This is a genomic window from Idiomarina sp. H2 (assembly GCF_004364275.1).
GTDB lineage: Bacteria > Pseudomonadota > Gammaproteobacteria > Enterobacterales > Alteromonadaceae > Idiomarina > Idiomarina loihiensis.
In genome coordinates, this window is sequence record NZ_SNZY01000013.1 from 1 (window position 1) to 43,322 (window position 43,322).

The window sequence follows — 43,322 nt, forward strand, 5'->3', positions numbered from 1 at the left end:
CTAACACTTCGGGCTCCCGCCAGAGTATTAGCAGATTTTAAATCAGTTCGTGACTCACTTTGAACGTCCATGTTCGCCCTGAGTTCCGGGCACACCGTAGGTAATGTCGCTTACCCACGAAGTATTCGGCGCTTTCGGGTTAAACTGCCGCTCTAAGACATTGTCTGCAACCCGGCCAGGCTTGCCGCCTTTTATATGCCGGCGTTTATAACCAATTTGAGCTCTTAGCTTATTGAGTCGCATGATCTTAGCAACACGATGCACACTGCATTTTTCACCTGCTTCACGTAAGTCTTTGTGGATCCAGGGGCTGCCGTAAGTGCCGCCACTGGCAATGAAGAACGCTTTGATGCGTTTTAAAAGTCTCGCGTCTTCTATGGCTCGATCGCTTAAAGGTTTCTTTAGCCAGGCATAGAAACCACTGCGGTTCAATTTCAACACCCGGCACATGGCCGAAACAGAGAACTGATTTTGATGATCACGGATAAAGGCGTACTTTACTCGGACTCGCCTGCAAAGTACTTTGCGGCCTTTTTTAATATATCCCGTTCCTCCTTAACGCGTTTTAGCTCGGCTTCAAGCTTTGCTATGCGCAGTTGTTCATCGGAGGATTTATTGGTTTTATTATCCTGGCCGTATTTAGCACGCCAGTCGTAAAGTGACTTGACGGAAATGCCCAGACGATCAGCGACGTCATAAACAGAGTGACCGCGCTCGGTGACCTGCTTGACGGCTTCAATTTTAAACTCTTCGGTATACCGTTTGCCTTTGCTCATAAACACCTCTAGTTTTAGTTACATTGTAACTGTTAAAAGTGTCTAGCAAAGTCTGGGAAGTCCAATCACGCATGTGCATTGAAGAATCGAAAACATGGAGACACAAAATGCACGAGCAAAACGCTGAGTATGTAACGAATGGGCCGATGACTGAGGTTGATGTGTTGAATAAAGCGTCTGAGATCTTGGAGACGAAGTTTTTGAAGGGGGAGGGCTTTACCAGCCCATCGGCCGCAAAAGACTTTCTTAGGTACAAGCTGGCGCATCAAAAACGTGAGGTGTTCGCAATACTGCTGATGGATTCACAGCACCGGCTGATTGAGTATAAGGAGTTGTTCTTTGGGACGATTAACGCCGCCCCGGTGTATCCCCGCGAAGTGATGAAGGAAGTGCTTCAGCAAAACGCTGCAGCCATCATCCTGGCGCACAACCATCCATCGGGGGTGACTGAGCCATCGGAAGCTGACAAGCGTGTGACGACGCGTATCAAGGACGCGCTCAATCACATAGACGTCCCCGTGCTTGACCACATTGTAGTAGGCCAAGACACGGTTTCGTTTGCTGAAAGGGGATTGTTGTAGTTGTAATGCCGCTAGGCGCGTAGAAGAGGTTTTCCCTGGGCCTCTTCTGCGTTGCTTGGTGCCTTATGTTGGCGCTTTATTTTTTGCCTTATTTACGACTTGTGGTGAACGCAGGGCGACCACGTTGATAAAGCGTTGTACTCTCCTTGCATAAGTAGCTGTAATGCCTAAAAGCCTCTCGAGTTTCCTGACTGAATGAATTAAACGGGCCTTTTAAGCGACGGTATGACGGCGTTGACCCATGAATTAAATACTCAGTAGGGCCAGCGTTAACGCCTCCCGTGCTATACCAGGCATCTCTAATGATTTTCCCCAGCTCTGAGTTATCACCAGGTCCCAAGTTGCCTACCTGCCTGAAGACATCGTTGTTGACGAAAAGAACAACATGGTAATGCTCGTATGGTGATTGTATGTTTTGCTCAGCTTTACGGGCATATCGGACAGTGCAATGATGCGCAGAGCCTTTAAGTAACCTTTCTCTGTCATACTTAGCCTTAATTCTCCGGTTAACAGCTCTGATGAAATGCTCCATTGGCGGCTCAAGATGCAAAGGCATACCGGCTACAGGCACTTTCAAATCAAAGCGAACCGCTAACGTCCGTGAATGCTCATTCAGCGCTCTTTCCATCGTGTCATGCAGACCACTTAAATCTTCCTTAATATATGGCGCGTGTTGAGACCATAGCGGAAAGCCTTTGTACGAAGTGTCGTAATACAGTGTTTGGTTATGGTTCATTGGGTTGCGTGTTGGTCTGTTCATAATTAGCTCCATGATCATTGAATACTCATAACTGATCTGATCCTGTAATAGTTAACCATGAGTCAGACGGTAAGCTTGGGGGCTTACCTATCACTGGCTAAGCATTGGTTACTAGACGTACCAATGAATGATGTACACAGTGGTAGTTATAAGTATTACTATTACCGAGAAAACACCTGTCGGCATTCGCTGCACTTTTGGATCTCAAGTGACAGCGTTCTCGACGATTTTGACTAATCTCCGTTGTTCGGAAGTTAGTATTTGATTGGCAAAAAAATTGCCGGTTGGGCAATGCTACGAGGCTGATCAATTCCTCGTAGCGAGTGCCATTATCGAACCGATTTCAAATCGAAATGGTCGAAAACCCTGATACACCTGATATCCGTATCAACCGTATCGGCTTTTTAAGAGTTTCAGCGCTGAAAAGTACTCAGTTTTATGATGTCGTTTATTTTTCCTCCATAGCTATTCAAGCTTTCGACGGTCAAAGACTGCCTTTATACTTGTTGTAGAATCGGTTCCACATATGCGGGTCGTGAGCAAAGGTAGGCTGTAAATCGAGATATACTAATCCAGTAGTTGGGTCATTACATACTCTCAGCTCTCCCCATACTTGTAGTAACTCCACAGCCTGCGTGAGCGCTCTTAGATTTCTGAGACGGCTTGGGCCACTGCGTCTAATTGCCGCTTTTGATATGTACCGTTCACCATTTTCTCGCTTGGTTTGGCAATATTCTTGAAGAGCAAATGCATCTTTCAAGTAATTAGGATAAGTCTGGAAACACCTCAGATAAGTGTCGGAAAAGTGAAACGCAATCCTTTCCGCATCTTGGAGAATCCCTAAGCTTATTTTTTCGTCTTTCCCATGCTCAAAATAGGATAGCAATGCGGCAATGCGGCTGATGTTTTCAAGCAGCTTATTACCGTGATCTTTTGCATATTGAAAACGTCCGTTGACTTGCAAGCCAAGCTCAATTTCGTTGTAAAGGTCTTGAGCATAGGCTTTTGCTTCGTCAGAAAACTCGATAACATGCCGAGTTTGGTTGGTCGTGAAATTCTCAGCCAGTATTTCTTCCATTCTCTCAACGTAACGTTCGTAACCCTCCTTAGATTCGACCCTAAATGGGTCTAAAAATCGCGTTCCTTGAGTCGTTAGTGGGTTGCAAAAAAGGAATCGCCCCAAGAAACCAATACCTACTGCTTCGACTCCCTTCTTATGAAGAAACGTCTCAATCGCGCTTGGCTGTATTAAAATAGAGAGTGTTAGTCTCGTATTGTCGAGAATAAAGCTCTCTGATGTTTTACGGTTAACAGTAAACGACTCTCCTGACCATTGGCTGTTTAAAAAAGCGAGATCTCTGGCTATCGGGCCGCCAAAAACTGTACCTCCTTCGTTAGAGACCATCGCTGCGTTACCATTGCCTTTACTCATGTCAGACTGAACTGATTCAGGCGTACCGTCTTCGAAAATAAATTGTGATTTGATTGGTTCTTTAGGTTTTTTACGTTGTAAAGCCAAGAGTTCTGCTTCTGCGCTTTCTATTGCCTCCTTTTTGCCCGTCTTCATAGCTTGACTAAGTTTTTTCTTTATCAGCTTCTTTTTGTCATTAAAAATCTCTAGTTCAAGTTCATAAACTTCCTGCTTTTCTGCGTATTTCTTTGCCTCTTTTCTTTCAAAGTCAATAATGGGTTTGAACACTTTAGTCGCTACACCTGTTTTTCTCTCTCCAGATTCAGCGATGACGCATAAAAATAGCGACGTTGGTCCTGAGCCTCCATATATTCTCTCAACATCAACCTGCCCTTGTGCTGCTGTGGAAATAGCGCCTAATACCGCCTGTAAAATTAGCTCGCTTGGAGCTTGTACAGTAGAGGTCAGCGAGTTCACTACACCTTGTGTAATTGGACTATGGAATAACCCATTACTAAGATCTCTGTTTGGTTTTGATAAGTTTGGTACACCTTTAGTTAACATTTCTTTTCTCCTTACGTGCGTTGATCCAGTCAATGACTTCTTGCTCGATGTAACGAACCGACCGCTCTCCTAGGCTAATCGGCTTAGGGTAAGTGGGATCGTAGCTTTTCGAGTTTTTATCCAACTTCGCAAAGTGGTACGATTTCGAAATTGACAATAAATTAAGCACCTCCTGTAGTCTTAAAACTTTCCCTGGAATATTTGTAACGTTCGCTGTCATATAGGCCTCCATAAATGGGCTTGATTGAAAACAGAGAGAATTACAACGTATGCAAGGAAAATATTACATAACGTACTTTTGGGAGATTTATGGAAAATGATTTAAGGAAGACTTTGCATGATCAAGAGGTCGCATTTCACATAGAGACAAATGAAAAGGATGAAGCGTTTAACTTCGATGAGAATACGAAAGAGTGGAAGGAATTTGAAACCAAACGGTTTTATTTGAACTGGTGGAGGTATCAGTATTCTCACAGACACTTTAGGGCAGAGGTTTTAAGGAACGAAGATCTCGCTGAGGACGTGGATGAACTACTAATTTATCTACCATGCCTTTTTGAAGGATTATCCAAACAGTGGAAGGGGGCGAATAGAAATAGTCAAAAGTATTTAACAGCTTTTTTCGAGTTTACAAATTGTCTGGTTTACTCCTTCCACAAGCAGGTCGAGAACGATGGTTTTTGTGATCCAAAGTACGAGTCTCTCGTGCTTAAGCACGGAAATCCGCTAGAAAAGATTAATAATCAGTTTGATATAGAAAAAATTGAATTCCTTCACGATTGGACCGTGGAGTATGGTTTTCTAATTGTGCCGCTTTTGGGGAAGACCGACGCAAGCGCAAGCTGGGAGGCATTTGTGACAAAAACGCCAGAAAAGGTATTCGGGAAAACTGCACCGTGTCTTTACACTTATCCAAAGTTTAATGAAAGCATGGGGGGAGTGAAAATATCGACATCTCAAAATCGGTATGAGTGCCCCAACGACTGTGATATAGCGGTCTATTATCATAAAGGGGATGTAATAGATCATTTGAGAAAAAAAGTGAAGGAATACTTTCAGAACTTACCTTCGAGTGGCAGGGGGGTTAAGTCTGTTGGGACGAAGAGTGACTATGATGTCGCGGTTTACGTAAATAGCAATAAGTGTACGCCGAGTTACGTAATGGGAAGGTTAGAAGAGCAGATCCTCTGGTTGAGTGCTTCCCGGGACTCAAACCGCATTTGGTACCCTGGGTGTCTGTCTGATGAAAAGTCTGAGAAGAAATCCAAGTCACGCGCTAGAAGGTTATTAGAAGGAGCCAAAAAAGCCGAGAAGCTGACAAAAAGTTGGGCAAAAGTAGATTCTAATAATACTAGAAGAGCCATCGCGTTAGCTTTGTGGGATTCAAAAAATATAGACGGGAACCACAAAAAGCTTCACTCACTTATTCTAGAAAAAATAGAAGAACTTCGCTGCAAGCACCCAAAAAAGCTCTCTTCTTACTACACTCATTTTAATACCAAATATCGAAAGCCCACCGAGCCAGCGAAGAAAACGAAGAAGCATGATGCAGCAGCGAGGCTCAGTGATCAGGAAATCAAGCAGCTAAACGACGAGAACAAGAGAAACTACCAAGGAGAAAAAGCGTATCGAGTTCAGTTGATGGGGGATGGTTTTTCCGCACGGCTCGATATAAAGAAAGATATGGATGACGACTATAAATTGACGGAGTTTTGCATAAGGCATGGGGACTACTTTTTGCGCGAGGAAAGGTTGAACTCACGTGAGCAAGAAAAAGTTAAAAGAAAATGAGTTTAATCGTACTAATTGTATCTCCCTCTAATTATTAGAAGGAGAACTGTTAGCTTGACTCATACTTCGGTTTCCGTAAGCAGCTTTCTCAATATGCTCAGACCACCATTCCATCATTTCTCTGCGCTGCTTCATGTAGGTAGCGCGGTTGTATGCTCCACGAATTTTGTCTTTGTCGATATGCGCCAGCGCAACTTCAATCACGTCTTTATCAAAGCCCTGTTCATTAAGTGTAGTACTGGCTAGGGCTCTGAGGCCATGGGCAACAAGACGTCCCTCGAAACCCATGCGTTTGAGAGCCATGTTAGCGGTTTCTTTGTTGGCATGCTTAAGGGGAGCCCTATCGGAAGGAAATATGAACTCTCTGTGGCCACTCAGTGGCTGCATAAACTCGAGTAGCGCCAATGACTGCTTGGTTAAAGGTACTTCATGAGGCCGTCCCATTTTCATTCTCTCGGAAGGAATGGCCCATATTGCATTGTCAAAGTCGATTTCTTGCCAACGGGCCTGCACGGCTTCACCTGGGCGGACCATGGTATGCAGTTGCCATTCAATCAAGCACCGAGTCACGTATTTGATGTTGGCAAAGTTTAAAGCCCGCATGAGCTCCGGTAACTCATCAGGGGTCAGTGTTGGCATATTCTTAACCCTAGATGAGGGTATCATCTGATTAATGCCTGTCAGTGGATTATGTTGGACGATACCAACATTGACTGCAAACGACATGACGTTATTCATCCGCCGGGCGACTTTACGCGCCATTTCAAAGCTGTTTCTTTTGGTGAGGGCCTGAATGACTTCTATGGCTTTGGGGGCGGTTAACTGCTCGATAGGAATTGAGCCAACTCTCGGGAATACATCATTTTCGAGTGAGCGCCAGATTTTGTTGGCAGTGTCGGGTTTAACCTTTGTTCGGTGCACTTCTATCCAACGTTCAGCAACTGCTTTAAATGTATTGCTGGCGGCAGCCCGTTTTTTTTCAATTTGTTGGTCACGGTGAGCTATGGGATCAATATCTTTGGCTAGTAATTCCCGATTCTGCTGGCGCTTTTCTCTCGCCAATTTTAATGAAAGATCTGGGTAGTTACCTAACGTTAGATTTTTTCGACGCTGAGTAAAAGGCTCTGAATAATTAAAGATCCAAACTTTTTTGCCAGAAGGTTTGACTCGCAAGAACAGACCTTGGCCATCAGCTAGGTTATATTCTTTATCTTTTTTTTCTGCCGCATCGATTTTCTTAGGAGTAAGCGGCTGGGGGATTTTAGGCATTTTTGTAACACACCTTAAGTACATTTCGTTCCGTGTTACATAACAGTGTACAAAAAGTTGTGGATAGTAAGAAACTAAAAAGGACTTCAAAAGACCTTAATCCAGCTAAAGCTATTGATTAATAAGGGATTAAAGTACAAATGAGGACCACTTAGGAGGGGGGAGTGGTGCCCGGAGGCGGAATCGAACCACCGACACGAGGATTTTCAATCCTCTGCTCTACCGACTGAGCTATCCGGGCAACGAGGCGTATTAAACGTTTTTTTCAGTTTCGAGTCAACCGCTTTTTGTCGCTTTTCTACTGTTTGCTCAGTAATTGCACATTAAGCGGTTGTTTTGGTGGATTATTCAACACGTAAGTAGGTGCTTCCGGCTAAACAATGTTCGTAAAAGTTTGTCCAGCGAACCCCTTCGCGTGGCGCCAGTGAGCCTTTACGTACCTGACGGTCAATTTGTTTTTTCACCGTTTTGGCCATGTATTCGGTATTATACTGCATGGTTTGCAGCACTTTTTCGGCCGATGTGCCCGGTACCACTTCTTCAATATAGAAATCGCCGGGTTCGTCGTCGTGACAATACACATGCACTTCGGTTAAGCGGCCAAACAGGTTGTGCATATCGCCCATAACGTCCTGGTATGCACCCGTTAGAAACAACCCTACATGATAATCTTCGCCTTTGCGCAGGTTATGCATGGGAATATGGTCGCTAATGTCGGTACCTTCAATGTACTTACTTAGCTTGCCGTCGCTATCGCAGGTTATATCGACAACTGAACAGCGTATTTCGGGTTGTTCGTTTAAGCGGGAAATAGGCACAATGGGTAATACCTGACCAATGGCCCAGGTATCGGCTGCTGACTGAAACACCGAGAAATTACATAGATACTGGCTGGCGAGCATGTCTTCCAGCTCTTCCAGTTCCTGTATCACATAGGTATCTTTATCCAGCGAATGATGAATGTCCGACAGTATCTGCCAGTACATGGTATCCAGTTTGGCCATTTCATTCAGCGACAAAATACCCAGTTTAAAAGCTTCATAAGCATTTTGTTTATAACCGGCGGCGTCGTTGTAGCGCTCCTGCGGATGGAAGTGTTCCCCTGAGCTATGCAGTTCGCGCATGTTTTTCACTAAAATGTGTTCGTCGCCGCTGGCGCTGATATCGAATTGCGTGCCGCCGGGCTTCATTTCACCCACAATGTTAGTCACCACACAGCTATGGTGAGCGGTCATGGCACGGCCACTTTCGCTGACTAAGTTAGGGTGGGGGACTTTTTCCAGGTCACAAATTTGCTTAACGCCCCAGACAACGTCAGCAACGTACTCTTCCGTTGAATAGTTACGTGAAGAGTCGTTAGTGGTGCTGGTACCGTCGTAATCAATGCCTAAGCCGCCACCAATGTCGAGATACTCTAATGGTACGCCTTCCTGTACTAATTTAGCGTACAGGCGAGCGCCTTCATTGACCGCTTCTTTAATCTTGCGAATGTCAGACAGTTGGCTGCCAATGTGAAAATGCAGCAGCTTGGCACAGTGCAGCATGTCTTCTTCGCGCAGGCGTTCAATTACGTTCAGAATCTCGGCAATGCTTAAGCCGAATTTTGCGCGGTCGCCGCTGGAGCCTGCCCATTTTCCTGAGCTTTTCACCATCATTTTTGAGCGCAGGCCTATCATGGGTTCAACACCCATTTGCTTGGCCAGCGGAATCAGCATTTCCAACTCGCTGAATTTTTCAATAACAATGATCATCTTGCGTTTTAGTTGCCGCCCAAGCAGTGCCAGAGTCAGATAATCTTTGTCTTTGTAGCCATTAAGAATGGTCAGAGCTTCAGGGTTGTCGTTGTAGGCCATTACCGCCATTAGTTCCGGCTTAGAGCCGGCTTCCAGGCCGTAGTTGTAGGGCTCGCCAGCGTCCATGATCTCTTCAACCACTTCCCGCATCTGGTTCACTTTAATGGGGAATACGCCACAATACTGCCCCTGATAGTTGGCTTCTTCTATCTGTTTACCAAAGGTTTCGTTAATAATTTCAACCTGCGAGCGCAGAATGTCGTGAAAGCGAATAACGGCCGGGAATTGAATGCCCTCCGAAATAATCTCATCCACCACTTCTTTCATATCAATGGTTACGTCGGGCAAACGGTGGTTCGGCCGAATTTGAATGTTGCCGTTTTCACCAATAGAAAAATACCCTGCGCCCCAGCGATTAACGCCATACAGCTCTTCTGCTTGATCAATATTCCAGTCTGACATCTCAGGCTCCCGACTGTTGTAATACGAGTAATAATTCACGCACAATTTTGGCCGCGAATACGTCGGAATTGCCGGTTGGGTCTATTTGTGGAGACAACTCAACTACGTCGGCACCGACCAGGTTCTTTTGGCGCAAGAGTTTCATCAAGCTGACAAAGGAATGGAAATCCTCGCCGCCTGGCTCAGGGGTTCCTGTGCCCGGTAAAAAAGAAGGATCAAAATAATCGAGATCCAGTGTCAGGTATACCGGGCGGTCTTTGGCAATGGCTTCCACGCTGTCGAGGAAGTCTTTGCGCGAGCTGCGGATGGTTTTGTGTTCTTTCATCCATTGGTATTCGTCTCGCGTGCCTGAGCGAATACCGTATTGAATCAATTCATGACCGGGACCAAAGTGGTCAACGGAGCGACGAATGATGGAAGCATGTGAATAGTGGTAACCGAGGAAACCATCGCGTAAATCAGCATGAGCATCCAGATGCAGCAAAACCATATCGGGGTATTGTTTTAAGTATTTAACGATAGGGGCGTACGAAATAGAGTGCTCGCCACCTAAGGTCAGCAGTTTGATTTTTTCCTGCGCCAAATCAAGCGAGTCAAAAATAGCATTAAAGTCGTGAACCGCATGATGCCACTGCTTCTCTTCGTCGTCATCAAAACCCAACCGCAGGTTGCCTAAGTCGTAGAAGGTCTGGTCTTCTAAGTCGGCGTCAAGGTACGGCGAGTATGACTCAATGTCTTCAGAAACGGCACGTAAACCGTCAGGCCCTTCTCGGGCGCCTTTGCGAAAACAAGCTGTGCCATCAAAACCAAACCCTAGAATATGGGTGTGTCCCGGGTGTATATCGGTGCTGTACTGTGAACCGAAAAAAGGACGGCTAGGGTCGTTTAATGGTACGGGTAGTGGCACCGTTAGTTGCGTTAGGGACATTATCGTTACTGACCTCTCTTACTGTGTCGATTTATTACGATCTTTTTTGATCGGATTAAACAGACTTTGTTGAATATTGATTAACTCTTCGCTGAGCTTTTTGCGTTTTGTCCAGGTGTCTGCCAATGGCGTTTCACTCAGTTCATTCGCACTAACACCGGCCATAACAGCGGTTTTGTTCTGGCGTACCAGTTCGACCGCATGCACCCCCAGCCGTGTGCCTAAAATTCTGTCCATGGCAGTAGGGCGGCCACCACGTTGAACGTGACCGAGCAAACACGGACGACAGGGTAAGTTAAGACGATCTTCCAGTTGTTCTGCAAGTCGAACTGCTCCGCCGGGCCATTGGTTCTCGCACAATACCATCACATAGCTGGAGTCGCCGCGAACGCGTTGTACTGACTCTATGTGTTTAACCAGAGCTTCAACCGTTAAGGGTTTATCTTTTTGTAGCTCAGGTAGAATCATCCGTTCAGCACCGCAGGCCATTGCACTGCTAATACCGATGTAACCGGCATTGCGCCCCATAACCTCAACAATAAACACGCGATCCATGGCCTCGGCGGTATCCCGAATTTTATCCAGCGCGTCCATGGCGGTTTCTACTGCCGTGTCATAGCCAATAGTGTGATCGGTGCCAAAGAGATCATTATCAATGGTTCCCGGAATGCCGACAATGGGGCCTTTCCAGAAGTTCGCTAAATGCTCAGCGCCGCGAAATGAGCCATCGCCGCCAATGACAATAAAGGCATCAATTTGGTGAGCGTCTAAATTCGTTGCGGCTTCGCGACCGCCTTCTTCGGTTTTAAAACGCTCACTACGGGCACTTTTAATAATGGTGCCGGAATATTGTAAAATGTGTTCAACGTCTTCACGGTCAAGTTTTACGAAGTCGTTGTTTAGCAAACCTTCATAGCCATGGCGAAAGCCCATGACCTCAATGCCATAGTTTTCGGCGGCTAAAACGACAGCGCGGATCGCTGCGTTCATGCCGGGGGCATCGCCACCACTGGTTATAATGGCAATGCGGTTTATTGTGTTAACAGATGACACAATCTCTACTCCTTGATAATGTCGTATGCGTAGCTTAAACGACCTGCAGGCCGTGACCAAGAGGAAATTTCATGAGCACTGATGTTGTACGTTTTGATTATTCAGAATTAGCGGAATGGGCGCGTGCCTGTTTAACCGAAGCAGGGGCTTCGGGCGAGGTTGCGCGCAATGTAGGATACTATTTGTTGGAAGGCGATTTACTGGGCTTTAGCACTCATGGTTTGATCCGGCTGCTTAATAATTGCCAGTGGCTGCGTGACGGTAAGAGCCTGGCAAAAGGGCAGCCGCAGGTGCTGAGCGAACGGGCTGCGGTAGCAAACTGGGACGCGCAGTTTTTGCCTGGACCTTACGTGGTACCGCAGGCTATTGATGCCGCCTGCAAAATGGCAAAACAAGCCGGCACCGGTACGGTTGTGGTGCGGCGCAGCCAGCATGTGGCGTCGTTAGCAGCCTATTTAACCATTGCCACAGAACAAGACTTAGTGGTAAGTCTGATGTGTTCAACGCCGGGGCAACGGGCGGTAGCACCTTTTGGCGGTAAAGAAGCGGTGTTTTCACCTAATCCTTTTGCGGTGGGAGTGCCCAGTTCAAAGAATCCTTTATTACTGGATATCAGTTTTTCTATGACGGCAGCGGGAAAGGTACGTCAGGCTAAGGCAAATGGCACTAAGTTGCCTTACAAAGCTTTAATTAAACCTGATGGCGAATGGACCGATGACCCGCTCACTTTTTTTGCTTCACCGGGCAGTGCTATAGCCCCTCTGGGCGGTGAGCAACTGGGTTACAAAGGTTATGGACTTACCTTGTTCAGCGAAATTTGGTCTATGGCGTTAAGTCAGTATGGACGCAGGCAGGGCATGGACGATGGCGACGCTAATTCGGTTTGGGTACAAGTCATAGACCCGGAAGCCTTCGGAGACAAACAGACGTTTCTGAAGCAGGTTGATGATTTACTCGACGACAGCCGGAAATGTGCGGCGGCCGACCCTGAACAGCCTGTGCGTATTCCCGGGGAAGCTTCGCAGCAGCGCAAACAGGAACAGCTGCAGCATGGGGTTTGCTACACTCCAGCCACCCTGAAAGTATTGCAGCGTTGCGCCGAGTTTTGCGGCGTTGAGTTACCTAAGGCTGTAAACGGGTAATACGCCAGTTTTCCCGGTCTTTGCTGTACTGGTAGCGGTCGTGCAAACGGTGCTGACCGCCTTGCCAGAATTCAAACTGCTTTGGATGAACACAGTAACCGCCCCAGCTTTGAGGTCGCGGGACGTCGGTGTTTTCATAGTCTTTAAGCAACGACTGATAATGACTTTCCAGTACGTCGCGGCTTTCTACCGGTCGGCTTTGTTGTGAAGCAAGTGCCGCAACCTGACTTTCTTTCGGGCGCGAGTGAAAGTAACGGTCGTTTTCTTCATCATCAAGCGGCACCGCGCTGCCAATAATACTAATTTGTCGCTCTAACGGCAGCCAGGCAAAGTGCAGCGCAACTTGAGGGTTGTTGTTGATGTCCCGGCCTTTATGACTGTTCTTATTGGTGTAAAAACGAAAACCAGAATGGTCATAGCCTTTGAGTAACACAATACGCTGGCTGGGCATATTGTCATTATCCACCGTTGCCAGAGTCATGGCGGTAGGGTCACTCAGCAGATTGCTGTCGATTGCCTGTTGCATCCATTTTTCAAATTGTTTAACCGGGTCGGTTTCCAGCTGCTCCCGGTGCAGACTGCCTAAACCATATTCCCGGCGCATTGCTTGTAAATCCATGCTCACTCCTTAACGGATTCGAGGTGTGTACCCTGCTTTTTATCCAGAAAGCGCTGACGTATTTTTTCCATGGCATCCAGATTATCCAGCATAAGCCCGACCAACTCAGGATCAAAGAACTTACCGCTGTGCTGTAACAGATAGTCCGCCGCATCTTTAGATTCTTTTGCATCACGATAATTACGCTGGGTCCGCAGCGCATCAAAGTGGCTGGTAATGCTTAAAATACGGGCATTTAAGTCTATTGCTTTGCCGGATTTCTGGCTGGGAAAGCCAGAGCCATTCCAGCGTTCATGAATATCCTGGGCAATAAGAGCCGCGATTTTTGCCACTTCGGAATTGGTTTGACGCAAATAGTCATGACCCTGAATCACCTTTTGCATGATTTCTTCGTATTCGTGGATACTCAATACGTCGGCCCGTTGAGCTAACTCCATTTGCACAGAGACCTTACCGATATCATAAACGGATGCGGCCTGTTTTAACGCTTCGGCCTGTTCATGAGTTGCGCCTGAGAATATCGCCAGCTGGCCAGCCATTTCTGCGGAACGTTTAACATGGTGGCTAATTTCATCAATAGAATGTTTTTCAATGGCTTCGCCGACACTATAAAGCAGTTCCCGTTGTGCTTCCCGCTCATTTTCTGTGGCTTGCAGGTTATCTATAGCAATGGAGCTATTATTCACAAAAAGCCCCAGCAGATTTTGATCCAGCTCAGATAAGTCACGGACACCACGAATAAAGAGTAAGTACTGGCGTGAACTGCTGGTTTTGTACAGACCGTAGTAATTACCGTCAACAATACGAAAATCAACATTCTGCGGGCTTTGCTGCATAGGGCGGACAATACCCCAGTCAATTTCGCCGTGTACGGGTTGCCCTACAGCCCTTTCATATTCGCCAGTGCCGCCAATAATTTCAAATGGGTCGTCAGTGTCTGAGCTGGCGGTCAGCGCATCAATGCGGCAATACATGGCGTCATCAGACAGGGTAATTAACGCGACGAGCTGCTCCAGTATGCCCTGACATAAGGCTTGCATCGAGCGGGCAGAAAACACTTCTGCCGACGCATTAATGACTTTTTCCAATCCGCGTTTGTTGCGCTCAATGGCGTTTAAGTCGCGATAAGCCCGCAAGCAGGAATACATCAAAGTAACCAGCTTACGGTACGTCAGCTCGGTTTTTTCCTTATAGTCATCAATATCATAACGGGCAATGACATCTTCTTCGGGAGCCTGCCCTGGCTGGCCGGTTCGCAGAACGATGCGTATCAGCCGGTTTTTCCGGGTTTCGCGCACCCATTGGGCAACATCGAGCCCGGCATGATCGGTTTCCATTACTACGTCCAGCAGCATCATGGCGATATTGGTGTTGTCCTGTAAAAACGCGATAGCATCTTTGCCGGAATAAACCGAGTGAAACTTCAGCGGACGACCGTCGAGTTTAAATTCACCTAACGCCATTTTGGTAATGGTGTGTATCTCTTCGTCGTCATCGACAATGAGGATATTATACGGTTCCGATACTTCTTCTTCCGCTATATCAGGCTCGTCATCAGAAAACAGAAAGTCATCGTTCATACTTATGCGTCCCTATTAATAAACCCGCTCGCCCGCTACGTAAGTTTGTTCAACCTGAGTTCGCCAGATATCACTGGCATCGACGGCAAAAGGGTCTTGTTCTACGACAATAAAGTCAGCCCATTTACCGGGTTCCAGCGAGCCCAGAGATTTTTCCTGCCAGGCACTGTAAGCGGCATCTATGGTAAAAGAGCGCAGCGCTTGCTGCAGGCTCATTTTCTCTTCAGCATACCAACCTCCGGCTGGCATATCATTACGATCTTGTCGGGTAACCGCCGCGTGCAGCCCGTAAAACGGATTAGCCAGTTCTACCGGGAAGTCCGAACCGGCAGCAATAACGGTGCCCTGATCCAGCAGAGTTTGCCAGGCATAAGCTCCTTCCATCCGTGCCGCGCCTAGACGATCCTCTGCCATATTCTTGTCACTGGTGGCGTGCGTCGGCTGCATGGAAGCTACCAAATTGAGCTGATTAAAACGTTTCAGGTCGTCCGGATGCACAATTTGTGCATGTTCTATGCGATTACGTAAGTTACGGCCACCGAGTTCATTATAAACTTCTGCGAGGTTATCCAGTACAACGCGATTTGCCCGGTCACCAATAGCGTGAGTATTTATCTGGAAGCCATGAGGGATGATAAGCTCGTACAGGTCACGAATTTTTTCTTCTGAAGTGACCATCAGGCCATGGTTCCCATGGTCGTCACTGTAGTCTTCCAGCAAAGCCGCACCACGGCTCCCTAAAGCGCCGTCAGCGTATATTTTAACGCTACGAATGGTCAGTTTCTGGTCGACACTTTCGTATGGACCTTCTGCCAAAAGTTGCGCCAGTTTAGGCTCGGTAGCGGCTATCATGCCATAGACTCTGAGGGGCATACGGCCCTGATTGTGCAACCCCTTGTAAACGGAAATTTCGTCGGCATTAATACCGGCGTCATGGACACTGGTAATGCCCAGCTTAATTAAATGCTCAAAGGCGAGTTCGTAAGCTGCACGTTGCTGCTGAAGCGATGGTTCAGGAATAACATCCTCTACTAATTGCATTGCATTATCGACCAGCACACCGGTGGGGTTGCCTTGCTCGTCACGAACAATTTCACCGCCTTCCGGGGCGACAGTGTCCTTGTCTATTCCTGCACGGCGCAAGGCTTCGCTGTTTGCCCAGCCTGCGTGGGCGTCTACGCGCATTAACCAAACCGGACGGTCATTGACCACTTCATCCAGATGGGCTGCACTGGGGAATACCTTTTGTTGCCATTGCTCCTGATTCCAGCCTCGGCCTGTTATCCATTCCATTTCGGGTTGTTCGCCAGCATAGGCATGAACTTTTTTGACCGCTGCAGAAACGGAGTCGGTGTCGCGTAAATCCACCTGCAATAAGCTGGTGCCCAGACTCTGAATGTGTCCATGGGCATCAGTTAACCCCGGAAGAACGGTTTTTCCCTGCATATCAACGGTTTGTTCAGTGTCAGTAAAACGCTCAGCAAGTGCGTTACCACCAATGGCCTGAATTTTTCCATTTTCAACCAGCATGGTCGAAAATTGCTGCAATACCGCTTGTTCGCCAGCGGGGCTGGTAAGGGTGTAGCCTTTCATATTGGTATACAAGGTGTCGGCAATAGCTGAAGCCGATAAGCTAAGGCCTATAAACAGGCAGATAATACGTCGCATAACAAGAAAACTCCGTAGAAAATAACTGGGCAACACTATAGCGTTTTTACTGTACAAGCGACTAGGCGTTCTCTGACTTTTTTGTTAATGAAGTTAACATTGGCTTTTTCAAAACCGCTTTTGTCGGTAAAAAACTTGCTGTCTGTTATATTTTCGGTATGCTAAAAGTTAATTGAATAAGCGTTATTTTGGATCTCAAGATGAAAGTTCTAATTATTGACCCGCAGTTTTTTATGCGCGCTGGTCTTATACAAATTCTCACAAACTATGCGAATCAACCTTCGATATACGAAGCTGATTCGTTTGAGATTGCTGAGAACTATTTATCAGCCGATGATTATGATTTGATTTTTTTAGAAATGGATTTACCGGATGCCGAAATTCGACCTGCGCTGCAACGTCTGAAAAAAGTGGCTCCGCGTACGCACATTGTGTTGTTTACGCGCCCGCGCTCAATTTCGGAAGTTCGCCAGGTACTGGCTGCCGGAGTGCGTAGCTACTTGCCAAAAGACAGTTCGGCTGAACAGGCTAAACTGGCAATTCGGGCTTTGCTGAATGGCGACCGTCACATTCCTGATGACCCTCATTTGAATGAACCAAGAGACAAGTCCAGTGGAGCCGAGAGCTTTTTGTCACCGCGTCAGCTGGAAATAATGCAACTGCTGGCTCAGGGCCTTTCAAATAAAGAAATTGCAAACATTCTGGGCATTACTGAAGGCACTATTCGTGTGCATTTATCGGCAATATTCAAAGCCATTAAAGTATCGAATCGTACTGAAGCGACGCTTTGGTATCTACTGAGACAGAAAAAGTTGGTCGACTAAGTTTCGATTTATGTCACTTAACCGATTGATTTCTGAACTAGAAAAACATCAACATGCACCAACCGAGTTGTGGGATCCGCCGTATTGTGGTGAGATCCCTATTCATATTGCCTCAAATGGCGACTGGTTTTATCAGGGAAGCCAGATAAAGCGCTCTGCATTGGTAAAACTATTTGCGTCCGTTTTAGTGGTTGAAGGCGGTGAGTATTTTTTAATAACACCTGCCGAAAAAGTTAAGATTACGGTTGAAGATACGCCCTTTGTTGTTGTCGACTGGAGTCAATTAGAAGAAAATGGTCAGCAATTATTACTGCTAACAACCAATATCGGTGATACTCTGGTATTAAGTTCTGAACATCCGCTCACAATGAAAAAGGGTGTTCCTTATATTGTGATGCAACGAGGATTAACAGCGAGAGTACATCGCAATGTATTCTATCAGTGGGTTTCACACGCAGAGTCAAGGATTGCCGATGGACAAGAGCAGTGGTACCTGTCCAGTGCGGGTGAAACGTTTGTGTTAGGAAGTGTGGAATAGGACGTTGCGGTAAACTCGTCTATGACAAAAACAAGAACAGTCTACCTGGTTGAACAGCAACCAGAGCGTCGTCAGCATTTTGAAACGGTATTGACCTTTATTGGCGAAACCGTTGAAGTCATATCTCCTTCAGACACTCTAAAGCTTCGTGCTGCTGATGCTCTCTGTGTGATTGCTGGTAATGGCATTGAGAACTTGCATCAATTAGCCGGCGATGCGCCGCATCTACCTTTTATCTGTGCCACAGATGATCAGCACAATGCGTTACAGAAAGCGAATGTTATTGGCCCTCTGGAAAAGTCTTTTGATTACGCCAGCTTATCGAATATGCTGCATTACTGTCAGGCTTATCACCAGCAAATGCCTGCTAAAGCGGCAAGAAAGCGACACCCGGGCGGAGGTAAGCTGGAGCAAACCTTAGTTGGTAACGGGCGTACAATGAAACATGTACGTCAGTTGATTGAACAGGTAGCGGTAACAGAAGCGAATGTTCTGATTCTGGGAGAGTCAGGAACAGGTAAAGAAGTTGTGGCTCGCGGTATTCATGATTTGTCCGGACGTAGTAACGGGCCTTTCGTGCCAGTAAATTGCGGTGCAATTCCGGGTGACTTATTAGAAAGTGAATTATTCGGGCATGAAAAAGGGGCTTTTACCGGTGCTATCGGTGCGCGTAAAGGCCGCTTCGAATTGGCTCAGGGCGGCACTTTGTTTCTGGATGAAATTGGCGATATGCCACTGCCCATGCAGGTAAAGCTGCTACGAGTTTTGCAAGAGCGGATTTTTGAACGCGTGGGGGGCAGTAAAAGCATTATTGCCGATGTACGAGTGGTTGCGGCGACTCACCGTGAACTGGAACAGATGATTATTGACGGTAAATTCCGTGAAGACCTGTATTATCGCCTGAATGTTTTTCCTATTGAAGTTCCGGCTCTGCGCGAGCGTCAGGAAGACGTACCTTTACTGCTGCAAGAACTGACTCAGCGTTTTAAAAAGGAACGGGGCGTCGGGGTGCGTTTTACCGAACGAGCTCTGGAGTCGTTGTCCTATCACCGTTGGCCGGGTAACGTAAGGGAATTGACTAACCTGATAGAACGCCTGACTATAATGCACCCCGATAGTCTGGTTGATGTGCCTGATTTACCTCCAAAATATCAGCATATTGAACATGACGCACCAACTCCAGATTACCCCGAAGAAATGCTGGAGCGCGAAGCGCTGAGTGCCATTTTCAGTGAGTCAGATGAAGAACTTGATGACGACACACATAGTGCTGCTGATTCTGAATTGCCCGATGACGGGGTCAATTTGAAAGATATGCTAACTGAAATTGAAACGGGAATGATAGCGCAGGCGTTGGATAAATCTGACTGGGTAGTTGCTAAAGCGGCCGACTTACTCAGTATGCGCCGTACAACCTTAGTTGAGAAAATGAAAAAGTACGGAATTCAGAAAGATTAAATTCAAAGCGTCAGTCTTTTGACAATCCAAAAGCTACGTAATTAACTGAAAATAAAGAGAATTATACTGGCATCTATTTTGCATTAGCTTCTCCATAGTTGTTAATTGGAGATGTCAGTATGGCCACCTACCATCAAATTATTGATGCCATGCCCAACGCTGTTATTTTACTGGACAGTCATGGGGTCGTGGATTATTGCAATGACAATGCCACGAGCCTTTTAGGACACCCTCTGAAAAAGTTTTTATGGCGTGAACTGGTGAGTGAACTTTTTGCTCCCAAAGCGGATGACTGGCACGAAGTGTCTTTGCGTAACGGCAGACGGGTTCGTTTAGACACCTCAGTTGTGAATGAAAAGCCAGGGCAGCTTATTGTGCTGACAGACCTGACCGAGACGCGGCGTCTGCAAAACCGCATTGGTCATTTGCAGCGTTTGTCTTCCATGGGAAAAATGGTGGCTTCGCTGGCACATCAGATAAGAACGCCTCTGTCTGCCGCAATTCTTTATGCGCAAAACCTAAAGCAGGGCAGTATTTCTGCGGTCAAACAACAGCGTTTTTCCGATAAGTTACTGTCGCGTCTGCATTCGCTGGAACAACAGGTGAACGATATGTTGTTGTTTGCCAAAAGCGGTGAGCAACCCATGCTGGAAGAACTCAGTACCAATAGCCTGATCCAGCAAGTGCTGATGAGCACAGAAAGTTACGCTGAGCAGCATCAGGTGAAAATCAATTGTATTGATCCTGACTTTGGTGTGGTGTTACGAGCTAATCAAACCGCTCTGATCGGGGCAATGCAGAATCTGGTTAACAACGCTGTTGATGCCAGCCGGCCCGGACAGGAAGTGCTATTAAAAACCGATGTTGATGATGGTAACTGGAAAGTTTCTGTTATTGACTCTGGTTGCGGCATTCCGGCTGAAAAACAAGACAGTGTATTCACTCCATTTTTTACTGAAAAATCGAACGGTACTGGTTTAGGTCTGGCGGTTGTCCAAACGGTGATAAAAGCACACAACGGTTTAATTGACTGGGAAAGCCAGCCAAATAAAGGCAGTCGTTTTACCTTAGTGCTGCCGGTATATGAGTGGTCAGAAAATATAATGAAAGAGGTACGTTATGGCTGAGCGACAAGTATTGGTTGTTGAAGATGACGTATCGCTGCGTGAAGCGATTATCGATACGCTGGAACTGGCTGATTGTCAGTGCCTGGAAGCCGCTAACGGCGAAGAAGCCTTACTTATTCTAAAAAAAGAGTCAGTGGCGCTGGTTATCAGCGATGTGCAAATGCCGGGAATTGATGGCTTACAGTTATTGCGTAGCATGAATAATCAGCAATACGACATTCCGGTTATTATGATGACGGCCTTTGCAAAGGTGGATGACGCAGTCGTTGCTATGCGTGAAGGCGCTGTCGATTATCTGACTAAGCCGTTTTCAATTGAAAAGCTACAAACACTGGTGCAGCGTTATTTGCCCGACGGTGCAATTAACGATATTGAGCCGGTCGCAGAAGAAGGCTCCAGCCAGGCAGTGCTGGCTATGGCACGAAAAGTTGCGGGTAGTGAAGCAAGCGTAATGGTCACTGGGCCTAGCGGTACCGGTAAAGAAGTGCTGGCGCGTTATATTCACCAGCATTCGGATCGCTCAGACGGGCCCTTTATTGCCATTAACTGCGCAGCGATACCTGAAAACATGCTGGAATCCATGTTATTTGGTTATGAGAAAGGTGCCTTTACGGGCGCTAATCAGTCTTCTCCCGGTAAATTTGAACTGGCTCAGGGCGGTACTTTGCTGCTGGACGAAGTGACTGAAATGGCTATGCACTTGCAGGCTAAATTATTACGGGTTATTCAGGAGCGGCAGGTGGAGCGTCTGGGCTCGCGTAAAACCATACAGTTGGATGTCCGGTTAATAGCTACCTCTAACCGAGACTTACAACAGGCGGTGCGCGAAGGGCTATTACGTGAAGACTTAATGTATCGACTAAACGTGTTTCCCCTGCATTGGAAGTCTCTACGAGAGCGACCCGCGGATATCGTTCCCCTGGCAGAAAATTTACTGCAGCGACATAAACAACGTTCCGGTATTAAAACGCCCGTCAATTTCGCCGCCGCAGCAGTTCAACAGTTAATGCGCTATTCCTGGCCGGGCAACGTTCGGGAGCTGGAAAATGTAGTGCAAAGAGCTCTGGTATTACATCGCGATGGAGAAATTCAGCCACAGGATCTTATGTTGGAACTGAACGACGCGGTGGAAACCGCTAGCGTGTTTCCTGAACAAATAGAGACGCCTGAAGATAAGTCGGAAAACCTCGATGAGTCGCTTTTCCATCAGGAATACCAAATTATCAAAGATGCGTTGCAACGTCATCAGGGAAAACGCCAACCTGTCGCCGATGAGCTTGGTATTAGTCCACGGACTTTGCGCTACAAGCTGGCGAAAATACGAGAGCAGGGGCTGACTCTGACCGGCTCATAATACGGTCTTGAAATACCTCCTCCATTACCATTAGCCCTGTTTATCAGGGCTTTTCTTTGTATCTTACCGATGCGACCAAAAGTTGGCATTCTGTTTGCATGACTAACCTTAAATAAAGTCAGTGATGAATTTTTGACGGGGTTAATTATGAAAGTGGAAGCAAACGCACTTTATCAACAGTTACAATCGATGGCCACGCAGGCTTCCCAGCGTGATCAGCCTACGAATGTGAATGCCCTGCAAGGCAATACCGCTCAGGCTGATTTTTCCAATATGCTGAAAAGCGCAATGGATAACGTTAACGAACTGCAGCAAACCTCAGGTGATTTAAAAACTCGCATGGAACTCGGTGACCCGAATGTCACTTTGGAGCAAACCATGATTGCCAGCCAAAAGGCCGGTATCGCGTTTGAGGCAACGGTTCAGGTGCGCAACAAAGTTGTTGATGCGTACAAAGAAATAATGTCAATGCCGGTATAACCGCTGCATCATTGGAGATATAAGTCGTGGCTGAATCAACAGATTTAATGGTACAAGATACTGATTTACCTGATAACAACAGTTCAGGTAATGATGACGGCGGTGAGAAAACCGGCATTATGACGATGCTGGGCAACTTTGACATGCTGCGTCAGGTCATTGTCGTGCTGGCGCTGGCCATCTGTGTTGCTATTGCTGTTTTTATTATGCTGTGGGCACAAGAGTCAACTTATCGTCCATTCGGTCAGTTAGAAACGGAGGAGTTGATCAGCACCCTCGACTACATGGATGCAAACGGTATTGAATACCAGGTGGAAGGTAATACGGTTTCAGTACCTGAAGAAAACTACGATACTATTAAGTTGCAGCTGACCCGTGCTGGTGTTGATTACGGTAATTCGACCAATAACGGCTCTGAAATTTTAATGAGCGAACCGGGCTTTGGTGTTAGTCAAAGACTGGAGCGTGAGCGTCTTATTCATTCCCGCGAAGTTCAGTTAGCGCGTGCTATTGAAGAAATCAAAAAGGTTTCTGCCGCCCGAGTCTTGCTTGCTGTACCTAAAGAAAATGTGTTTGCCCGTCGCGAAAAACAACCCAAAGCATCGGTTATGCTGAATGTGCGCGGTGGCACCTCGTTAAGCGAAGAAGAAGTGGCCTCTATTGTTGATATGGTTGCCTCGTCGGTGACCGGACTCAGTACTGAGCATGTAACGGTCACTGACCAGGCCGGACGTCTGCTTAACTCTGGTTCGCAAAGTGCACTGGCGGCTAAAAGTTCGCGTGAGTATCAAATTGAACAAAAACGTGAAGAGGCCTACTTAGAAAAAATAGACAGTATTTTGATCCCAGTGCTGGGCTACGACAACTATACCGCACAGGTTGACGTGACCATGGACTTTACTCAGCGTGAAGAAACTCAGCGTCAATTTAACCCTGATATGCCGGCTATTCGCAGTGAAATGACGGTTGAAAATCGCTCTGTCGGTAGCGCCATTGGTGGTATTCCCGGAGCACTCACAAATCAACCTCCTTTAGAGTCTGACATTCCGGAAGAAGCCGGAGCAGGAACAGCAGGTGGTGGTGCTAATGGCAGCAGTCACCGTGAAGCAACCCGTAATTATGAGCTTGATAATTCAGTCACTTATACACGCAGTCAAACAGGTACTATTAAGCGCCTGAGTGTTTCTGTAGCGGTTAACCATGAAGCAATAACCAATGAAGCGGGCGAGGGCGAAACGCAATCGCGTAGCGCTGAAGAAATCGCAAATATTCGCCGTTTGCTGCAAGGTGGCTTAGGCTTTGATATTAACCGTGGCGACAGCATCGAAGTCGTATCGGTACCGTTCGCGCAGTTGCCTGACTTAGGTGCCGGCGAGACGCCAGTGTGGGAAGAGCCATGGTTCTGGCGAGCTTTCCGTCTGGTGATGGGCGCACTAGTTATTATGGTATTGATTCTGGCGGTGGTTCGTCCAATGCTGAAGAAACTGATGAATCCGGAATCGGGTGTAGAAGATGATGCCGATGCATTTTCCGATGAGGAATCGATGGGCGACGAAACCATTGATCTGTTATCCTCACAGTTTGATGAGAGTGCAGTTGGGTTTGGGGCTGATGGTAGCCTGCAACTACCTGACTTGCACAAAGATGAAGACTTGTTAAAAGCGGTTCGCGCGTTGGTTGCCAACGAGCCTGAGCTGTCCTCACAAGTGGTTAAAGCGTGGTTGAACGAAGATGCCTGATCAAGATACTAGAACTAAGCGCGGTAAGGTTGAGTTTGATGTCGACACTTTAGAAGGTGTTGAGAAAGCGGCTATTTTACTGCTTAGCTTATCGGAAGAAGATGCGGCTCAGATTCTTAAACACCTGGAACCTAAACAGGTGCAGAAAGTGGGCATGGCCATGGCGAGCCTGGAAGACTTTAACCAGGACAAAGTGAACGCTGTACACCATTTGTTCCTGGAAGACATTCAGAAGTTCACCAATATTGGCTTCAAGAGTGAAGAGTTTGTGCGTAAGGCACTGACCTCCGCACTAGGTGAGGACAAAGCCGGTAACCTGATTGAACAGATTGTCATGGGCGGCGGTTCGAAAGGTCTTGATTCACTGAAGTGGATGGACTCTAAACAGGTAGCCACTATTATCCGTAACGAACACCCGCAGATTCAGACCATTGTCCTGTCTTACCTTGACCCCGAGCAAAGTGCAGAAATTATGGCGCAGTTCCCGGACAAAGTACGTCTGGACTTAATGATGCGAATAGCCAACTTAGAAGAAGTTCAGCCAGCAGCCTTGCAGGAACTGAACGAAATTATGGAAAAACAATTTGCCGGTCAGGCTGGTGCTCAGGCGGCGAAGATGGGCGGCCTGAAAGCGGCAGCCAATATCATGAACTATCTGGATACCAACATCGAAGGTCAGTTGATGGACTCTATCCGAGAGCAGGACGAAGAGATGAGTCAGAGTATTCAGGACCTGATGTTTGTGTTCGAAAACCTGGTGGAAGTCGACGACCGTGGTATTCAGGCCTTGCTGCGTGAAGTGGAAGGTGAAACTTTGCAAAAAGCGATGAAAGGTGCGGACGACGCGGTTCAGGAGAAAATATTCAAGAACATGTCGAAACGTGCCGGCGATATGCTGCGTGATGACCTTGAAGCTATGGGGCCGATTCGTATTAGTGATGTAGAGGCCGCACAGAAAGATATTCTGGCAGCGGCGCGCCGTTTAGCTGACGCAGGTGAAATTATGCTTGGCGGCGGTGGCGGTGACGAATTCCTATAAGGGTTTAACGCATAATGACGGATGATAAAGACGCAACCCAGCTTTGGGATTTACCTGACATGACCTCGGAAGAGCTCAAACAGGGCTCTCAGGTAAATGCGTTAAACAAACCCCGGCGCTGGCAATATGAGCCGCCGGAAGCGGACAATGAACAGGAAGAAGAGCTTAAGCCTCTGACCGCAGAACAATTGGAAGAAATTCGCCAGGCCGCACGCGAAGAAGGCCATAAAGAAGGTTTTGACGAAGGCCGCAATGAAGGCCTTAAGAAAGGCTATGACGAAGGTTACGAAGTTGGTAAAAAAGACGGTTTTGAAGCCGGTGAACAGCAGGGTGTTGAAGCTGGTAAAGAAGCCATGCAGGAGCAACAGCAGCAGTTAAGAGTTTTGCTGCAGAGTTTGTCTCATCCGAATGAACGTATTACCGAAGCGGTTCAGGACGAGCTGATTGATATGGTCACTGAGCTGACGCGGGTCATCTGTCTGGATGTCGCTGCTAATTCAAAGGAACTCATCGTAAAAGCCGTGCGCGAAGCTATTGCCGTATTACCGGTTACTGATCAGCGGGTCATTATTCATCTGAATGAAGAAGACTTAGCTATTTTGCAAAGTACATTTAGCGAAGACGAACTGAAAGAAAAAGGCTGGTTGCTAAATAAAGACGATTTACTGGAACGCGGCGGTTGCCGGGTTACTACAGAAAGCTCCACCATAGATTACACCCTGACCAGCCGTATGGAAGATGTGTTCTCCAAATTAAAAGGTTAACCCATGAGCGCTTCTGAGCAGTTAGTGAAACAACTACGCAAAAAACGTGAGCGTATCCAAAAGCCATCAGTGGCTGTGTCGGGATATCTTACCCGCGTCGTCGGTTTAATGTTTGAGGCCGTTGGCTGCCGTGCTCCTGTGGGGTCAAGCGTAGCTGTGGAGGCTGACAGCGGAGATATTGAAGCCGAAGTGGTGGGTTTTGAAGGCAACATCAGTTACTTAATGCCTACCGAAGACGCCCATGGCGTTATTCCCGGAGCCAGAGTACGCCCACTAAACCGCAAGAATCAATTGCCGCTGGGTATGGAGCTGCTGGGGCGTGTTATTGATGCCCGTGGCGAACCCCTTGATGATAAAGGTCCCATTTTTTCTGACGGTAAAACTTATCGTAGCAAACCCATGAACCCACTGAACCGACGTCAGGTGAAGCAGCCGCTGGATGTTGGAGTAACGGCTATTAATGCCTGCTTAACCGTGGGGCAGGGGCAGCGAATGGGGCTGTTTGCCGGTAGTGGCGTGGGTAAAAGTGTGCTGTTGGGCATGATGACTCGCGGTACCACGGCGGATGTGATTGTAGTTGGCCTGATAGGCGAACGTGGCCGGGAAGTAAAAGAGTTTATAGAAGAAATCCTCGGTGAGGAAGGCCGTGAAAAAGCGGTTGTAATAGCAGCGCCGGCAGACCAGTCGCCGCTTATTCGTTTACGTGGTTGTGAAACGGCCTCTCAGGTTGCCGAATATTTTCGTGACCAGGGTCTGAATGTGTTGCTGTTAATGGATTCACTGACTCGTTACGCCATGGCGCAACGGGAAATTGCCCTTGCTGTGGGTGAACCACCGGCAACCAAAGGTTATCCGCCTTCTGTTTTTGCTAAGTTACCAGCATTGGTCGAGAGAGCAGGGAATGGCGGCGACGGACAAGGTTCTGTGACCGCGTTTTATACGGTTCTGACCGAGGGCGACGATTTGCAGGATCCCATTGCGGACTCCGCGAGAGCAATACTGGACGGACATATTGTACTGAACCGGGAACTGGCCGACAGCGGTCATTATCCGGCAATAGATATTGAAGCTTCTATTAGCCGGGTTATGCCACAGGTTGTTTCGGAAGAGCATATGCAACAGGCGATTAAAGTTAGACAGTGGTACTCAAGTTACCGTCGCAATCGCGACTTGATTTCCATTGGCGCATACACCCGCGGAAGTGACCCGGCAATCGATCAGGCTATTGCAATGCAGCCGCGAGTAAGTATGTTTTTGCAACAGAAAATGCGGGAAGTTGTGAACTATGATGAAAGCTTGTTGCTGCTTAATCAGCTAGTCAATCCGAAGCAGAAACAGTCAGCGAGCATGTAACTTATGGCTGAGTTGGCACAATTGGAAATGTTGCTGGAGCTGGAACAGAGGCGCGAAGATAAAGCCGCTCAGGATTTCTCTCAGGTGCAGCAACAAGTGCAGGAGCAACAGATGCGCCTGGACGGTATGTCAAAATATCGACTCGACTACTTAAATCAGTTGCAGCATCGCGGGCAAAGCGGGATTGCCTCAATTCAGGTAGGGCAGTATCACGCATTTGTCGGTAAGTTAGATGAAGGTGTTGAACAGTTGCATCACGATATTATTAAGTTGCAGCAAGTGTTACAACAGCGCAAAGATCGTTGGCTGGCGCAGCGTCGCAAGCGCGAGTCGATAGATTTTTTAATAAAAGAAAAGCGCAAGCGTGAGCAAATAGCAGAAGCCAGAAAAGAACAAAATAATCTGGACGATTTTAGCAGCCAGCGTTTTATTCGCGCCAGAAAATAGTTGGAACGAAATTTGCTTAGATACTTACTAGATATTGTTTGCTCAGCTATTGAAAATAGCGCAAGCGCATTGCGAAGTATTATTAAGCAAGGCGTCAATAAGCACTTAATTCAGGAATAAAACTATGCAACAGCTGCTTAATTTAACCGAGTCTGCCGACAACTTTGCACGTATTGGTAAAGGTAACGATCTTTCATTAAAGAGCACCGATGGTGATAGCGGTGAGTTCTCGCGGCTGATGCTACAACAAAATAGTGGCGATAAAGAGCTGCAACAACTGGCCGCCAAAATTGAAGCTTATCAGAAAGCCGGTAATGACGGTGAAGGTGAGGTTGAAGGCAAGGACATTGAACGCAAAAATATTGGCGAGCCGGTGACCCGAAATTTATGGGAATTGTTACAGCAAATGAAGCAGGAAAGTGCTGAGGTTAGCTCTGAAGGCGAAACCGTGGTTAGCGACGAGAGTGATCTTGCTGCGGGCGATGGCGAACTAAAAATGACAGATGAGCAACTGGCGGAAATGCTGGAAGCTTTAATAGCTAAACTGGATTCTGCCGGTGAAGGCGAGGGCGATGCCGTTATGACTGATGCCGAGCGGCAGAAGTTTGCCGATGAGCTGCTGGCCGGCATGACCGATAGCGATAAACAGGCACTGCAGGCAAAGCTTCAACAACTGATCCAGGCCGCAGAGCAGGGCGAAGGCACTGAAAGTGCCGTTGAAGATGCCGGTAAGTTCATAGTTAATTTGCTTGAACCCCTTTTACCCAAAGCCGATGCTGATAAGTTATTAGTAGGTAATGAAAAAGCGTTAACTCAGGCTTTGAATGAGGCGGCAGAGCGAGTACTGTCTCAATTGTCTGCATCTGCGGATAAAAACACAGGCAAGCCGCAAAGTGCTGAAGAATTAACAAATTTGCTTAAGCAACTGGAGCAGCAGGTTTCCGCACAACAAGCGAAAGGCGAAAGTAGTGAGTTGAGTTTAGCGGAGCAAAAGAAACTGCAGCAGTTTACTGCCGAGTTACGCAAAATTTTAGCCAGCCAAAATGGCGGCGCAGATAAACCTCAGGCTTTGACTCAGGAACAGTCGGCTAAAGCTGAACAGTTATTGGCTGAAGTAAGACAATTATTAAAAGGTCGTACGGGGCAAAGTGAAAAGCCGGCTGAAGGTAAAACATCAGAATCGGTTATTACAGCAACCGATGTCAAAGCCGGTAAAGAAAAAGCTGGTTCCGGCGATATTGGTGCTAAAAACGATGACGGCAAGCAAACGACTAAAGCTTCTTCTGTGAATACCGCTGTTGAAGCAGAAACCAAGGTAGCCGATGCTGTTCAGCAAGGACAAGTCTTGCGGAATAACACCGACGCTTTGACCGATGCCAGTGCCGCCAGGGCAATACAGGGGCAAATGGTGTCAACCGCGCAGGGAACCGTAGCGGCAGGTGAGTCCAGCCAGGCGAATACCTTGCAGGCGCTGCAACGACCGTTAGATTTGCAACAAACCGAAGCGTCGCAGAAGCTGCAGGAACGCATCAATATTATGATGAGTAAGAATATCCAGCGTGCAGATATTCGTCTGGACCCTCCGGAGCTTGGCAGTGTTCACATTCGCGTTAATATGAACGGGGAGCAGGCGTCAGTGCAGTTTCAGGCGCAGACGCAGCAGGCTCGTGATGCCTTAGAGACGACGATGCCGCGATTACGCGAAATGCTCGAGCAGCAAGGCATTAATTTAGCTGATACCCAGGTTGGCGAGCAAAATAAAGAAGGCGGTCGCACCGCCGGTGGACAAGCCGGAGGAACTAACGACGCAGAGGACTGGGCCGTTGAAGGCGAAATAGCTTTAGAAGAGGGGCGTGTACTGACCGACGGACAAGTCGATTTCTATGTCTGAAACGGTATATCTAAAGCGGCTATCAAGCTATAGTAAGTGTCGGTGGATGGAAAAACAGGAAATAGAGCATGGCAGAAGATAAAGACAACAACGACGCGGAACAAACTGATGAGCAGGCCGGGGGGAAGAAGAAAAAGCTGATTATCTTCGGTGGTATCGGTATTGTTTTGATCATTACTGTCGTGTTGGTGTTGTGGCTATTTGGTGGCTCGTCTGAGGACGAATCCGTTGTTGCCTCAAATGGTACCAGTAGTTCGGCCGCGCCGTCTTCATCGCCTCGTCCGGAAATTGGCAATGCGCTCTATGTTGGTATGCCCCGACCTTTCGTTTTTATTGTTCCGGGTGATTCCCGTGAACGAACAGTACAAATTAAAGCGCAGTTAATGGTGCGCGGCGAAGAAAGTGAAGAACTGGCGAAAAAGCATATTCCGTTAATTGAAGGCACGCTGCATGAAGTGTTTTCTTCGACCACGGCTGACAGGTTAAAGACAGCTGAAGGTAAAGGACAATTGCGTGAACTGGCTTTGACCGAAGTTCGTTCTTCGCTTGAAGAAGTAACCGGGAAACCGGTTGTTGAACAGGTTTTATTTACCAGCTTGGTAATGCAATAAGTGAGCTATTATGGCTGTGAGTGATTTACTATCTCAAGACGAAATTGACGCGCTTTTACATGGTGTTGATGACGTTGAAGAAGAGGACACAGAGAAAGAATCCGCTTCTGCGGATGCGCTCGACTATGACTTTTCATCGCAAGATAGAATTGTTCGTGGGCGTATGCCAACGCTGGAAATTGTTAATGAGCGTTTTGCCCGACACATGCGGGTCAGCTTGTTTAACATGATGCGGCGTACCGCAGAGGTGTCTATTAACGGTGTCCAGATGATTAAATTTGGCGAGTACGTACATACCTTGTTCGTACCAACCAGTTTAAACATGGTGCGTTTCCGTCCGCTTAAAGGAACGGCATTAATTACTATGGAGGCACGTCTGGTCTTCATTCTGGTTGATAACTTCTTTGGTGGCGATGGCCGTTATCATGCGAAAATCGAAGGCCGTGAATTTACACCGACCGAGCGCCGTATTATTCAAATGCTGCTGAAGCTGGTATTTGAAGATTACAAAGAAGCCTGGGCTCCGGTCATGGACGTGGGCTTTGAGTATTTAGACTCCGAAGTTAACCCGGCTATGGCGAACATCGTGAGTCCAACCGAAGTCATCGTTATCAGTTCGTTTCATATTGAGTTAGACGGCGGCGGCGGGGATTTCCACATAGCTTTGCCGTACTCTATGCTGGAACCTATTCGCGAGCTGCTGGATGCCGGTGTGCAGTCGGACAAAGAAGACACTGACATGCGCTGGAGTAAAGCGCTACGTGACGAAATTATGGACGTTCCGGTGGAAATGATAGCCAAACTGGCGCAAACCGAAATGTCGTTGCGCGAAGTGATGGACTTGCGCGAAGGCGATGTGATTCCGCTTGAGTTGCCGGACGACTTAACCGTACTAATTGAAGATTTACCGACTTTCCATGCGAAAATGGGACGTTCAAGAGACAATGTCGCTTTGAAAATTTCAGAGAAAATTAAACGTCCGGAAACCGTGAAGTCGGATATTCATATGTTGACGCGTGGTGGCCGCCGAATTGGTGGTGACGCAGAGCTTCAACAATTAGAAGAAGATATTGATTTATAATAATTGCTGCTTGAGAAAGTGAGGTTGCAACATGAGTAACGATGATAAAGATATGGATGACTGGGAAGCAGCAATGGCTGAACAGGAAGCTGCTGAAGACGAAGAAAGTAGTGAGTCAGAAGCGGGTGAAGGTAAAGGAAAGTCATCCAGCCATTCTGGTATGGATAACGTGCAGACCGCTGAGCTTGAAGAGCTGAGCGAAGATAAGCCGGTAACCGAGGAAGAAAAGCGCAAGCTGGACGCCATTCTTGATATTCCGGTCACCATTTCAATGGAAGTGGGTCGCAGCCAAATTAGTATTCGCAATTTGCTGCAATTAAATCAGGGCTCGGTGGTGGAACTGGAACGAGTTGCCGGTGAACCGCTGGACGTATTAGTTAACGGCACCTTGATAGCACACGGCGAGGTGGTGGTTGTTAATGATAAATTCGGGATACGCTTAACCGATGTTATTAGTCAGATTGAACGTATTCGTAAACTTCGCTAGTTTGATGCTGTTGCCTTCTGTTGCAAAGGCAGAAGAGAAAGCCGGCATTATTTCAGGCAATGACATAGGCGCCATGGTTTTGGCGCTTTTTGCCGTTTTAGCGGTGATTGTGGTTTTGGCCTCGCTGTTAAAGCGCTTTAACCTCAAGTTTCAGGGCGCATCTGGTCTGAAAGTACTGAGTAGCGTGTCTTTAGGTCCCAAAGAGCGGCTGGTCATTGTGGATGTTGGGGGGCAGAAATTGTTACTTGGTGTCACTCAGCAACGTATAGAATGCCTGAAAGAGCTGCCAGGCGATATCAATCTGGAAGGAAAACAAGAACAATGAACCGCTGGTTGCTGCTTTGTATTTTAGCCGTGTTGTGTTTGCTGCCGGAGCAGGCTTTTGCCTGGCAGGATCTTACTGCCGTTACGGTAAAAACAAACCCGGATGGTAGTGAAGAGTACTCTGTAACGCTGCAAATTCTGGCAATAATGACAGCGCTGACTTTCATTCCTGCCATGGTCATTATGATGACCTCGTTTACCCGCATTATCATTGTGTTGGCTATTTTGCGTCAGGCTATTGGTCTGCAACAATCGCCCTCTAATCAGGTGTTACTGGGTATTGCGTTGTTTCTGAGTTTTTTCATAATGACACCGGTGTTAAACGAAATTAACGATAAAGCGCTACAGCCCTATTTAAACGAAGAGATCCAGTCAATGGAGGCGGTCGACAGGGCGAAAGCGCCAATAAAAGCCTTTATGCTGGCGCAAACCCGCTTAACCGATTTAGAAACCTTTGTCGAAATATCAGGAACCGAGGGCGTGCAAGAGCCGGAGGACGTGCCTATGTCGGTGCTTATTCCGTCCTTTATAACTTCCGAGCTCAAAACAGCCTTTCAAATCGGTTTTATGCTCTTTATTCCGTTTTTGATTATTGATTTGGTGGTCGCCAGTGTGCTGATGGCCATGGGTATGATGATGTTATCGCCCATGATTGTATCGCTGCCGTTTAAGCTCATGCTGTTTGTGCTGGTGGATGGCTGGAGCTTAACCATGAGTACCCTGGCCGGCAGTTTCGGGGTTTAGGAGGCAATATGTCACCGGAAATGTTTCTCGACATTTTTCAGGAAGCTCTGAAGGTTATCGTTATTATGGTGGCTTTTATTATTATTCCCGGGCTTTTAGTGGGTCTGATTGTTGCGGTTTTCCAGGCCGCGACCTCCATCAACGAACAAACCTTAAGTTTTTTACCCCGCTTATTAGTCACTCTCGCGGTCATTGGTCTTGGCGGACACTTTCTGACTGAAACCGTAATGGACTTCACTATCGAGATGTTTAACCGGATACCCGAAGTGGTCGGCTAATGGATCTGGTAACGTCGGTTCTGATCGAGTGGCTGGAACAGCACCTGTGGCCACTGACACGGGTGTCATCGATGATCATGAGCATGGCGCTTTTTTCCGGCACCATTGTTAATTCGCGCGTCAAAATTTTTCTTTCCCTTGCTATTATTATGGCTGTTTCACCTGCTTTGCCGGAAATTAATCCCGGTGTTGAAATGATGTCAGTGGGTGGTTTTTTAGTGACAGCGCAGCAAGTTGTTATCGGTGTCGCTTTAGGGCTGCTTTCTATTTTGTTCCTGCAAACCTTTGTTCTTGGTGGGCAAATTATTGCAATGCAGATTGGTCTTGGTTTCGCCTCTATGGTTGACCCCACTAACGGTCAGCAAGTACCGGTTATTGCACAGTTCTTCTTAATGTTAGCCAGCCTAGTTTTTCTCGCGTTTGACGGACACCTGCTGATGATTCATATGGTGGTTGCCAGCTTCGACGCAATACCTGTTGGTATGACCGGCCTGGATGCCGATGCGTTATTTGCCGTTGCGGAATGGGGTGTTTACATGTTTTCGGCAGCGCTGGCGGCGATGTTGTCGGGTGTTATTGCTTTGCTGTTAATCAATTTAAGTTTCGGAGTGATGACCCGGGCTGCTCCCCAACTGAATATTTTTGCCATTGGTTTTCCTATTACCATGGTGAGTGGCTTAGTGGTGGTATGGCTGACCATGGGCGGCTTTATTTTTCATTTTGAAAACCAGTGGGCGCGGGTTGTACAAACCATGTGTGAAATATTGGGTAGTCAATGTGCTTAAATCGACTTTCTCTGACAAAGGGCAATAAGCATGGCTGAGACTGATCAGGAACGTACAGAAGACCCCACGGAGCGACGAAAACAGCAGGCCCGTGACAAAGGGCAAATTGCTCGTTCGAAAGAAATGGGAACCGCTTTTGTTCTGGTGAGTGCTGCCGTCTCATTTTTTTGGTTTGGTGGCGCGCTTTATCAGGGCGTTCGTAACGTATTCGAAATTATGTTTACCATCGACCGGCAGCACGCCTTTGATACCAGCAAAATCTATGAAGCCTTTGCTATTGCCTTCGGTGAAATTCTTTGGCCAATATTAACCATTTTTGCCTTTATTATTGTGTTTACCTTTTTAGGGAATAGTTGGCTGGGAGGCATTAACTTTTCTGCTCAGGCAATGGCGCCTAAATTTAACCGAATGAACCCGCTTAATGGTTTTAAGCGAATGTTTGGTGTTCAGGCTTTGGTGGAACTGATAAAAGCCATTGCGAAGTTCATGGTGGTAGCCGTTTCGGCCTATTTTCTGTTGAAGTGGCAGTTTGTCGATATTCTTCAGATGTCCATGGGACAAATGCCTACCATGATTGGCAATGCGCTGGATACCTTGTTATGGATGTTCCTGTTATTGTGTTTATCGATATTCCTGATTGTTGTTATTGATGCTCCCTTCCAGGTATGGAAACACAATAAAGACTTAAAAATGAGTAAGCAGGAAATCAAAGACGAACACAAAGACTCGGAAGGGAGTCCGGAAGTTAAAGGGCGTATTCGTCGCTTACAAATGGAAATGGCAAATCGCCGAATGATGCAGGAAGTGCCTAAGGCCGACGTTGTTGTAACTAACCCTACCCACTATGCTGTCGCTTTAAAATATGACGACGGCGGCGTACAGGCTCCGGTTCTTCTTGCAAAAGGAACCGATGAAACGGCGGCAAAAATTCGTGAAATTGCCCTTGAGTATGAAATTCCGCTGGTGGCTTCGCCGGGACTTGCCCGTTCAATTTATCATACCACTGAACTGGAAAAAGAAATTCCAAAAGGTCTGTTTGTGGCCGTGGCACAGATCCTTGCTTACGTATATCAGTTACGAATGTTTAAAAAAGGACAGGCGAAACGTCCGAAGAAACCTCCTATGGATAAAGATATTCCGGACGATTTACGTTACTAACTGACCTGATTACAACGACATTAGACTCGCATAATTTGCGCGTTAAGACCGGCTGCTATATCATTCGCCACCATTCGTGCCGATATCGGCAGTGGCAAATTTGGACTAAGCAGTTATGGCTAAACTTTCTTTGTGCCTGGCACAGCTGGACTTTACAGTTGGTGCCATTCACAACAACACCGCCCTAATTTTAAAAACGCTGCGTGAGCAGGGCGAGCAACACGATATCATTGTGTTCCCTGAGCTGGCTATTACCGGTTATCCGCCGGAAGACTTATTATTCCGCGATGACCTACATCAGGCAGTGGATAATGCGGTAGAACAAATCAGCGCAGCGGCTTCAGATTGTGTGGTTATTGTCGGCCATCCGCAGGCCGTTGGCGGAGAGTTGTTCAACGCTATGTCCGTGCTACACCGGGGAGAATGCCTGCACCGCTACTTTAAACAGCGCCTGCCCAATTACGGTGTTTTTGATGAACAACGTTACTTTATTCCGGGCCATCAGAGTCAGGTGTTTGAATGGCAGGGCGTGCGCATTGGATTACAAATTTGTGAAGACTTGTGGCATCCGCAACCCTTACAACAATTATTGGATGATGACATTGATCTGGTGCTTTCAATTAATGCTTCTCCGTACGAGTTAAACAAACACGAACAGCGCTTAGGTGTGTTGAAACAGCGTGTGGCAGAAGCCGGTAAACCCATTTTGTATTTGAATAATTGTGGTGCGCAGGATGAGCTGGTGTTTGATGGCCATTCACTGGTTTTGGATGCAGAAGGTGAGCTGGTTGCCGAGCTACCGCACTGTGAAATGACCACGGCAACCGTAACTTACGAAGACAAAAGTATTCGTTGTGTCGGTTTTGAGCCTAAGGCTGAACAAAACGACTTGGCTCATGTATACGACGCTCTGGTGTTGGCGGTGCGTGACTATGTGACCAAGAATGGTTTTTCTGGTGTGGCATTAGGCTTGTCAGGTGGAATCGATTCCGCATTAACTTTGGCAATAGCAAGTGACGCTCTGGGTGCCGATAAGGTTCATGCTGTTATGATGCCGTTTCGTTATACTTCAGATATGAGTCTGGAAGATGCAGAGAAGCAAGCTGATACCTTAGGTGTTCGCTACGACGTTGTGCCAATTGAGCCCATGTTTAATGAGTTTATGACCCAGCTGGGACCGTTATTCGGAGAGACCGAAACCGATACCACCGAAGAAAATTTGCAGTCCCGCTGCCGAGGCGTATTGCTTATGGCTTTATCCAATAAAACCGGTTCGCTGGTGTTGGCTACTGGCAACAAAAGTGAAATGGCGGTGGGTTATGCAACCTTATATGGTGATATGTGTGGCGGTTTTGCGCCTATTAAAGACATTCCTAAGTTGCTGGTTTATCAATTGGCTGAGTTTCGTAATACTCGGGGTGCCTGCATACCTCAAAGGGTTATAGACAGACCGCCTTCTGCTGAACTCGCACCCGATCAAGTGGATTCTGATTCGCTACCAGACTATAGCGATTTAGATCGCATTCTGGCATTGTATGTAGAGAGAGACTGGTCGGTAACCGATATTATCGCGGCCGGATTTGCAGAGGAAGACGTGCGCCGGGTGGTTCGCCTGGTTGATCTAAATGAATACAAGCGTCGCCAATCTGCAGTTGGGCCTAAAGTGACACCTCGTAACTTTGGTAAAGATCGTCGTTACCCTATTACCAGTCACTATCGCCATGAATTACAGCGACAAGGTCAATAGGACAAATACTGATGAAAAAAGTTGAAGCCATTATTAAGCCGTTTAAGTTGGACGACGTGCGCGAAGCGCTGTCTGAAGTCGGCATTGCCGGTATGACTGTGTCAGAGGTAAAAGGCTTTGGTCGTCAGAAAGGCCATACCGAACTTTATCGTGGCGCGGAGTACATGGTCGATTTTCTACCAAAAGTAAAACTGGAAGTTGTGGTTGCGGATAGTGAAGTTGAGCGTTGTATTGAAGCCATTATGGAAACCGCTCAAACCGGAAAAATTGGTGATGGGAAAATTTTTATCACTGAGATTGAACGTGTTATTCGTATTCGTACCGGAGAGGAAAACGAAGACGCGGTATAAGCTACCGCGTCATTCTTTGTAAGAACCTAGCGGGCTGAGACTAACTGATTCTCAGGAAAGTTTGCTCTCAGCACCTTCATTGCGTCTTCACGCAATTCAGGCAGCTCCAGCTGATCATAACTTTCTACCATTATAGCTAAGGCATTTTCGACTTCCGGTGTGTCTGAAAAATGCTCTAATACATACCGACCACGGTTAGCTGCTGCTAAGTAAGCCTGACGCTCCATATAATATTGAGCGATAGCCAGTTCTTTTTTAGCCAAACGACTTTTCAATGCAATTAAACGTTTTTTCGCATCTGCTGCATATTCGCTTTTAGGGTACTTGCGAACTAACTCAGCAAAATCTTTAAATGCCGCCTCGGCCATAGACGAGTCACGGTCAGAGCGGTCAACGCCAGCCAGATTATGTATGGCATTGTGCTCAGCACGCTGATTAACCAACCCGCGCATATAGAGTGCGTAATCGACATCTTTATGATTTGGGTTCAGGCTGATGAAGCGATCGATTGCGGCTAAGGCTTCGTCTGTATTATCGAGTTTGTAATGCAGATAAATAAGGTCTAGCTGAATTTGATGAGCAAAAGGACCAAAAGGGTAACGCTTGTTCAGGCTGGACAATTGTTCCTGCGCCAAATTCAAATTACCATTAGCCATACTCTCCTGAGCCTGGTCATACAGATATTCTATTTGTGTTTTCGACACTTGTTCTTCATCTGATTGGCTTGAGCAGCCCGCTAACATTAATCCCAGAACCGATGAGAAAACGAGGCTTCGGCTTAACTTATTACTTAACATATTATGAAGGATTCCCTTTATTTTTTTGGCGCTGCACCGGCAAACCGTTACACTAGCATATTCTTGCATTCTAACGCAGCCGTAAAGGCTTTGACAGTCGAAACCCAATATATGAACAAAAGCATTGAATTAGAAGCCATTGTTACCGAGTCTCTGGCTGGAAAAAGATTAGACCAGGCACTTGCAGAGTTGTTCCCTGACTACTCAAGGTCTCGCTTAAAAAGCTGGATAACTGATGGAAAAGTGACCATTGATACAAAAGTCATCGAAAAACCGCGAGAAAAAGTGGTCGCCGGTGCTTTAGTTGCAGTGGACGCAGAAATTGAAGGGGAAGAGCGGCACGCAGCACAGCCGGTGGAACTGGATATTGTTTATGAAGATGACGATATTCTGGTTATTAATAAGCCTGCGGGCTTAGTTGTCCATCCCGGAGCAGGAGCGCCTGACAGAACCTTGTTAAACGGTTTGTTGCATTACGATCCGCAGCTCGGTTTAGTGCCGCGGGCGGGTATTATTCACCGTTTAGATAAAGACACAACAGGACTGATGGTTGTTGCGCGTAATGTGCCCGCACAGACGCAGCTAGTCTCAATGATGCAGGATCGCGATATTACTCGCGAATATGAAGCAGTGTGTAATGGTGTGATGACAGCCGGCGGCATGGTTGACCAACCTATCGGTCGTCATCCGACAAAACGTACGCATATGGCGGTGGTGCAGTCGGGGAAACCGGCAGTCACGCATTATCGTGTGTTAGATCGCTACCGTGCGCATACATTACTTCGTCTGCGTTTAGAGTCCGGCCGAACTCACCAGATTCGCGTGCATATGGCGCATATTCGCCACCCCTTAGTCGGTGACTTGACCTACGGCGGCCGACCGCGTCCGCCCAAACAGGCTGAAGATCGTTTATTGCAGACGTTGCGAGGGTTTAACCGCCAGGCGCTGCATGCGGCATCGTTGGGCTTACATCATCCCATTACCGGCGACTGGCTGGAGTTTAATGTTCCACGGCCAACCGATTTTCAATATTTAATTGAAGAACTGCGCGTTGATCATGAACGTTTCAAGTCAGCATGACGGCATTATAGTTCCTGACTGGGAGCTGCCGTCGAATGTTCACGCGGCAGTGACCACCAGAGCTTTTGGAAACCTGGCCGCGCATGTCGGAGATGACCCCGCTGCGGTTCTTCTGCGTCGCCGACAATTGCAGCGTTCACTCAAATTACCGGCCGCGGTTACCTGGCTACAGCAACAACATACCAATAGGGTTTTGCGCTGGCCTTTTATGTCCGCTGTTGCTGATGCTGTCTATAGCGACGAGCCCCAGAGTGTCTGTGCGGTTTTAACCGCAGACTGTTTGCCTATTCTTTGTTGTTCGGACGACGGAAAGGAAATTGCAGCAGTGCACGCAGGTTGGCGAGGTTTAGCCAGCGAGGTATTACAAAATGCTCTGGCAAGCTTTAAAAGCCCTGCGGCTAACATTCGCATTTGGATAGGACCGTCTATCGGCGCTTCGGCTTTTGAAGTAGGTGATGACGTAAGAGATGTGTTCGTTGCACGTCATTCATCTAATGCGGAATATTTTATTTCTCACTCCGATAAATGGTTAGCCGATTTAGCCTCAATTGCAGCGGACGAGTGTTTGCGCGCGGGCATTGAGGATATAACCAAAAGCTGCGAATGTACGGTTCGTAATAACCGAAGCTGGTACTCGTGGCGCAAGGAGAAAGCTGCAGCTAGATTTGCGTCAATTATTTGGCGAAATTAATTTTAGCCACTTGAAAATGCGCAAAAAGTACCCACATTTAACCTAACGAAAGAATTAAGTGAGGAAGTACCGATGCGACACGATAAATTTACCAGTAAGTTTCAGATGGCAATTGCCGATGCTCAGTCAATTGCTCTGGGACGTGACCATCAATTCATAGAACCCGTCCATTTAATGCAGGCACTGTTGGATCAAAACGGTGGCTCAGTGCGCCCTTTATTTACCATGCTGGGTGTGGACATTCCCCAGTTCAGAGCGAACTTGTCGAAAGCCCTGGATGCCTTACCTCAGGTTGAGGGTACCGGCGGCGACGTTCAGCTATCGCAGAACACCGCTCAACTTTTAAACCTGTGCGATAAATACGCGCAAAAAAGAAATGATTCTTATATCTCGTCTGAACTGTTTTTGCTGGCTGCGGCAGAAGACAAAGGCAAGCTGGGCGATATTTTCCGTCAGCAGGGCATAAAACGTGATGCGCTGGAAAAAGCCATTAACGACATTCGTGATGGCGAAAAAGTGGATGACCCTAATGCCGAAGACAAACGCCAGGCGCTGGACAAGTACACCATTGATTTAACTGAACGTGCGGAGCAGGGCAAGCTTGATCCTGTTATTGGCCGTGATGAAGAAATTCGCCGGACTATTCAGGTATTGCAGCGCCGTACTAAAAACAACCCGGTACTTATTGGTGACCCCGGTGTCGGTAAAACCGCCATTGTTGAAGGGTTAGCTCAGCGTATTGTTAACGGCGAAGTGCCTGAGGGTTTAAAGCATAAACGAGTATTGTCTCTGGATTTAGGGGCTTTATTAGCGGGAGCTAAATTCCGCGGCGAGTTTGAAGAACGACTCAAAGCTGTATTGACTGAGCTTTCTAAAGAAGAAGGTCGCATCATTTTGTTTATTGACGAAATGCACACCATGGTCGGTGCTGGTAAAGCGGACGGTGCGATGGATGCCGGCAACATGTTGAAGCCAGCCCTGGCTCGCGGCGAGCTGCACTGTGTAGGCGCTACTACATTGGATGAATATCGTCAGTATATTGAGAAAGATGCGGCGCTGGAACGACGCTTCCAGAAAGTTCTGGTGGAAGAACCGAACGTGGAAGACACTATTGCTATTTTGCGTGGTTTGAAAGAGCGCTACGAACTGCACCATTCGGTGGAAATTACCGATCCGGCTATTGTGGCCGCGGCGTCTTTATCGCACCGTTATATCAGTGATCGAAAACTGCCGGATAAAGCCATCGACTTAATTGACGAGGCAGCATCAAGTATTCGTATGCAAATTGACTCTAAGCCGGAGGATTTGGATCGTCTGGAGCGTCGAATTATTCAGTTAAAACTTGAACGTCAGGCGTTGCAGAAAGAAAAAGATGATGCCAGCAAAAAACGTTTGGAAATTCTGCACGACGAGCTAGACGAGCAGGAACGTAAATATGAAGAACTGGAAGAAGTCTGGAATACAGAAAAAGCGGCAGTACAAGGTACTCAACATATTAAAGCGCAACTAGAGCAGGCTCGCACGGATATGGATATTGCCCGCCGTGCCGGTGACTTAAACCGGATGTCAGAACTTCAGTATGGCCGGATTCCTGAACTGGAGCGACAACTGGATTTAGCCTTGCAAGCCGAAATGCAGGATATGAGTTTGCTGAAAAACCGGGTTACTGAAGAAGAAATTGCTGACGTATTGTCACGGTGGACGGGTATTCCGGTTAACAGAATGCTCGAAGGCGAGCGTGAAAAGCTGTTACATATGGAAGAGCAAATCCACAGTCGTGTAGTGGGTCAAAACGAGGCCGTAGATGCGGTTTCCAATGCTATTCGTCGCTCACGGGCAGGACTTGGTGATCCAAACCGTCCTATTGGTTCATTCTTGTTCCTTGGTCCAACCGGTGTGGGTAAAACTGAGCTCTCTAAAGCCTTGGCGAATTTTATGTTTGATACAGACCATGCAATGGTGCGTATTGATATGTCCGAGTTTATGGAGAAGCATTCGGTTGCCCGTCTGGTTGGTGCGCCTCCTGGCTATGTTGGCTACGAAGAAGGTGGCTACTTAACAGAGGCTGTGCGGCGTAAACCGTATTCGGTAATTTTGCTCGACGAAATTGAGAAGGCTCACCCCGATGTCTTTAATATCTTATTACAGGTATTGGACGATGGCCGCTTAACCGATGGTCAGGGACGTACGGTCGATTTCAAAAATACCGTTATTATCATGACCTCTAACCTGGGTTCTGATTTAATTCAGGAGCATGCCAAAGAGCATACTTATGAGCAGATGAAGGCCGAGGTTATGGAAGTGCTGGCGCATCATTTCCGTCCTGAGTTCATTAACCGTGTGGACGAAACGGTTGTCTTTCATCCTCTTGGGGAAAGTGAAATTAGATCTATTGCGCAGTTCCAGTTGCAGCTCCTTTATAAGCGTTTGGAAGACAAAGACTATCAGTTAGAACTGGATGATAAGGCTTTATCTCATCTGGCAAGAACGGGATTTGATCCGGTATTTGGCGCGCGGCCTCTGAAACGTGCTATTCAACACGAGTTGGAGAATCCTTTAGCGCAAAAAATCTTGTCAGGGGAACTTGAGCCTGCTAAACCGATCAAAGTAAGTGTTGAAAATGAGCGGTTAGTGATCACGCAATAACCACACAGGGCTTCGGGCATTTCCTGTTCGAAGCCCTAATGTGATAACCTGACTACTTTCTATTTAGTGACTAAAGAGTGTTTTATACATGAGTAATGACAGCTCAAATAGCAATGGTAAGAGCCGCGGTATCTATTTACTGCCAAACTTGTTTACGACTGCAGGCTTGTTTTCAGGCTTTTATGCAATAGTCGCGTCAATGAACGATCGCTTTATTGAAGCGGCAGTCGCAATTTTTATTGCAATGGTTTTTGATGGGCTGGACGGCCGGGTTGCAAGAATGACCAATACCGAAAGTGACTTCGGGGCCGAATTCGACAGTATGGCCGATATCGTCTCCTTTGGTATGGCACCGGCCTTGGTCATGTATAACTATGCCTTGGCTGATCTCGGAAAAATAGGTTGGTTAGCAGCCTTTATTTTTGTGGCTGGTGGTGCATTACGGCTGGCGCGGTTTAATACTAACCTTGGCTCCTCTGATAAAAACTTCTTTCAGGGTCTGGCTATACCCAGTGCCGCAGCTATTGTTGCAGGCTTAGTCTGGGTGGGCTCTGAATACGGTGTTGAAGGTAGTGACATGGCTGGCTTTGCTGCCGTTATTACTATTTGTGCCGGGCTACTAATGGTTACGAATTTCCGATACCACTCTTTTAAAGACGTAGACTGGAAAGGCAAAGTTTCTTTCCTCGTTATTCTGGTTATTGTTTTGGTTTTCGTTATTGTGGCGACGCAACCATCTTTAGTGCTGTTCTCCATCTTCTTTTTATATGCCTTATCGGGCCCGGTATTAACCATCAAGAATGTGAAGAAGTTGAAGTTGGGTCATGTTGTCGGTGATGACGACGACGATGACGCCGACTTTAATGACAATAAAGAGACTAAAAAAGAAGCAGAAAAGGCTAAGAAAGAAGATTAAAACAACAAACTGGTGAAGTTCTGAGCAAACGATCAAAAAGGTTTTAAAAAGATCTTGCAAGACCCAGAGAGATCACTATAATTCGCCGCCGTTGTCATGAGTTATCCGCAAGGAATTCGGTCAACGGCGTTTTGTTTTAACCGGGCTGAAAAAGCTGAAAAAAATGGGTTGACGAAACGAAAGGGACGTGTAGAATACGCCTCCCTGCTTCGAAAG

Annotated in this window: 42 protein-coding genes and 1 tRNA gene; 30 read left to right on the top strand and 13 right to left on the bottom strand. The window is 47.1% G+C overall.

What is annotated here, in order from left to right; all coding sequences use genetic code 11:
* Positions 1–54: 54 nt before the first annotated feature.
* Positions 55–432, bottom strand: coding sequence for an IS3 family transposase (locus DET62_RS13635; RefSeq protein ID WP_166635840.1), 378 nt, complete (start codon positions 430–432; stop codon positions 55–57).
* A gap of 65 nt (positions 433–497) precedes the next feature.
* Positions 498–776: a transposase gene (locus tag DET62_RS13640; protein WP_110014357.1), complete on the bottom strand. Its 279-nt coding sequence runs from the start codon at positions 774–776 to the stop codon at positions 498–500.
* A gap of 107 nt (positions 777–883) precedes the next feature.
* Between DET62_RS13640 and radC the strand changes: the two genes are divergently transcribed.
* Positions 884–1,357 carry a DNA repair protein RadC gene (radC, locus tag DET62_RS13645; protein ID WP_053953340.1) on the top strand — a complete coding sequence of 158 codons (474 nt, stop codon included), beginning with the start codon at positions 884–886 and terminating at the stop codon, positions 1,355–1,357.
* 88 nt (positions 1,358–1,445) lie between these two features.
* Here the strand turns inward: radC and DET62_RS13650 are convergent, their stop codons facing one another.
* Positions 1,446–2,117 carry an inovirus-type Gp2 protein gene (locus DET62_RS13650; protein ID WP_166635839.1) on the bottom strand — a complete coding sequence of 224 codons (672 nt, stop codon included), beginning with the start codon at positions 2,115–2,117 and terminating at the stop codon, positions 1,446–1,448.
* A gap of 57 nt (positions 2,118–2,174) precedes the next feature.
* On the opposite strand from DET62_RS13650, the gene DET62_RS13655 reads away from it, so the two are divergent.
* Entirely contained in the window at positions 2,175–2,354 is a 180-nt protein-coding gene (locus DET62_RS13655; protein WP_133566303.1) for a hypothetical protein, read from the top strand.
* 247 nt (positions 2,355–2,601) lie between these two features.
* On the opposite strand, the gene DET62_RS13660 is transcribed toward DET62_RS13655, so the two are convergent.
* Positions 2,602–4,092: a YfjI family protein gene (locus DET62_RS13660; RefSeq protein ID WP_110014355.1), complete on the bottom strand. Its 1,491-nt coding sequence runs from the start codon at positions 4,090–4,092 to the stop codon at positions 2,602–2,604.
* A gap of 309 nt (positions 4,093–4,401) precedes the next feature.
* Between DET62_RS13660 and DET62_RS13670 the strand changes: the two genes are divergently transcribed.
* Positions 4,402–5,883, top strand: a complete 1,482-nt coding sequence (locus DET62_RS13670; protein ID WP_110014353.1) for a hypothetical protein — start codon at positions 4,402–4,404, stop codon at positions 5,881–5,883.
* Positions 5,884–5,910: 27 nt separating this feature from the next.
* On the opposite strand, the gene DET62_RS13675 is transcribed toward DET62_RS13670, so the two are convergent.
* The 5 genes from DET62_RS13675 to DET62_RS13695 all read right to left on the bottom strand — a co-directional run bounded on the left by DET62_RS13675 (position 5,911) and on the right by DET62_RS13695 (position 11,388).
* Positions 5,911–7,152, bottom strand: coding sequence for an integrase domain-containing protein (locus DET62_RS13675; protein WP_166635837.1), 1,242 nt, complete (start codon positions 7,150–7,152; stop codon positions 5,911–5,913).
* Between the two features lie 165 nt (positions 7,153–7,317).
* Positions 7,318–7,393, bottom strand: a tRNA-Phe gene (locus DET62_RS13680).
* 103 nt (positions 7,394–7,496) lie between these two features.
* The gene (gene speA, locus DET62_RS13685) at positions 7,497–9,407 is read right to left on the bottom strand and encodes a biosynthetic arginine decarboxylase (RefSeq protein ID WP_110014351.1); all 1,911 of its coding nucleotides are present in this window, start codon (positions 9,405–9,407) and stop codon (positions 7,497–7,499) included.
* Between the two features lies 1 nt (position 9,408).
* Positions 9,409–10,335: an agmatinase gene (gene speB / locus DET62_RS13690; RefSeq protein WP_110014350.1), complete on the bottom strand. Its 927-nt coding sequence runs from the start codon at positions 10,333–10,335 to the stop codon at positions 9,409–9,411.
* A gap of 18 nt (positions 10,336–10,353) precedes the next feature.
* On the bottom strand, positions 10,354–11,388 hold the full coding sequence (locus DET62_RS13695; protein ID WP_110014349.1) for an ATP-dependent 6-phosphofructokinase: 1,035 nt from the start codon (positions 11,386–11,388) through the stop codon (positions 10,354–10,356).
* A 71-nt stretch (positions 11,389–11,459) separates the two neighbouring features.
* Between DET62_RS13695 and DET62_RS13700 the strand changes: the two genes are divergently transcribed.
* Positions 11,460–12,530 (top strand): Ldh family oxidoreductase, encoded by a 1,071-nt coding sequence (locus DET62_RS13700; protein WP_110014348.1) that lies wholly within the window; start codon positions 11,460–11,462, stop codon positions 12,528–12,530.
* On the opposite strand, the gene pdxH is transcribed toward DET62_RS13700, so the two are convergent.
* From pdxH to DET62_RS13715, 3 genes are read right to left on the bottom strand one after another with little or no spacing between them, the layout of a single operon-like run.
* Complete coding sequence (gene pdxH, locus DET62_RS13705) at positions 12,511–13,149, bottom strand: pyridoxamine 5'-phosphate oxidase (RefSeq protein ID WP_110014347.1); 639 nt, start codon at positions 13,147–13,149, stop codon at positions 12,511–12,513. The genes DET62_RS13700 and pdxH overlap by 20 nt on opposite strands.
* Positions 13,150–13,151: 2 nt before the next feature.
* Positions 13,152–14,729: a response regulator gene (locus DET62_RS13710; protein WP_110014346.1), complete on the bottom strand. Its 1,578-nt coding sequence runs from the start codon at positions 14,727–14,729 to the stop codon at positions 13,152–13,154.
* Positions 14,730–14,744: 15 nt separating this feature from the next.
* Entirely contained in the window at positions 14,745–16,397 is a 1,653-nt protein-coding gene (locus DET62_RS13715) for an amidohydrolase (protein WP_011234458.1), read from the bottom strand.
* Positions 16,398–16,597: 200 nt separating this feature from the next.
* On the opposite strand from DET62_RS13715, the gene DET62_RS13720 reads away from it, so the two are divergent.
* The 22 genes from DET62_RS13720 to glnB all read left to right on the top strand — a co-directional run bounded on the left by DET62_RS13720 (position 16,598) and on the right by glnB (position 36,976).
* A complete protein-coding gene (locus DET62_RS13720) occupies positions 16,598–17,221 on the top strand; it encodes a response regulator transcription factor (RefSeq protein ID WP_110014345.1) in 624 nt (207 codons plus the stop codon).
* A gap of 10 nt (positions 17,222–17,231) precedes the next feature.
* Positions 17,232–17,759: a DUF1285 domain-containing protein gene (locus tag DET62_RS13725; protein ID WP_110014344.1), complete on the top strand. Its 528-nt coding sequence runs from the start codon at positions 17,232–17,234 to the stop codon at positions 17,757–17,759.
* Positions 17,760–17,780: 21 nt separating this feature from the next.
* A complete protein-coding gene (locus DET62_RS13730) occupies positions 17,781–19,217 on the top strand; it encodes a sigma-54 dependent transcriptional regulator (protein WP_110014343.1) in 1,437 nt (478 codons plus the stop codon).
* Positions 19,218–19,336: 119 nt separating this feature from the next.
* Complete coding sequence (locus tag DET62_RS13735) at positions 19,337–20,344, top strand: ATP-binding protein (protein ID WP_110014342.1); 1,008 nt, start codon at positions 19,337–19,339, stop codon at positions 20,342–20,344.
* Positions 20,337–21,698 (top strand): sigma-54 dependent transcriptional regulator, encoded by a 1,362-nt coding sequence (locus DET62_RS13740; RefSeq protein WP_110014341.1) that lies wholly within the window; start codon positions 20,337–20,339, stop codon positions 21,696–21,698. Before DET62_RS13735 ends, DET62_RS13740 begins: the two co-directional genes overlap by 8 nt.
* Before the next feature lie 147 nt (positions 21,699–21,845).
* On the top strand, positions 21,846–22,178 hold the full coding sequence (gene fliE, locus DET62_RS13745) for a flagellar hook-basal body complex protein FliE (protein ID WP_110014340.1): 333 nt from the start codon (positions 21,846–21,848) through the stop codon (positions 22,176–22,178).
* A gap of 47 nt (positions 22,179–22,225) precedes the next feature.
* Complete coding sequence (gene fliF, locus DET62_RS13750; RefSeq protein ID WP_166635841.1) at positions 22,226–23,917, top strand: flagellar basal-body MS-ring/collar protein FliF; 1,692 nt, start codon at positions 22,226–22,228, stop codon at positions 23,915–23,917.
* Positions 23,910–24,956 carry a flagellar motor switch protein FliG gene (fliG, locus tag DET62_RS13755; protein ID WP_011234450.1) on the top strand — a complete coding sequence of 349 codons (1,047 nt, stop codon included), beginning with the start codon at positions 23,910–23,912 and terminating at the stop codon, positions 24,954–24,956. The genes fliF and fliG overlap by 8 nt, the downstream gene beginning before the upstream one ends.
* 14 nt (positions 24,957–24,970) lie before the next feature.
* Positions 24,971–25,720, top strand: coding sequence for a flagellar assembly protein FliH (gene fliH, locus DET62_RS13760; protein ID WP_110014338.1), 750 nt, complete (start codon positions 24,971–24,973; stop codon positions 25,718–25,720).
* Positions 25,721–25,723: 3 nt separating this feature from the next.
* Positions 25,724–27,073, top strand: a complete 1,350-nt coding sequence (gene fliI, locus DET62_RS13765) for a flagellar protein export ATPase FliI (protein ID WP_110014337.1) — start codon at positions 25,724–25,726, stop codon at positions 27,071–27,073.
* A 3-nt stretch (positions 27,074–27,076) separates the two neighbouring features.
* Positions 27,077–27,520, top strand: a complete 444-nt coding sequence (gene fliJ / locus DET62_RS13770; protein WP_011234447.1) for a flagellar export protein FliJ — start codon at positions 27,077–27,079, stop codon at positions 27,518–27,520.
* Between the two features lie 124 nt (positions 27,521–27,644).
* Complete coding sequence (locus DET62_RS13775; protein ID WP_110014336.1) at positions 27,645–29,411, top strand: flagellar hook-length control protein FliK; 1,767 nt, start codon at positions 27,645–27,647, stop codon at positions 29,409–29,411.
* A gap of 68 nt (positions 29,412–29,479) precedes the next feature.
* Positions 29,480–30,022 carry a flagellar basal body-associated protein FliL gene (gene fliL / locus DET62_RS13780; protein ID WP_110014335.1) on the top strand — a complete coding sequence of 181 codons (543 nt, stop codon included), beginning with the start codon at positions 29,480–29,482 and terminating at the stop codon, positions 30,020–30,022.
* Between the two features lie 16 nt (positions 30,023–30,038).
* Positions 30,039–31,103, top strand: coding sequence for a flagellar motor switch protein FliM (fliM, locus tag DET62_RS13785; RefSeq protein ID WP_016341320.1), 1,065 nt, complete (start codon positions 30,039–30,041; stop codon positions 31,101–31,103).
* 31 nt (positions 31,104–31,134) lie between these two features.
* Positions 31,135–31,590, top strand: coding sequence for a flagellar motor switch protein FliN (gene fliN, locus DET62_RS13790; protein WP_110014334.1), 456 nt, complete (start codon positions 31,135–31,137; stop codon positions 31,588–31,590).
* Positions 31,550–31,915, top strand: coding sequence for a flagellar biosynthetic protein FliO (gene fliO / locus DET62_RS13795; RefSeq protein WP_243735052.1), 366 nt, complete (start codon positions 31,550–31,552; stop codon positions 31,913–31,915). The genes fliN and fliO overlap by 41 nt, the downstream gene beginning before the upstream one ends.
* Complete coding sequence (gene fliP, locus DET62_RS13800) at positions 31,912–32,658, top strand: flagellar type III secretion system pore protein FliP (protein ID WP_011234441.1); 747 nt, start codon at positions 31,912–31,914, stop codon at positions 32,656–32,658. The genes fliO and fliP overlap by 4 nt, the downstream gene beginning before the upstream one ends.
* An 8-nt stretch (positions 32,659–32,666) precedes the next feature.
* On the top strand, positions 32,667–32,936 hold the full coding sequence (gene fliQ, locus DET62_RS13805) for a flagellar biosynthesis protein FliQ (RefSeq protein ID WP_110014332.1): 270 nt from the start codon (positions 32,667–32,669) through the stop codon (positions 32,934–32,936).
* Positions 32,936–33,721 carry a flagellar biosynthetic protein FliR gene (fliR, locus tag DET62_RS13810; RefSeq protein ID WP_110014331.1) on the top strand — a complete coding sequence of 262 codons (786 nt, stop codon included), beginning with the start codon at positions 32,936–32,938 and terminating at the stop codon, positions 33,719–33,721. Before fliQ ends, fliR begins: the two co-directional genes overlap by 1 nt.
* A 30-nt stretch (positions 33,722–33,751) precedes the next feature.
* Positions 33,752–34,879, top strand: coding sequence for a flagellar biosynthesis protein FlhB (gene flhB / locus DET62_RS13815; RefSeq protein WP_110014330.1), 1,128 nt, complete (start codon positions 33,752–33,754; stop codon positions 34,877–34,879).
* Positions 34,880–34,994: 115 nt separating this feature from the next.
* Entirely contained in the window at positions 34,995–36,626 is a 1,632-nt protein-coding gene (locus DET62_RS13820) for an NAD+ synthase (protein ID WP_110014329.1), read from the top strand.
* Positions 36,627–36,637: 11 nt separating this feature from the next.
* Positions 36,638–36,976, top strand: coding sequence for a nitrogen regulatory protein P-II (gene glnB, locus DET62_RS13825; protein WP_011234436.1), 339 nt, complete (start codon positions 36,638–36,640; stop codon positions 36,974–36,976).
* Positions 36,977–37,002: 26 nt separating this feature from the next.
* On the opposite strand, the gene DET62_RS13830 is transcribed toward glnB, so the two are convergent.
* The gene (locus DET62_RS13830; RefSeq protein WP_110014328.1) at positions 37,003–37,773 is read right to left on the bottom strand and encodes an outer membrane protein assembly factor BamD; all 771 of its coding nucleotides are present in this window, start codon (positions 37,771–37,773) and stop codon (positions 37,003–37,005) included.
* A gap of 111 nt (positions 37,774–37,884) precedes the next feature.
* Here DET62_RS13830 and rluD point away from each other — a divergent pair, with 111 nt between their 5' ends.
* The 4 genes from rluD to pssA all read left to right on the top strand — a co-directional run bounded on the left by rluD (position 37,885) and on the right by pssA (position 43,106).
* A complete protein-coding gene (rluD, locus tag DET62_RS13835) occupies positions 37,885–38,853 on the top strand; it encodes a 23S rRNA pseudouridine(1911/1915/1917) synthase RluD (RefSeq protein ID WP_110014359.1) in 969 nt (322 codons plus the stop codon).
* A complete protein-coding gene (pgeF, locus tag DET62_RS13840; protein ID WP_110014327.1) occupies positions 38,831–39,544 on the top strand; it encodes a peptidoglycan editing factor PgeF in 714 nt (237 codons plus the stop codon). Before rluD ends, pgeF begins: the two co-directional genes overlap by 23 nt.
* A 72-nt stretch (positions 39,545–39,616) precedes the next feature.
* Complete coding sequence (gene clpB / locus DET62_RS13845; protein ID WP_110014326.1) at positions 39,617–42,190, top strand: ATP-dependent chaperone ClpB; 2,574 nt, start codon at positions 39,617–39,619, stop codon at positions 42,188–42,190.
* Between the two features lie 88 nt (positions 42,191–42,278).
* Positions 42,279–43,106 carry a CDP-diacylglycerol--serine O-phosphatidyltransferase gene (gene pssA, locus DET62_RS13850; protein ID WP_110014325.1) on the top strand — a complete coding sequence of 276 codons (828 nt, stop codon included), beginning with the start codon at positions 42,279–42,281 and terminating at the stop codon, positions 43,104–43,106.
* Positions 43,107–43,322 lie beyond the last annotated feature (216 nt).

Coding starts and splice junctions, on each gene's coding strand:
- DET62_RS13640 (WP_110014357.1), bottom strand. CDS start 776: ATGAGCAAAGGCAAACGGTATACCGAAGAGTTTAAAATTGAAGCCGTC.
- radC (WP_053953340.1), top strand. CDS start 884: ATGCACGAGCAAAACGCTGAGTATGTAACGAATGGGCCGATGACTGAG.
- DET62_RS13650 (WP_166635839.1), bottom strand. CDS start 2,117: ATGAACAGACCAACACGCAACCCAATGAACCATAACCAAACACTGTAT.
- DET62_RS13655 (WP_133566303.1), top strand. CDS start 2,175: ATGAGTCAGACGGTAAGCTTGGGGGCTTACCTATCACTGGCTAAGCAT.
- DET62_RS13660 (WP_110014355.1), bottom strand. CDS start 4,092: ATGTTAACTAAAGGTGTACCAAACTTATCAAAACCAAACAGAGATCTT.
- DET62_RS13670 (WP_110014353.1), top strand. CDS start 4,402: ATGGAAAATGATTTAAGGAAGACTTTGCATGATCAAGAGGTCGCATTT.
- DET62_RS13675 (WP_166635837.1), bottom strand. CDS start 7,152: ATGCCTAAAATCCCCCAGCCGCTTACTCCTAAGAAAATCGATGCGGCA.
- speA (WP_110014351.1), bottom strand. CDS start 9,407: ATGTCAGACTGGAATATTGATCAAGCAGAAGAGCTGTATGGCGTTAAT.
- speB (WP_110014350.1), bottom strand. CDS start 10,335: ATGTCCCTAACGCAACTAACGGTGCCACTACCCGTACCATTAAACGAC.
- DET62_RS13700 (WP_110014348.1), top strand. CDS start 11,460: ATGAGCACTGATGTTGTACGTTTTGATTATTCAGAATTAGCGGAATGG.
- pdxH (WP_110014347.1), bottom strand. CDS start 13,149: ATGGATTTACAAGCAATGCGCCGGGAATATGGTTTAGGCAGTCTGCAC.
- DET62_RS13710 (WP_110014346.1), bottom strand. CDS start 14,729: ATGAACGATGACTTTCTGTTTTCTGATGACGAGCCTGATATAGCGGAA.
- DET62_RS13715 (WP_011234458.1), bottom strand. CDS start 16,397: ATGCGACGTATTATCTGCCTGTTTATAGGCCTTAGCTTATCGGCTTCA.
- DET62_RS13720 (WP_110014345.1), top strand. CDS start 16,598: ATGAAAGTTCTAATTATTGACCCGCAGTTTTTTATGCGCGCTGGTCTT.
- DET62_RS13725 (WP_110014344.1), top strand. CDS start 17,232: ATGTCACTTAACCGATTGATTTCTGAACTAGAAAAACATCAACATGCA.
- DET62_RS13730 (WP_110014343.1), top strand. CDS start 17,781: ATGACAAAAACAAGAACAGTCTACCTGGTTGAACAGCAACCAGAGCGT.
- DET62_RS13735 (WP_110014342.1), top strand. CDS start 19,337: ATGGCCACCTACCATCAAATTATTGATGCCATGCCCAACGCTGTTATT.
- DET62_RS13740 (WP_110014341.1), top strand. CDS start 20,337: ATGGCTGAGCGACAAGTATTGGTTGTTGAAGATGACGTATCGCTGCGT.
- fliE (WP_110014340.1), top strand. CDS start 21,846: ATGAAAGTGGAAGCAAACGCACTTTATCAACAGTTACAATCGATGGCC.
- fliF (WP_166635841.1), top strand. CDS start 22,226: ATGGTACAAGATACTGATTTACCTGATAACAACAGTTCAGGTAATGAT.
- fliG (WP_011234450.1), top strand. CDS start 23,910: ATGCCTGATCAAGATACTAGAACTAAGCGCGGTAAGGTTGAGTTTGAT.
- fliH (WP_110014338.1), top strand. CDS start 24,971: ATGACGGATGATAAAGACGCAACCCAGCTTTGGGATTTACCTGACATG.
- fliI (WP_110014337.1), top strand. CDS start 25,724: ATGAGCGCTTCTGAGCAGTTAGTGAAACAACTACGCAAAAAACGTGAG.
- fliJ (WP_011234447.1), top strand. CDS start 27,077: ATGGCTGAGTTGGCACAATTGGAAATGTTGCTGGAGCTGGAACAGAGG.
- DET62_RS13775 (WP_110014336.1), top strand. CDS start 27,645: ATGCAACAGCTGCTTAATTTAACCGAGTCTGCCGACAACTTTGCACGT.
- fliL (WP_110014335.1), top strand. CDS start 29,480: ATGGCAGAAGATAAAGACAACAACGACGCGGAACAAACTGATGAGCAG.
- fliN (WP_110014334.1), top strand. CDS start 31,135: ATGAGTAACGATGATAAAGATATGGATGACTGGGAAGCAGCAATGGCT.
- fliO (WP_243735052.1), top strand. CDS start 31,550: ATGTTATTAGTCAGATTGAACGTATTCGTAAACTTCGCTAGTTTGATG.
- fliP (WP_011234441.1), top strand. CDS start 31,912: ATGAACCGCTGGTTGCTGCTTTGTATTTTAGCCGTGTTGTGTTTGCTG.
- fliQ (WP_110014332.1), top strand. CDS start 32,667: ATGTCACCGGAAATGTTTCTCGACATTTTTCAGGAAGCTCTGAAGGTT.
- fliR (WP_110014331.1), top strand. CDS start 32,936: ATGGATCTGGTAACGTCGGTTCTGATCGAGTGGCTGGAACAGCACCTG.
- flhB (WP_110014330.1), top strand. CDS start 33,752: ATGGCTGAGACTGATCAGGAACGTACAGAAGACCCCACGGAGCGACGA.
- DET62_RS13820 (WP_110014329.1), top strand. CDS start 34,995: ATGGCTAAACTTTCTTTGTGCCTGGCACAGCTGGACTTTACAGTTGGT.
- glnB (WP_011234436.1), top strand. CDS start 36,638: ATGAAAAAAGTTGAAGCCATTATTAAGCCGTTTAAGTTGGACGACGTG.
- DET62_RS13830 (WP_110014328.1), bottom strand. CDS start 37,773: ATGTTAAGTAATAAGTTAAGCCGAAGCCTCGTTTTCTCATCGGTTCTG.
- rluD (WP_110014359.1), top strand. CDS start 37,885: ATGAACAAAAGCATTGAATTAGAAGCCATTGTTACCGAGTCTCTGGCT.
- pgeF (WP_110014327.1), top strand. CDS start 38,831: ATGAACGTTTCAAGTCAGCATGACGGCATTATAGTTCCTGACTGGGAG.
- clpB (WP_110014326.1), top strand. CDS start 39,617: ATGCGACACGATAAATTTACCAGTAAGTTTCAGATGGCAATTGCCGAT.
- pssA (WP_110014325.1), top strand. CDS start 42,279: ATGAGTAATGACAGCTCAAATAGCAATGGTAAGAGCCGCGGTATCTAT.